The sequence below is a fragment of the Paenibacillus glycanilyticus genome (assembly GCF_051200795.1).
Classification (GTDB): Bacteria; Bacillota; Bacilli; order Paenibacillales; family Paenibacillaceae; genus Pristimantibacillus; species Pristimantibacillus glycanilyticus.
Window position 1 is genome coordinate 3,695,638 of sequence record NZ_CP195155.1, and the last position, 57,671, is coordinate 3,753,308.

Sequence of the window (57,671 nt, forward strand, 5' to 3'; positions counted from 1 at the left end):
CAACTTCAAGCTCGCTAAAGCTGTCCAGACGCTGGGCTAGCGACTTTGTAAACTTGGGAGGCATATGCTGAACGATCAATACGGGCACTGCCAGCTGGGCCGGAAGCGAAGTGATCACTTCATGCAGAGCGCGTGGACCGCCGGTTGAAGTTCCGATCGCAATTAATTGGTCAAAGCCGTCCGTGTGCCTGAACCGTTTCCGTTCTTTGTTCTCCTCCAGTGCCGCCGCGACCGGAGCGATTGGTATACCCGGGGCTGACCCGTACGGTCTGCCGCCGCCATCGGTTAATGGCTTGACCGGATTCCTCAGACCGCCTGTTGGTTTGGTTTTCTTCTCTAATGCCGGAGCAGATGCGTCTCTTGCTTCTGCCTGCTGCTCCGGCTGCAGCAGTCCACGCTTACGGTTGTTCCCTTCTTCCGCCGATTTCGCTGGCTGTGCAAGCCGTGACTGCTCGGGCATGTCCCTTTTAATGGAAGCCTTCTTCTTATCCGTGTCCATAACAGCGGTAGAATACCTTTTTGTCAGGACCGCGATTCTCAGCTTCTCAAGCAACAGCTCCCCGACCCGGACAATATCATTGGAGAAAGCGCCCATCGGCTTGCGGATGAAGTCGAATGCCCCGAGCTGCAGTGCCTTAATGGTCTCTCTCGTGTTCTCTTCACTGATGCCGGATAACATGATCACGGGTGTCGGCTGTTCGATCATGATCCGCTGCAGGGCATCGAGCCCGTTAAGCTCGGGCATCTCGAGATCCAACGTGACAGCATCGGGCTTCCACTTTTTAACGGCTTCAATGGCTTCAATGCCGTTACAAGCCGTTGCCACAATCGTAAATTGGGGGTCCTGAACGATCAGATCGCTGAATATTTTTCTCATGAAAGGCGAATCGTCCACGACCAGCACGCGATAAGGAGCCATCCTGTTCCCCCTCTTATGTATGTATGACTACCGGTTAAACCTAAACATCTTATGTATGAATCCTCTTACTCCAGCTGCAGCGGTTTGCTCCGGAATGGACATCTCCAAATATCGGCGTGCAATTTCGTCAATTCCTCTTGAGGCGTCGCTTCCCGGGAAAGCAACGGTAAACGGCGTTTGCCGCTTTACGGCTTTCGTGACATTCGGATCATCCAGGATTACGCCCAATGTCGGAAGTTCGGCATGAAGAAATCTTCTGGCAACAAGATTAATTTTGTCCGCAGTCTGGATGCCCTCCTTGCGGTCTGTCGCGCGGTTAATAACGAGCTTAAACGCGGCGTTGATGCCCATCGACTTGACCATCTTTACCAGAGCGTAGGCATCGGTAATCGCTGTTGGCTCCGGCGTTGTCACAACAAAGGTTTCTTCCGCCGCAGAGATAAACTTGACGGTTTCCTTCGACAAGCCCGCTCCCGTGTCAAAGAGAATAAAATCGTATTCCCCCTGCAGCTTGCCAATCTGTTCCGAGAACCAGTCCAGCTGCTCCGCGGTTAAGTCAAGAAGATCCTGAAACCCTGAACCGCCCGCTATAAAATGCACCCCTGTCGGGCCAATCTGGATAATATCCCAGATGGTCTTATCCTGCTTGAACAGATGATAGAGGTGATAGGAAGAGCTTACTCCCATAAGGACATCGATATTGGCCATGCCGATATCCGCGTCAAATACGAGAACTTTTTTCCCCAGGCGTTGCAGCGAAATAGCAAAGTTCAGGCTGAAGTTGGATTTGCCTACTCCTCCCTTCCCGCTCGTGATCGTTACGATGCGGGTAGGACGGGCAGTCTCCTGGCCCATCCTCATCTTCACCATGTTGCGAAGCGCCTCCGCTTGATCATTCATCGGCAGGAGCCCCCAGCAGCGCATCGATATATCGCTCCGCATTAAATGGGGCAATATCGTCCGGCACGGTCTGGCCGCTGGCAACAAACACCGGCTGCAATTCATTTTGCAGGGCCAGGTTTAGGATCGATCCGTACACCGACGTCTCATCCAGCTTAGTGAACAGCACCTTGCGGACTCCATATTTCACAAAATTGTCCGCCACCGCCATCATGTCTTTGGTTTTGCCGGTCAAGCTCAGCACTAACACGGTCTCGCTCTTCTCGCTGGACTGCAGGAGACTGTTTACTTCGGAAACGTGAAGCTCATTTCGGAAATTCCGGCCTGCCGTATCCATGTAAATCAGTTCACGGTCTTCTAGCTGCTTGAAGGCTTTAGGCAAATCCATTGGCGAGAACACCACTTCCATCGGCACGTTCAGAATATTCGCGTAGGTTCGCAGCTGATCGACCGCTGCAATCCGGTAAGTATCGGAAGTGATTAACCCAATCTGCCGTCCAAACTTGATCGATTGTCCCGCTGCCAGCTTTGCGATTGTAGTGGTCTTGCCCACACCCGTCGGTCCAACAAAATGAACGACTCTCGCAGACTCGCTAATGGATTGATGACTGTACGGAATCAGCCATTCCAACAGCAGCTCCCTGGCAATCCGCCACGTCTCAGCCCCGTCCGGCATTTCCTTCTGGTCTGCAAGTTTCTCGTTAACCGCGTCTATTAACCGGTCTATCAGTTCCGGCTCCACTTCCTGTTGGACCAACCGCCCATACAAGGATTGAATGGCGAGCGGCCGTTCCATGTCCGGCTTATGCATCGACAGCTGCTTCAAAGATTGCTTGATAAACCGGATTTCCTCTAACAGATCATCGTTAATCCGGTTTATCGTCTGCAACGGAGGGGAAGCCGGCATAACCGGCGGAGGCGGCTGAACGACCGTCACAGGCGCGGGAGCCGGAGGCTCAAGAACCGCCGTAGCCGTAGCCGCTTGCCTTTTCGACTCTTGTATCGCACGAACAACCTGCTGGACCTCTGCTGCCGCTTTTTTCGGCTGGGTTGCTGGAGTTGGCGCGGCTGCTCCCGACTCGATTGCGGCTATAACCTCCATCTTTTTCTTCCGGAACATCCCCATGAATCCGCCGATCCGGACTTCCTTCGTATTCAGGATGACGGCATCTTTGCCAAGCTCGCTCCGAATCATCGGCAGGGCTTCCGGCAAGGCGTTCACCACATAACGTTTTACTCTCATAAATTCACCACCCCTACGCTTTGAACTTCAATGTTAGGCTCGAGCTCGCTATACGACAGTACCGGTACATCCTGCATGGTCCGTTCCACAATCTGTCTCAGATACATGCGAATGGTAGGCGAAGTCAGTACAACGGGATGCTGGCCGGATTGAATTTGGCGCGACACTTGCTCGTTGAGCTTCTGATAGATTTGCTGCGTTGCGACAGGGTCAAGCGCAATATAGCTTCCCTGGTCGGTCTGCTGAACCGACTCCGCGATTTTCTTCTCAAGCGCAGGACCTACGGTAATAACCCTTAACATATTACCCGTTGAAGTGAACTGCTGCGTAATCTGCCTCGACAACGCTTGCCGGGCATATTCCGTAAGAATGTCCGGGTCCTTCGTATAATGGGCTTGATCCGCCAGCGATTCGAAGATCGTGACCAGATCCCGGATCGACACTTTCTCACGCAAAAGCTTGGCTAGTACCTTCTGCAAATCGCCTATCGATAAAATGGAAGGAATAAGTTCTTCGATAAGCGCCGGGTAAGACTCTTTCACATTCTCTACCAGAGCCTTGGTCTCTTGGCGGCCAATCAGCTCATGCGCATGGCGCTTAATAATTTCCGTCAAATGCGTTGCCACGACGGAAGGCGGATCCACAACGGTATATCCGGAGATTTCCGCTCTCTCCTTCATGGCTTCATCGATCCAGAGCGCCGGAAGTCCAAACGCCGGTTCGGTCGTTTCGATTCCGATAACGGACTCGTCTTCGAAGCCCGGGCTCATCGCAAGATAATGGTTAAGCAGCAATTCGCCGCGAGCAACGATATTCCCCTTAATCTTGATGACATATTCATTCGGCTTGAGCTGTATGTTATCGCGTATCCGGATGACCGGCACTACAAGTCCAAGCTCAAGGGCGCATTGCCTACGAATCATAATAATCCGGTCAAGCAAGTCTCCTCCCTGCTGCGTATCCGCCAGCGGTATAAGACCATAGCCAAATTCGAATTCGATCGGATCAACCTGCAGCAAGCTGATGACACTTTCGGGACTTCGCACCTCTTCGATCTGCTGCTCCTCCTCCAAAAGCTCTTCCTGCTGCATTTGCTTGGCAATGGATTGCTGCATCCTCCAGGCACCGAACAAGAGCAAGGCGGCGAATGGAACCGTCCGCAGAATGCCGATTGGCGTGAATACGCCGAGCAAAGTGATTGTTCCAGCCACAATATAAAGCAGCTTCGGGTATTTAAGGAGCTGCGTTGTAACGTCCTGCGCGAAATTTCCGTCCGAAGCGGCACGGGTTACAATCAGGCCAGCTGCCGTGGATATAAGCAGGGCTGGAATCTGGCTGACCAGACCGTCACCGATCGTAAGAATCGAGTAGGTTTGCAGCGCATCGCTAAAGCTGTCTCCGTGAATGGCCATCCCGATAATGAAACCGCCAATAAGGTTGATAAGCAAGATAATGATGGAAGCAATGGCATCACCCTTGACGAATTTGCTTGCACCGTCCATGGAGCCGTAAAAGTCCGCTTCTCTTTCGATTTTCGAGCGGCGCTCACGCGCCTGCTGTTCATTGATCAGTCCCGCGTTCAGGTCGGCATCAATGCTCATTTGCTTGCCGGGCATCGCGTCGAGCGTAAATCTGGCCGCAACCTCCGCTACCCGCTCCGAACCTTTCGTAATAACGATGAACTGTACAACGACCAGGATGAGAAATACGACGAAGCCAATCGCGATTTGCCCTCCGCCTACCCAGGACCCAAACGTCTGTACAACCTCGCCGGCATGGCCGTGCGACAATATATTGCGTGTTGTCGATACGTTAAGAGCAAGCCGGAATAAGGTCGTCACTAGCAGGATTGCAGGGAAGATAGAGAAATCGAGAGCTTCCTTCGTATTCATCGCAATCAGCAGAATCATGAGCGCGATCGAAATGTTCAGGATGAGCAAAATATCCAGCAGCAGTGTTGGTATAGGGATGACCATCATGAGTACGATGCCGATAATCCCAGCTAAGATAGCAATATCTTTCACTTTCATGATGTTGTCTCCTCCCTCTCAATTATGATGATCGAACCCGGCCTTTCATTTTATAAACAGCCGCCAATACTTCCGCCACGGCTTGGAACAAATCGGCAGGAATCGAATCGCCGATATCGGCCCGTTCGTAAAGCGCTCTGGCCAGCGGCTTATTTTCCATCATGACAACGCCATGTTCCTTGGCAACTTCGCGAATGCGGAGCGCCAAGTGATCCATCCCTTTTGCGATTATGACCGGAGCCTCCATCTTGGAAGCATCATACTGCAACGCAATGGCAAAGTGGGTTGGGTTCGTAATAACCACATCGGCCTTGGGCACCTCCTGCATCATCCGCTGCATCGCCATCCGGCGCTGCCTTTCGCGGATTTTGCCTTTAATGAGAGGATCGCCCTCCGACTTCTTGTATTCGTCCTTGATGTCCTGCTTGGACATTCTCAGACTCTTGGCATGCTCGTAACGCTGATACATATAATCGGCGAAAGCCAGTATAACAAGCACCGCTCCGGTCTCTAGTCCAAGCTTGACCGTCAATCCGGCAGTAAAGGCAAAGATTTGCTGGACCGATAGACTCGATAACATTAGAATCTTGTCCCAATCGCCCCAAATCGCCCGATAGACCAGGATGCCGATGATTAAGAGCTTTAATATGCTTTTTAGAAACTCAACTACCGTTCGCATCGAGAATATCTGCTTAAACCCGTTAATCGGATTCAGCTTGGTAAACTTCGGCTTAAGCGATTCGCCCGTAAGCAGGAATCCGAACTGCATGACGTTTCCCAAAATCGCCACGATCACTACGATAGCGAAAATCGGCGCCAGGAACATTAGCATGTCGACCGCAAGCTTGTTAAACAGCGGCATAATGTTCGCCGTCGTGACATCCATCGTCAGCCAATTATCAAAGAGCTCCTGGAACACGCTCATAATCCTCGTCTTATAGTAGCTGCCCAAAGCCGCAAAGGTAGCAAAGGTAAAGAGCAAAATCATGGAGCTTGGCAAATCGTTGGATTTGGCGATCTGCCCTTTCTTGCGGGCTTCCTGCGTTTTCTTCGGCGTCGCTTTCTCCGTCTTTTCCTGACTAAACAGCTGCAAGTCTAGCTCTAGATAGTAAGATCTCAACGTTGCAGCCTCCTTATTTGCTTTCGGTTTGTTGCACAATGCCAAACAATTGCTCCAGATTGTCAAACATGATGGCAAACAGCCGCTCGAATATCGCGGATATACCGGGGAGCACCAGGATCAATAATCCTAGTCCAAGGAGCAGCTTAAGCGGAATCCCGATAACAAACACGTTGTATTGAGGAGCCGTCTTTGCCAGGAAGCCAAGGCCTACGTCCGTCAGGAACATCGCTATGACAAGCGGAGCCGCAACCTGCATGGCCAGCAGGAACGCGTTCCCTACCGCACGCGACAGGAAATCGGTTATGCTTCCATCGTAAATCCTGCTGAACAATTCGTTGGACAAAGGCATCCATTTGTAGCTGTCCATCAATCCGGTGAGCAGATAATGATGCCCGTTAACGGCCAGAAACACCATGATAAGCAGCATGTACTTGAAGTTGCCGAGCAGCGGAGCCGAGACACCCGTCATCGGATCAATAACGTTTGACATGGCGAAACCGATTTGCATATCCATCAGTGCGCCGGCTGTTTGCACAACCGTCATAAAGAGATAAACGATGTACCCCATCAGAAGTCCGATGAGGACTTCCCGGAATATGTACAGAATGTACTCTGCATCCATCGGTACCGTCTTCTCTTTCAGCCCATAGGTCATAAAGACAATAAGAGAGAGAAAAAAGCCAAGTCCGATCTTGAAGGTGCTTGGTACTCCACGCATGTTAAACAGCGGAGCTACGACGAAAAACGATGTCATTCGACAAAAAATAAGCAAAAAAATAGGGAAGTACTCCACGATCTGATCCATGATTTCCGTTCACAACCTATCCGATGTATTTATACAAGTTGTTCAGCAGATTGTAAGTGAAATCGACGATTACATTCAGAATCCAAGGCCCGAATATAATCAGGGATACAAAGACCGCTACGATTTTTGGCACAAAAGCTAACGTCTGCTCTTGAATTTGGGTAGTCGCTTGAAAAATACTGACGATCAATCCGACGACTAGAGCGAGAACGAGCATCGGCGCGCTGGCTTTCAATACGGTACTGATGGCTTGTCCGGCCAATCCGATGATGAAATCAGCACTCATTGAACGTTCCTCCCTGTCATAATTACGTGTTGAAGCTTAACAGCAATGATTTGACGATCAAATACCACCCGTCCACCAGCACGAACAACAGAAGCTTAAACGGCAGGGATATCATGACCGGCGGCAGCATCATCATCCCCATCGCCATTAACGTGCTTGAGACGATCATATCGATGACCAGGAAAGGAATAAATATCATAAAGCCCATCTGGAATGCGGTTTTCAGTTCGCTTATCGCGTAGGCAGGCACCAGAACGGTAATCGGGATATCCTGATATTTCTCCGGCTTCTCCGTTTTCGTATAGTTGAGGAACAGAAGCAGATCCTTCTCCCTCGTATGCGAGATCATAAACTTTTTCATCGGATCCGCCGCTTTCTCCAGCGCCACGGTCTGCGTGATTTCACCCTTGAGATAAGGCTGCAAAGCCACTTCGTTTACCTGGGAGAAGGTCGGAGCCATAATGAAAAAGGTCAGGAACATCGCCAGCCCGATTAGAACCTGGTTCGGCGGCATTTGCTGCGTGCCAAGCGATGTCCGTACGAATCCAAGTACGATGACGATCCGGGTAAAGCTTGTCATAAGTACCAGGATTGCCGGCGCAATGCTTAATACCGTTATTAGAAGCAGGAGCGACAAAGCGCTGGTTCCCGGCTCTTCGCTTCCATCACCGATGCTGATATCGACATTTGGCAGCGGATCGGCCGCAAACGCATGCGATTGCAGCAGCATAACCCCCAGCAGTACGGTGACAATCGAAATCCACCATTTATTTTTCATTGTCATCCCCATCATGTTTGGATTCCTTCAGAAGCGACTCCAGCTGCTCTCTGCGGACAGCCTGCTTACTGAGGTTTTGATTCAGCAAGCTTTGGAAGGAGGATTCCTGCATGTTCCACTGCTCTTCCGTCAGGTCCTCTCCCTTGCGCGACTCTTCTTTACGGAACCTCTTAAGAAAATCGGAGATTGTGTTTGCCGACCATCCGGCTGCATGGGATTGTCTGTCTAGCGAAGCAAGAATGGCCTGCACTTGCTTCTCATCGTCAATCTTGTCGAGGAGCGTCACGTTCTCTCCTACACCCACCACATACAACCGGCCTGACAGCTCTACAACCTGAAGAGAATTGTTCTGCCCCAGCGCAACCCCTCCGAGAGAGCGAACCGCACGGTTAGTTCCCCACATGCGATTACGCTGAGACAAAAATTTAATAAGTAATACAATTAAGCCGATAACTATAAAAAGAGAGACAATGACCCAGATCACGCTGCCCGTATAGCTGCCGGCCATTGGACTCTCGTCATTCCCGCTGCCCGCTGCCGCGGCGAAGGCGGGCTGTACAGCAACGCCAACCGCAGTCAAGGAAGTTAATCTCGTAGCATATGTAAGCATAGCTTAGCCAAGCGTTTTCTTAATCGCTTCGATTACGCGATCAGCTTGGAATGGTTTAACGATAAAGTCTTTTGCGCCGGCTTGGATCGCGTCGATAACCATCGCTTGCTGGCCCATCGCGGAGCACATAATCACTTTTGCATTGCCGTCCAGCTTTTTGATTTCTTTCAGCGCGGAAATGCCATCCATCTCCGGCATCGTGATGTCCATCGTAATCAGGTCAGGCTTAAGCTCCTTGTACTTCTCTACCGCCTGTGCGCCGTCTTGCGCTTCCCCGACGACCTCGTAGCCGTTCTTTGTCAGAATGTCTCGGATCATCATGCGCATGAATGCTGCGTCGTCTACGATTAGAATGCGGTTTGCCATCTTTTTTTCCTCCTAGAGTATTATTGCAATTTTTGAATGCGGTCCCATTGGCTTACGATATCCGTTACCCGTACACCAAAGTTCTCATCAATGACGACAACCTCACCCTTGGCAATCAGCTTGTTGTTCACCAGGATGTCGACAGGTTCGCCGGCCAGCTTGTCCAGCTCGATAATGGAGCCTTGGGACAATTCCAGAATATCCTTAATTTGCTTTTGGGTCCTACCTAATTCTACGGTAACTTTAAGCGGTATGTCGAGAAGTAAATTGAGGTTTGTCTCATCTGCTTGCACATATGGCGCTTGGTTGAAGTTGGCGAACTGTACAGGCTGAACATTTACGTTTCGGCTTGCCGCGTGACCATAGGTCTGAGGACCCATAGGCTGCATCGGAATATCGAACGCCGCGCTTTGCTGATAAGGATTATACGGCTGATTGTATTGCGATGCCGCTGCCGCCGGAGCTTGCTGGTACGGATCCTGGTAAGCCGGCTGCGGAGCCGGTGCAGGAGCTGGCGTTACCGCTGCCGCCGGTGCCGGTGTTGGCGCAGGCGCAGGAGCCGGAGTAGCCGCAATCTCTTCCTCAACGTCCCCCATCAGAATCGCAACCATCTGCTTCGCAAACGGTACGGGCAGAAGCTGCATGATGGTGGAATCTATTAAATCTCCAATCGTCAATCGGAAAGAGATTTTGATAAACACGTCTTCAGGCGGGAGCTGTCCCATTCCGCCGCCGCTGTCTACATCGAGAATGTCGATACCCGGAGGCGAAATATTAACGAAGCGGTTAAAAATCGTAGACATCGATGTCGCGGAGGAACCCATCATCTGGTTCATCGCTTCCTGAACGGCGCTGATATGAATCTCGTTCAGCTCCTGAAGCGTTACATCCCCTTCTCCGCCGAGCATAAGGTCGGCAATGACCTGCGCGTCCTTTGTTTTGATCACTAGCGAATTAATCCCCTGGAACCCGTCTACGTACTGTACGCTGACCGCCACATGAGGCTTGGGAAACTCGTTCGCAAGATCCTCGCGTTTAATGAAGGTAACCTGAGGCGTCGTAATATCGACTTTCTTGCCTAGCAAGGTAGATAAAGCCGTTGCCGCGCTGCCAAACGTGATATTGCCAATTTCCCCCAGAGCATCCTGCTCGATGGAAGACAAGAAGTCCGACAGCTGATATTCGGAAGCCTGCGATTGCGATGAGGCGAGCTCGCTGGCTGTCTGATTAAGCAACGCGTCTATTTCCTCTTGCGATAAATAATCTTTACTCGTCATTTTCTTCTTCCGCTCCTTCGCTGACAACTTGATCCACTTGCACGGCTATCCGATCCTTGACGGAGCCCGGACTTCCGATAAACTTCAGCTTCTCGCCAACCTTGATGCGGAGGCCGTCATCTATCGGTTTATTTAACGAAATGACGTCACCTACCGCGAGACCCAAAAATTCCTTGATCGTAATGACCGATTCGCCAAGCTCGGCAACGATTGGGAGCTTCGCTTTGCTTACGCGCTGCTCCAGCATTTCGACTTCCTCTGGAATCCTCTCTTTTTTCTGGGAGACAAACCAGTGGTGAGCAGACAACCGCGGCATAATCGGTTCAATAACGACATGAGGGATACATAAATTGATCATCCCCGTCGTATCTCCGATCTTCGTGCTAAGCGAGATCAATGCGATCGTTTCGTTTGGCGAGACAATCTGCATGAATTGCGGATTCGTCTCCAGCGCCTCCAGACGAGGTGATATATCTATGATCGTCTTCCATGCTTCCTGCAAGCTTTCAAACGCCCTGGCGAAAATCCGTTCCATAATAATGGTCTCGATCTCCGTCAGATTGTTGATCTTGGAAGGCGCCATCCCCTGCCCGCCGAGCATTCTGTCCAGCATCGCATAAGCAACGTTAGGATGAACCTCGAGCACCATGCGCCCTTCCAGCGGCTCCGCTTCAAATATGTTCAGAATCGTCATCTTCGGTATCGAGCGGATAAATTCATCGTACGGCAGCTGCTCGACCTGCACGACATTGATCTGAACGAACGTACGAAGCTGCGCTGAGAAATAGGTTGTCAAATATCGCGCGAAGTTTTCGTGTATGCGTGTTAAGCTTCGTATGTGATCCTTCGAGAATCGAGTAGCGCGCTTGAAATCATAGACTCTAACTTTTCGCGTAACCTCTTCTTTTTTCAGCTCATCCGCATCCATCTCACCCGATGACAAAGCAGCTAGCAGCGCGTCTATCTCATTCTGCGATAGTACATCAACCAATTCTCTCACCCCCTTCAAGGAATGTCGGCAACAAGCTTATAACTGCTGCATGATAAAATTCGTAATTTCCACTTTAACCAGCTTTTTGCCTTCCGGCAGAATCGGATTAATCAAGTTCAGAAGCTTCGATTCCAGCATATCCTCGCCTTGCGAGCCGTTAAGCTCAGCTGCCGTCAAATCGGCAACGGTACGGTTAATGATTGGCCTTACTTCAATTTCAAGGATCTTGTCGAACTCTTCCTTTGTCTTCTTGCTGTCGAGCTGGAACGCAAAGCTCATTACTACGACATAGTCCGAATCTTTCAGGTTGCGTTTGAAATCCTTCAGCTCGGATGTAACGGATACCAGCTCGTCCGCGGAAAGATGCTTCACCGTAACGGGTGCCTTTTCCGGATCGGGCTTATCCGTGTCGTTAAAAAATGATTTGTACATGATGATGGATACAATTGCGATCAGCGTAATTGCTAGCAAGGTTGTGACTAGCCATGGCAACATTTTTTTCATCTCTATGGACCCTCCGTATGTTCGATCTTCTGGGTCGCTGCAAGAACGCCGATTGAACGAATATAACTCTGAATTAGCTGTACCAGCTCGGCTGCGCTCTCCGTTACGATAAACTTCTTGCCCGTAGTGAGCGTTATGATCGTATCCGGAGTTTCTTCTATCAATTCGATTAGAAGAGCGTTAATCATCAGCTTTGAGCCATTCAATCGAGTTACGGTAATCATAAGCTCCCCCCTCGCTGATTCGGGGGCTGATAACAGCCCCCTTCAGTCATGACCGATGGCTATTGCGCGAAGCTATTAACGTTTCAGGTTAACGACCTCTTGCAAAATCTCATCGGATGTGGTGATGATGCGTGAATTCGCCTGGAAGCCGCGCTGGGCAACGATCATCTCGGTAAATTCGTTCGTCAGGTCGACGTTCGACATTTCCAGCTGGCCCGCGATAATGGCACCCGTGCCAAGTTCAGCATCATCCGCCGTTACAATCTCGAACTCGCCGTCCGGATTGGCATTGGCCGTTACCCGGTACAGGTTGCCGCCTACTTTTTCCAGACCGCTCGGGTTAACCACTTTTACGACCCCAAGCTGCGCGACGGCTTCCGTACCGTCCGCCGTTACCGCCAGAATCGAGCCGTCTTGACCGATCGAGAAGGAGGTTACGTCCTCTCCGAGCACGATTGGCTCGCCGTCGGAGGAAAGAACAAACATGCCGTCGGCATTAACAAGCTGTCTGTTGCCATCCAAGGTGAAGTTGCCCGCGCGCGTCAGATAAGTAGGAGAATCCCCTCCGGCCGATACCGCGAAGAAGCCGTCTCCGTCAATGCGAAGGTCGGTTGGCACGTTCGTCGTCATCGCGCTGCCCGGCGTATGGATCGTATCGATCGAAGAGATCGTTACGCCAAGACCAATCTGCTTCGCGTTGACGCCGCCCTGCTCCCCTTCGAGAGACGCGGTAACGCCTGAAGTGGTCTGGCTCAGAATATCGCTGAACATAACGCGGCCGCCCTTGAATCCTACCGTATTAACGTTAGCGATGTTGTTGCCGATTACGTCAAGCTTTGTCTGGAAACCGCGCATACCCGATACGCCGGAATACATGGATCTAAGCATTTATATAACTCCTCCTAAAAAGAAATGGACTTCCGGATCTTTTGCGTAATGGCTGCTTCAGTCGGTCGGCAGCCAAAGGGCCCCCTTAGCGGTCCAGCCCTAGCTTAAGATCACCGCGCTGTCGATATTCGTAAACACATTGCTCTGCATTTGCTTGCCGTCCATCGCCGTAACTACCGTCCGGCTGGGGACATTTACGATCATCGCAATGTCTTTCATTACAATTAAAGAATCTTTTGCGCCTTTAGACTCGGCTTCGTCCACCGCGTTCATAATCTTGGTCAACGATTCAGGCTGCAGCTGAATTCCTCGCTGCTTCATCCGCACTTCCGCGTGCTGGCTGAATTTAAGCACCTTGGCATCAAGCATATCCTTGAAGCCGCCGGCTTGCTGCGGACGCGTTGCCGCATTCTTGGCACCGGTCAGTGGCGGCGCCCCGACAGGAAACAGATGGCTGATTTTCACTCCGTCACTCATGCGGAACCATCTTCCTGTTCGGTTGAACTTGAATGTGTATCCGCCGTTCCCTCCGTGCTCCCGGTGGTCTCTTCACTTCCGTCGCCGGATTGATTAGCTTCCGGTGCTTTATCGGATACCGTCACGACATCGCTAAGCTTAATCATCGTTTCATCCGCAAATTTGGCATACAAAGTACCGTCCTGAGAAACGATGGAATTGACCGTGTCGTACATCAGCTTGGTCTGGCCTGCGTCATCCAGCTCGTACCAGGAAACGGTTTTTCCGATAATCGAAGATGCCGTGCCCAGATTTTGATTAAGCAGGGAAAGCTGATCCGACATATTCATCAGCTGCTCAACGGAAGTAAACTGAGCCATCTGCGTAATGAACGCTGCGTTATCCTGCGGCTGCAGCGGATCCTGGTTTTTCAGCTGGGTCACGAGCAATTCCAGAAACGCATCCTTGCCTAACGCATTTTTGTCGGTATCCTTGCCAGCGGCCTTTACGTTCGAAGTGCTGTAATTCGGCCACATGACTTTCGAAGATACTGTCGCCATAAACTCACCTCCATCCTACACGCGTACCGTCTAAGGAGCTTTTGATTATGCCGTCACATTGACGGCTCGTCCGTAGCCTAAATCCTGTATCGCCTGCTGCTCGGCAACATCAGACTCAAAATCCTCCTGCAACCCGTCGCCTTTGGATTTATTTTGATTGGAAAAAGCCTGCTGACCGGTTCCTTGACCATGCTGGCCGTTGGATAAATGCGCGGCCGATTGGCCGTACGTTACTTCAAGCTTGTCGACCGACAAGCCTTGCTGCTGCAAAGCAACTCTTAACTGCGCCATTTGATTGTCAAGCGCATCCTTAGCGCTTGCGTTATCGGCATGGAACAATGCCGTAAGTTGTCCGTTATGCATCGTTATGCGCACATCAACCTGTCCAAGCTCTTTGGGAAATAGCTGAATAGTCGCTTCCGACATGCCGTTACCATGCTTGATGTCCAGCTTTTGAATGAAATCCTTCATGTTATCCGCGAAATCGGTAACCGGAACGGACGCTTGGACAACGGGGGTTAGCTTTGCTGCATGGGGCGCCGTTTGACGAATGACATCAGCAAACGATTGGCCGGCTGTTACGGTAGGTACCTGCTCGTCCGTTTCGCCGGACGCTTCCGTCTCTTCCTTCGTAACTTGCTGATCGGTTGTCGCCGCTAGCGCAACCGGATGTACCGCGCGTTCTGTTAATCGCTGCAAATGAACGGATATTGCAGGGGCAGCAGCTGTAACCGTGATTTCCGGCGCTTGCTCTGCGGATACGACCGGCGTCTCGGTACGAACGCTCAGGTCCTTCTGCTTTTGGACGAATTGCTGCAAAGCCTCAAGCTGTTGTCCAATCAGTTGAACCGGCTCCTGAAGTCCGATTTGCTTCATGGTCCCTTCCTGCATTGCCGTTTGAAGCTGCAGCAAGGAATCCTGAACCTTGCTTACGATTGCGGCCAGCTGCTGATTCGAATTCTGATCCCCTGCGGGTGGCTGATTGGAAGCGTCGCCCCTTGGAGTCTGAAGCTGTACCGGCATCGGAATCCCTAGCAGTGCAAGCAAAGCCTGCAGTTGATCCAGCATGGAAGCTGGCTCCGACGTATCCTGATCCTGGCTATCAGCCGATGGGTCGGACAAATCCGACTTGATCTTTTCCAGATCCGCGAGCAATTGATCGATGATTTCCATCAGGTCAGCCGTTGCATCGGTCAGAACATCCGAGTCCGTTACGGCAGCAGTGTCAGCCGCAGCTGTCGCTCCGCCTGTTGCAGCCTGATTGTTTGCCGATACATCCTTTATTGCTTGCGCTTCCTTGCCGGAAGCGGCTTGCTGCGCGTTGTCAGCCTTATCCGCCGCAGACGAAGCTGCGCCGGTTTTATCCGAAGCGCCTTTGTCGCCTTTCATCTGAGTCGCAAGCGTCTTTTGAAATTTGTCATTTCCGCCGGATTTCGCTTGAGTCGATGCGTTGTTTGCAGTCGCGGCTGGTGCCGGCGTTGCGGCTTGAGGAATGATCATCTCCATTAATTGATTCACCTCCTCTCTCTTAGCTGCCTGCCATGAGCTTAGACATCAGTTGAGCGGTAATCGTTTGATTAATGCCGGACATTTCCGCCAAAATTCCGGAACGAGTCTTGTCATCCACGGTATTCAGAATGCGGATCACTTTACTTGGGCTGATATCCGCCATTTTAATTAACAGTTCCCCTGCGCTTTTGGCATCCATTGCTGCGAATGTAGCGCTCAATTGATTGCTGCTCAGCTGCGAGGAAGGCTGCTTGGTTTCCGTCGGCTTGGCTTTTTTCAGCTCAGCCTGCAGCGCGGCAATCTGTCTGTCCTTCGCCGTTACGGTATCCTTCAGCGCCATCGTTGCGTCGGCCGCCGTTTGAGGGTTCATTTTTTCCAGAATCCGAACTCTGTCGTCCGGTCTCATGGAATCCAATACAAGCACCATTTCATCCATGGTCATGCTTTGCAGAATCGGAGCAGCTTTACTTGGGGTAATTTTGCTGTACATGCTCGCAAGCTCTTGGATTTTCGCCTGATAAGCGGCGTCGTCCGCTGCTTTTTCTTCATTAGAAGACTTAAGCGAATCAATCTGATCCTGCATGCTTTTTAATTCCTGCTCTTGGGCTGCCTTCGTCTGGTTGGTTTGGGCAAGCTCGGCTTCCTTCTCCTGCAGCTGCGCCTGGAGCTCATCGATCTTACGGCTCATGTTGGCTGATTTCAGCTGGTCGTCGTTAGCTTTTCCGTCAGCTGTCTTGGGATCGGGAAGTACATCCTTCAGATAGGGAATCGAGTTGCCGATCTCCAGCATTTGATTACGGGTTTCCGTATTAAACAAAATATATAACGCGCCCAAAAGGACTATCGTAAACAAGATCGGCGTCATAAAAAACATCAACCGTTCGAAGCCGCTGTACCCCTGCTTCTCCATTTCCATATCCGACACTGTCATTCACTCCCTTTACCTTGCGCCGCAGATCATGATGGAAGGGATACCTTGAAGCGGTTGGTAGCCATTTCATCCAGCTCGTTCTGTTCCTTGATCTGCATTACATGCCGGAACCGGTCTTTGGCATGCTCTTTCGCTTTAAGCCAAACCTTCTCATCCTTCATTCGGTCCGCGAGGTTTGTCCGGTTGTATTCAACCTTTCGTTCAGCCTGCCTGACATCCGTAAGCTTGCTTGATATGCAGGAATCCAAATATTCCAGATAATGCTGCATCAGCTGCAGCTCAGCGAGAGAAACAGCTTCATTCGAGCTCTCGTGCTGCTTGGTTTCCCATTCTGCCCGTTTCGTCCGCAGCTCCGAAAGACTTAGTTCTTCCGCCTGCAGAACACCAATTGCGGAAGATAGCTGCCACTCAGCCTGCGTCTTCTCGCTCGACTTCAAGTCTACGATTTTTTGATAAGCGTATCGAAAGGCTGCCATTTACCCGTCGTCATCTCCCGTGGAATTCCTGAATTAATCTTTCTTTTGAATCGGCCAAAGTGACCTTTTCGTTTGTCTTTTGCCTTGTAAATTGATAGATTGCGTCAATATTTTCGATGGCCGTATCAATTTTTTCGTTTGTACCCCTCTGGTACGCCCCTATATTGATGAGGTCTTCCGAATCTCTATAAACAGAGAGTAACATCTTTAACTGATTTGCTGCTTCCTGATGCTCTTCCGTCACGATTTCCTTCATGACGCGGCTGACAGACGCCAGAACATCGATAGCAGGAAAATGCCCTTTATTCGCTAACTGCCTGTTAAGCACGATGTGACCGTCCAATATGCCGCGCACCGCGTCGGCGATCGGTTCGTTCATGTCGTCGCCGTCAACCAGAACGGTATAGAATGCGGTAATCGAGCCGTTAGGCCCTGTTCCCGCCCGTTCCAGAAGCTTGGGGAGTGTTGCGAATACGGAAGGCGTGTAGCCTCTAGTGGCAGGCGGCTCGCCGATGGCAAGGCCAACTTCGCGCTGAGCCATGGCGTAACGGGTAACCGAGTCCATCATCAGCATGACGTTTAATCCGCGGTCGCGGAAATATTCCGCAATGGAAGTTGCGATAAGAGCTCCCTTAATCCGGATTAGAGCAGGCTGATCGGAGGTTGCTACAATTACAACCGAGCGGGCAAGTCCTTCAGGACCAAGATCCTTCTCGATAAATTCGAGCACCTCGCGGCCGCGTTCGCCAATTAATGCAATGACGTTGACGTCAGCGGAAGTATTGCGGGCGATCATGCCAAGCAGCGTGCTTTTACCGACGCCCGAGCCTGCAAAAATACCTACGCGCTGGCCTCTGCCAACGGTAAGCAAACCGTCAATCGCGCGAACGCCAATGCTCAAAGTTTCCTGTACCCGGGGACGCGCAAGCGGATTGCTAGGCTCATTGTGGGTCGAGTACTGCTGCATGCGGCTGGGCAAAAAAGATCCGTCAAGCGGCTGACCCAAACCGTCAAGCACCTTGCCAAGCAATTCGGAACCAACCTGCACCGATAACGGCTTTCCGGTCCCGACAACGTCGCAGCCCGGGCTTATCGCATGCAATTCGCCCAAAGGCATTAGAATGACTTTATTGTCACGGAAGCCTACGACCTCGGCTTTAATCGGTTTGGCACCTTTTGCCGGGTAGATCAGGCAGACATCGCCGATGCTTGCATCCGGTCCTTCCGATTCCACGGTAAGACCGATAACCTGCGTGACCTTGCCGTTCACGCGTATAGGGTCAAGATGACGAAGCTGGTCCATATATTTGGAGCTGTCCAGTTTAATACCGTTCATCCGGCATGCTCCGTTCTTCATGGCTTTGGTTGGCAAGCTGTACAAGTTCGCGCTTGATCTCGGACAATTGCGTATCAATCCGCGCATCTATGCTTCCGTAAGCGGAACGGATGACGCAACCGAAATCTTTAACCGTTGCGTCGGGAATAATCTGAAGCTCAGCCTGCGAGTCGATAACAAGATTAAGCTCTTCCCTCGCCGCCTGGACAAAAGCTAGCTGCCCCGGAGCAACGCATAGGGCGATAACGCCTTGTTCCCTTCGCCTCGACAATGCTTTGCGGATTAGTTCAAGTGCCATTTCAGGCGCTTCCGACAGCTGTCTGCCGATTACTTTTTCCGAGATAGAGACGCTAAGCTCTACCAGAAAAGGCTCAGCCTCTTGAATAATCTGCTCTCGCATCTCGTAAGCGGATTTCAGAACGGCATTGGCTTCTTCCAGACGGCTTTCCCATTCCTGCCGCATAGCCTGCTCGGCATGCGCTTGGCCTTCAGCATAACCTTGCTCAAAGCCTGCTTGACGGGAAGCTTCGGAATGCCTTTCATCTTCCAGCCGTTTCTCAAGCCACCAGGCATCGATATCGGCTTCGGCTTTTGCCAGCATTTGCTCGCTTTGTTCGCCTGCTTCGCGAATACGTTCTTCTGCAAAAATTTGTGCATCCGAGATGATCTGGTCGCGAATGGAGATGGTCTCTTCATCCGGGCCTGCCTCTTCAATAATCTCTTCGGTCACCGCTACTTGCTCAGCAGCATGTTTGTTAAGCCAATAGAGCTGTTTCAGCTGATCAAGCGCGATTACGCTTGAAGACTTTATCAAATTAGACAATGATATCATCTCCTCCGCCGCGGGCGATGATGATCTCGCCGGCTTCTTCTAGCCTGCGAATCGTAGCGACGATACGGGTCTGAGCCTCTTCAACGTCACGCAGCCGGACAGGACCCATAAATTCCATTTCTTCCTTGAACGTATCGGACATCCGCTTCGACATGTTGCGGAAGATCGCTTCCCGCACTTCCTCGCTTGCCACCTTGAGGGCGAGCTGAAGATCGGCATTCTCCACATCGCGGATAATGCGCTGAATCGAACGGTTGTCGATATTGACGATATCTTCGAAGACGAACATGCGTTTTTTGATTTCTTCCGCCAATTCCGGATCTTCGATTTCGAGAGCATCCAGAATGGTTCGTTCCGTACCGCGGTCTACGCCGTTCAAAATTTGAACGATCGAATCGATGCCGCCTGCATTCGTATAGTCCTGTGTTACCGTAGCAGAAAGTTTTTGCTCAAGAACGCGTTCAACCTGACTGATAACCTCAGGCGAAGTACTGTCCATCAAGGCAATTCTGCGGGCAACGTCCGCCTGCTTCTCTTGCGGCAAGGACGATAAAATATGCGAGGATTGCTCGGACTGCAGATACGATAGGACGAGCGCGATTGTCTGCGAGTTCTCGTTTTGGATAAAGTTAAGGATTTGCGTCGGTTCCGCCTTGCGGGCAAAGTCGAACGGTCTGACTTGAAGCGTAGCCGTCAATCGGTTAATGACTTCAACAGCCTTCTGTTCGCCAAGCGCCTTCTCCAAAATCTCTTTCGCGTACGAGATACCGCCTTGCGAAATATATTCTTGCGCCAGACAGATTTGATGAAAATCGCTCAATATCTGTTCTCTCTCCGCACTGTCTACTTTGCGGACATTGGCAATTTCGAGAGTAAGCTGTTCGATCTCTTCTTCTCTCAAATGTTTAAAAATTTGGGCGGATACTTCTGGCCCGAGCGTAATAAGCAGAATCGCCGCCTTTTGCCGACCGGTTAATCCATTAAGCGGTTTTGCCACGGGAGCCACCTCTATTCATCCACAAGCCAGGTGCGGAGCAAGTTGACGAACTCTTCCGGCTTGCGTTTGGCGAGTGTTTCGAGATTTTTTCTTGCCTGACTGTCATTATTAACTGTTTCAAAATCAATCGTAGGGAATTCCGGTTTAGCCGGCGTTTCCATCAACGCGGCTGCTTCGGCTGCTGCCGCTTCTTCAGCTTGTTTTCTGCGTCTGCGGACAAGCATAATGGCAAGACCGCCGATCAAAGCAAGCGCCGCTGCGCCAAGTCCAATCGCCCATTGCATCGACAGACCGCTGGAAGAAGTTCCCGCATCCGTTGCCGCGAAATTCTGACCGAGAATTGTAACCTTTTTCGCAATCATTGCGTCATCATTAACATCTTGACCGGAATCAGCCAGCTGCGCGCGGACAAGCGAGCTAAGGAAATTCGTTAACTCTTGCCGGGATTGATCCGTGAGCTTGCTCTGTTCAACACCGATGCTGATCGACAAATCCTTCAGCTGGTACGGTGCGGATTCAATCTGATTGTTAATGCGGTCGTAATCATAGTTGGTTACCCGCGAGTTTTGCTCGGAAGAACCGTTCGTATTATCCGTTGCCGTATAACCCGGTACATCCGTTTCTCCCGTACCGGCGACACCGCCTGCATTAGCCGAACCATTGGTTGTTGTGCTGTTGTCTTGTTGTTCACTTACGATAATGCCGTTATTGTTGTTGTTCTCAAGCGGTCTGACCAGGTTCTCCTGAGTCACCTTCTTGTCGAAGTTAAAGCTGCTGGCAACGCTGATAACGAGATTGTCTCCAAGCATCGGAGCCAGGAACTGCTGGATATTTTTCTTCACTTCGGCTTCGTACTTCCGTTGAATCATGAAGTGGCTTTCCGCAGCATCGGTTGCAGCGCCAATCTTGTTGCCGTCGATTTCGGAGGAAACCAGCTCGCCTTGCGGGCTAGAGATCGTGATATCCTGAATCGCAAGCTTCGGAACCGCCGTCTTCACCAGATTGTAATAGCCGTCAACCTCTTGCTGGCTTGGACGGTAACCCGGCGTAAAGTTCATCATGATGGAAGCGGATGCCTGTTCCTTCTCTTCCGGAGTCAGGAATACCGATTCCTTCGGAAGGTTGATGAGCACTTTCGAGCTCTGCACGCCTTGCATCCGGTTCAGTAATTGCTGCACCTCTCCGTTTAGAGCGTTAATGTACTTCACGTTAAATTCATTCTCGGTTTGTCCGAAAGCACTTCCGCCTTCAAAAGCTTCGAATCCGATCGATCCGTTCTGCACAAGACCCTGTGAACCAACGTCAACCCGGGTTCTCGTCGCTACCGCGCTAGGTACCGAGATGCTCTGACCGTCCGCGCTTAATTTATAAGGAATACCGTTTCCGTCCAAATAAGTCATTATTGCTGCCGCATCTGTGGTGTCAAGGTTTTGAAATGCTACTTCGTAATCCGTTCTTGTGAATATGTAAGTCAAAATCACGATTGTTAACAACAATGCACCAATGGATGCCCCCAGCCCTATTTTTTGTTTTTTGCCCATCTGCCCCCAAAACTGCGTAAGTCTTTGGCGGTATTGGGCGATTCTTTCGTTCACGTTGTCACCTCACCCAGCTTCTGTCTAGTTCGAAAGCCCCATTACACTGACATTCGCATAATTTCTTGATACGCATCAATGACTTTATTGCGAATTTGTGTTGTCAGCTGTAAGCTAAGCTCTGCTTTCTGAGTTGCGATGAGGACCTGTGAAACATCAACCTCGCCAATTAAGTATTTATCGTTTAACTTATGTACCTCTTTTTCCTGTGCATCCACGCTATTAAGTGCGCTCTCCAAGTATTGCCCGAAAGAATTCATCGACTCAGCAGGTGTTGTCTGCTGCTGCGGCTTCGCAGTTTCAAGCAGCTTGTTAACGGCTTGTGCGGGATTAAGTTGCAACGGTTGAATCATGCCCGTCCCTCCGTCATCGTTATTTTACTTTACTTCCCAATCTCCAGCGCCTTCGTAAACATGGCTTTAGACGCATTCAGAGCTGTTACATTGGCCTCGTATGAACGAGAAGCCGAAATCATGTCAACCATTTCTTTCGCCACATCAACGTTAGGCATATGGACATATCCGTCCGCGTCCGCGTCCGGGTGAGTTGGATTATAAACAAGCTTGGTAGGCGACTGATCCTCGATAATTCTAGTTGCCTTTACACCTTGTGCTCCGGAAGTCCCTTCAAGCTGCTTGTTCAGCAGATCGGAGAAAGAGGAGTTTTGCGTCATTGGTTCAAGTACGACCATTTTCCGTTTATACGGAACGAATTGGCCATTCACGTAACCGGCGCGGGTTGTTTCAGCATTCGCGATGTTTGAGGAAATAACGTCCATTCGCAAACGCTGTGCGGTTAGTGCGGAAGCACTGGCGTCGAAGCTGCTAGAAATTCTCACTTCCTGTTATCTCCCTTCAATGGCTGTCTTCATCATCTTCACGTCATGATTGATTTGCTGAATATAAAAATTGTAGCTGAGTTGATTTTTAGCGAGCAAAGACATCTCGCGGTCGATGTCGACGTTGTTCTCATTGTTATTCATTTCGGACAAGTTATCGGTCTGTGTCTGTGCGGTTGGTACTATTCCGCTGGTCCTGCCTATCGGAATATGACGCTCGTTCGTCCGCTTGCCCTGAAGGACGGTTTGTCCTCCCATCTCTTGACTGAGAAGCTCTTCAAACAAAACTTCCGAACGTTTGAAGTTTGGCGTGTCGACATTTGCGATGTTATTGGCTACGACCCCTTGTCGCAATTCTGCAGCCTTGAGCGCGCCTTCCAATCGCCCAAATGATGTGCCATTCAATAGATTCACGTTCCTGTGTCACCACTTTCAATTAGAAGATCTTAGTAAAGTATTCAACAGATTGCGAACCATTCCTTCTTTGTTCGACATTAAATTATGAAAAAAATGAGACGAAACTGTCGAGTTTTGCCGACATGATAATATTCAACAATTGTCCAAAATATTACAATAAGAAAAAAGCCCTATCTTTAATTTCAAGATAGGGCTTTTCGATGAATTTCCGATAGGATGGTAGTCCCAGGAAATTATTGCTTAATTTTTTCCAATTCCTGAAGCAGCTGGGTATTTAAAATTTTGATGTAGGTCCCTTTCATCCCCAGCGACCTAGTTTCAATAACGCCGGCGCTTTCCAGCTTGCGCAGGGCATTAACGATAACGGACCTTGTAATACCTACCCGATCCGCAATTTTGGAAGCAACAAGCAGGCCTTCTTTCCCTTCCAGCTGCTCGAAAATATGCTCTACTGCCTCGAGCTCGCTGAAGGATAGCGAGCCAATCGCAACCGAAACAACCGCACGGCTGCGCGCTTCCTGTTCAACCTCTTCTGCGCGTTCACGCAAAATTTCCATGCCGACAATTGTCGAACCGTATTCGGCCAGCACAAGATCGTCATCATCGAAGGAGCCGTTCGTGCGTGTCAGAACAAGCGTACCGAGACGGTCTCCTCCTCCTGTAATTGGTACTACAGTCATGATTTCTTGTTCCCCAAGCGCCGGGAAAGTCTCATAGACCCCCGTATCCGGAGCAACGTTTGTTACGGGTTCCTGCATGTCCAGAAATAGGCTGTTACTCACTTGCGGAAAGCGCAGCTCTTCTACAGACATCGAACGAAGCGTGTCATGATCATAAGGATTCACGGCTGCGCAGCCTAGAACCTTTCCTTTACGGCTGACCACAAACACGTTGGTCTGTATGGTACTGCACAATACCTCAGCCATCTCTCTGAAATTGAGCGCTTTGCCGGCTGCTCGCTGCAGCAGCCGGTTCAACGTTCTTGTTTTTGTAAGTAAAGTCATTCCAAAGCCTCCCAAAGCTCATCCCAACTACATTTCACTACAATATATATTGACTCAAATCGCGATTTTTCGCAATGCCTCCCACTTTTTCACGCACGTATTCGGGAGTTATGACCATATGGTCAAGGGTAATATCCGGTGCTTCGAAGGAGAGATCCTCAAGCAGCTTCTCCAATATGGTATGAAGTCTGCGGGCACCTATATTTTCGGTATTGCGATTTAAATCGGCTGCGATCGAAGCGATCTCTTTAATGGCATCGTCAGAAAATTCAATCGTAATACCTTCCGTTTGCAGAAGGGCTGCGTATTGTTTCGTTAAAGCGTTTTTCGGTTCGGTCAGAATGCTGACGAAATCCTCCAGGCTAAGCGACGTTAATTCCACCCGGATCGGGAAACGTCCCTGAAGCTCGGGAATCAGATCGGACGGCTTCGCTACATGGAAAGCACCCGCTGCGATAAACAAAACATAGTCCGTTTTTACCGGTCCGTATTTCGTCACGACCGTGGACCCTTCTACGATTGGAAGAATATCGCGCTGAACGCCTTCGCGGGACACATCGGGACCATTGCCTCTCGACGGACTTGCGATTTTATCAATCTCGTCGATGAAAATGATACCGGACTGCTCCGCGCGGGAGACGGACTCGGCAATGACGTCATCCATATTGATAAGCTTGTTGGCTTCTTCCTGAATGAGTACTTTGCGGGCTTCTTTAACAGGCAGTTTGCGCTTCTTGGTCTTCTTCGGCATGAATTGTCCCAGCATTTCCTGCATGTTCATTCCGCCTAGGCCATCCGGTCCTTGACCGCCAAGCATATCAAGCATCGTCGGGGTATTATCCTCAATCTCAACCTCTACGATTTCGTTCTCGAGTTTGCCAGCGGCCAAGTCATCACGCGCCTGCGAGCGTTTGGTGATAATAACGTTATCGTGTTCAGGCTCTTCGACCGTTTCCTTATTGTTTTGCTGATTGCCAAACAGCATTTCGAACGGGTTTTTGGATTGCTTCTCTTTTACTTTAGATGGGACAAGCAGCGTAACGAGCCGCTCATTAGCGAGCTTCTCCGCTTTATCCTGAACAGCCTCCGTCTTTTCTGCCTTTACCATCCGGATTGCCGTCTCTACCAGGTCCCGCACCATCGATTCTACATCACGGCCGACATAACCTACCTCGGTGAATTTGGTCGCTTCAACTTTAATAAAAGGAGCCTTGACCAATTTTGCCAGACGGCGCGCAATTTCCGTTTTGCCTACGCCGGTAGGACCAATCATCAGAATGTTTTTTGGAACAATCTCATCGCGAAGCGTCTCGTCGAGCATGCTTCTGCGATAGCGGTTACGGAGTGCAATGGCGACAGATCGTTTTGCGGGCTTTTGTCCCACAATATATTTATCGAGCTCTGCTACGATTTGACGAGGGGTAAAAGCTTGATTTACCATATGATATCTCCTCCGCTTCAACCAATTTCTTCTACAATAATATTATGATTCGTATAAACGCATATGTCGGCAGCCGTTTCCAGCGCTGCTTTTGCGATATCTTTTGCTTCCATATGGGGAGCATGCTTCTGCAGCGCTCTTGCGGCGGAAAGAGCATAGTTGCCGCCCGAGCCGATAGCCAAGATGCCGTCATCCGGCTCGATAATTTCCCCGTTACCGGAAATCAGAAGCAATCCGGTCTGATCCATAACCAGCATAAGCGCCTCGAGCTTGCGGAGAATGCGGTCGGTACGCCAGTCCTTTGCCAGCTCAACGGCAGCACGCTGAAGGTTTCCGTGATGCTCCTCCAGCTTTGCCTCAAACTTCTCGAATAACGTAATCGCATCGGCAACCGAACCGGCAAAGCCCGCAATGACTTGCCCGCGGTACAAACGACGAACTTTTTTCGCTTTATTTTTCATCACGACGCTGTTTCCAAAGGTTACCTGTCCATCTCCGGCAATTGCTCCTTTACCTTCGTGACGCACCGCGCAAATCGTGGTGGCGTGAAATTCCATCTCCATCTCTTCGCCCTCCTATAGCCCGCAGATTATTAACTTCAAGTGTATACGGTTGTGCTGCCCCTCAAGCGGAGCAGCAATCGACTGTTTATACGTTCAGATGATCGAAATGTTCCTTCTTGAAGCGCTCCAAGCTATCCAGCGCACGGTTCGCAATCGCTTCGTTCTTTTCCTTCTTGTTGCGGATCCGGTTCTCAAGCGGCGGGAACAAGCCAAAATTCGCGTTCATCGGTTGGAAATGCTTGAAGTCCGCCGTTGTAATGTAATGCGCCATGCTGCCCAGCGTTGTATCCTCCGGCAGTACGAGAGGTTCAAGACCGCGTGCCAGTCTCGCTGCGTTAAAGCCGGCAATCAGGCCGGAAGCAGCGGACTCCACATAACCTTCTACGCCCGTCATCTGACCGGCAAAGAATAGGGTGCTGCGGTTTTTGAGCTGGTAAGTCGGCTCCATGACCCGCGGCGAGTTAATAAAGGTATTGCGGTGCATAACCCCAAATCGCACGAATTCCGCATTCTCAAGGCCCGGGATCAAGGAGAATACCCTTTTCTGCTCGCCCCATTTCAAATGCGTTTGGAAGCCTACCATGTTATAGAGGGTTCCGGCCGCATTATCCTGGCGAAGCTGGATCACGGCATGCGGAAGTTTACCGGTATGCGGGTTAACAAGACCAACCGGCTTCATCGGTCCGAAGAGCACGGTTTGCTTGCCGCGGCTCGCCATTACTTCGATCGGCATGCAGCCTTCGAAATAAACTTCCTTCTCGAAATCTTTTAACGCAGCGGTCTCCGCTGTCGTCAGCGCCTCGTGGAAAATCTCGAATTCTTCTTCAGTCATCGGGCAATTCAGATATGCCGCTTCGCCTTTGTCGTAACGGGATGCCAGATAGACCTTGCTCATATCAATGGAGTCTTTCTCGATGATCGGAGCTGCCGCATCATAGAAGTAGAAATATTCTTCGCCAAGCAAGGTACGGATCTTCTCAGACAGAGCAGGCGCAGTAAGGGGGCCCGTTGCGATGACAACAATGCTGTCTTCCGGAATGTCCGTTACTTCTTCCGTGCGCACCTCTACAAGCGGATGTTCATGAAGAAGACGCGTTACTTCCCCGGAAAAACCGTCGCGGTCAACGGCAAGCGCTCCGCCTGCAGGTACGGCGTGACGATCCGCGCTGCCGAGAATAAGAGAGTTCAGGCGGCGCATTTCTTCTTTCAGCACGCCTACGGCGTTAGCAAGGCCATTGGCGCGCAAGCTGTTGCTGCACACGAGCTCCGCAAAGTTTTTAGTATGATGGGCAGGCGTTTTGGTCTCTGGACGCATCTCGTACAAAATGACGGGTACGCCTTGGGATGCGATCTGCCAAGCTGCCTCGCTTCCTGCTAGACCTGCTCCGATTACGATGACTGGTTGTTGAACTGACAATGTAAAGACCTCCAATATATGCTAACACGGCAGTGAAAACACAGCTGTCCTCCCTGCGTAAGGGAGGACTGTCGTGTGGCCGCATCTGTTTCTTTAGTTTAGGCTTGTTCTTGCTCGTCTTCGGTGATTTCTTCCGAATAATCGCAATTCGGACATTGCAGCTTCGCGCCGCTGCGGTTGCGTTTCTCGACAAGCATCGAATCGCAATTCGGACAAGGCTTGTTTGTCGGCTTATCCCAGGACACGTAGTCGCAGGTCGGATAAGTATCGCAGCCATAGAAAATCCGTCCTTTTTTGCTGCGTCGCTCGATGATTTTGCCCTCGCCGCATTTCGGGCAAGTTACGCCGATATCCTTGACGATTGGCTTCGTGTTACGGCAGTCCGGGAAGCCGGAGCAGGCAAGGAACTTGCCGAAGCGCCCCATCTTGAACACCATATGGCGGCCGCATTTCTCGCAGATTTCATCCGAAACCTCATCTTGAATCTCGACTTCCTTCATTTCTTCCTCGGCGACTTCAAGCCGCTTCTCGAAAGATTCGTAGAAGTTAGAAAGGACTTTAACCCAGTCCTCCACCCCATCCTCTACATGGTCAAGATCCGTCTCCATCTTCGCCGTAAACTCGGAATCCAGAATTTCCGGGAAAAATTCCTCCATCATCTGATTGACCAGGTCGCCCAGCTCGGTTGGAATGAATTTCTTTTCTTCGATCGCTACGTATCCGCGTTTCTGGATCGTTTCCAGCGTCGGCGCGTACGTACTTGGACGTCCTATGCCAAGCTCCTCCAGCGTCTTAACCAATCTTGCTTCGGAATAACGCGGCGGCGGTTGGGTGAAATGCTGCTTCGGTTCGATGGAATCCGAGTTCACGACATCACCGATTGCAAAAGGCGGCAGGAATTTATGTTCTTCCTCCGTGCCGTCGTCATTGCCCTCCACGTAAACCTTCATGAAGCCGGCAAACTTGATCTTCGAACCGCTCGCACGGAAAGTGACGTCGCCGGAAGCAAGGTCTACCGTCATCGTATCAAGCACGGCGGAAGCCATCTGGCTGGATACGAAACGTTCCCATACCAGCTTATACAAGCGAAGCTGATCCCGCGAAAGGAACGGCTTCATCGATTCCGGGTCGCGGAGCGTCGATGTCGGCCGGATCGCTTCATGGGCGTCCTGCGCATTGCTGTTTTTCTTCGTGTAGACGCGCGGCTGCTCCGGATAGAACGACGGACCGTATTTTCCTTCAATATACTCCTTCGCTTCTTCCTGGGCAACCGGTGAGATCCTTGTCGAGTCCGTTCTCATATAGGTAATGAGACCGACAGTCCCTTCCTTGCCTAGCTCAACGCCTTCATACAGCTGTTGGGCCACGGACATCGTCTTGGAAGCACGGAATCCAAGCTTTCGTGCTGCCTCCTGCTGCAAGGAGCTCGTAATGAACGGCGGAGCCGGGTTGCGAAGACGTTCTTTCTCTTTTACTTCGGCTACCTTGAACTGATTGCCAGACAAGGCTGCAAGAATCGCCTGCATCTCCTCTTCGTTGTGGAGTTCCCGCTTCTCGCCCTTAATGGAATGGTATTTTGCTTCAAACGGAACGCCTTGCTGGGTAAGCTTTGCCGTGATGGACCAGTACTCCTCCGGAACAAATGCGTCAATCTCGTTCTCCCGGTCGATAATCAGCTTCACGCATACGGATTGTACGCGTCCCGCGGACAAGCCCTTCTTAACCTTCTTCCACAACAGCGGACTAATCTTGTAACCGACAAGGCGGTCAAGAATACGTCTGGCCTGCTGGGCATTCACAAGATCCATATTGATCTTGCGAGGCGTTTTGAAAGCATCCTTAACGGCTTGCTTCGTTATTTCATTAAATACGACACGGCAGGTATCCGACTCGTTCAGCTCCAGATAATGAGCCAGATGCCATGCGATCGCTTCTCCTTCGCGATCGGGGTCGGCTGCGAGAAAGACGTGTTTAACCTTTTTGCTGGCGTCCTTCAACTCTTTTAATACGCTGCCCTTGCCTCGGATCGTAATATATTTCGGCTGGAAGCCGTTTTCCACTTCGACGCCAGTCTGACTTTTTGGCAAATCGCGAATATGGCCCATCGATGCTTTAACGATATATTTGCTGCCCAAATATTTGCCGATCGTTTTTGCTTTGGCCGGTGATTCTACGATTACTAATGAATCTGCCACATTAGGCGCCCCCTCTCTCCCTACATGTTACAACGCTATATAAACTGCCCCTGGCTGTTGTTCGATTTTCCGTTTTATACATAAATTTATCAGAAGTGCGCTTAAATGTCCAAAAGGGATCATCGTAAGCTGGTGCAATTCGTTAATTGTAAGCGGACGATCGCGCAGTAAATCGATTATTTTCTGCTCCTCGGCATTCATGCTTGCCGCGGCGACGGCCGCTTGTTTAGGCTTTGTCAGTGCCGAAAGCTTCTCTTCAAGCCAGCTGTATTCCTCGAGAATATGGTCGGCGCTGCTGACCAGCTTCGCTCCTTCGCGGATCAGACTGTTAGGCCCTTCGCTCTTGGGCGATGAGATCGGTCCGGGTACAGCAAATACATCACGCCCCATTTCGAGCGCCTGGTCTGCCGTAATAAGCGATCCGCTTCCCTTCGCTGCTTCCACAACGATCGTCCCCAGCGATAAACCCGCTATGATCCGGTTGCGTAGCGGAAACATTCCCGGATGAAGCGGCGAGCCAACCGGAGATTCCGACAGAATTAGCCCTTCCCGTATAATTTCCTGGTAGAGCGATCGGTTCTCGGGCGGATAACAAAGATCAACCGGACTAGCCAGTACGGCAATCGTGCTTCCATGGCCCCGCAAAGCCGCTTCATGCGCTTTGCTGTCAATCCCCCTGGCAAGACCGCTCACGACGGTCAAACCACGCCTAGAAAGCTCCTCAGACAGCGCTAACGCGGTATGCCTGCCATAGGCGCTGGGATTTCTGGTTCCTACCATTGCAATCGAAGGTCTCTTCAAGAGCTCAACGTTCCCAAGAGCATACAGCACCCATGGCGGCTGCGGTATCCGTCGAAGCTCTTCCGGATATGCCTCGTCATACGGAGTGATCACTGCTGCACCAAGCGCCTGAGCCCGGAGATAAGGCGACTCTGGCCAATCAAAAGGATCTTGCCATCGTCTGGCCGCAGCCTCTGCTTGCGCCCGTCCAAAACCGATTGCCGTCCAATCGAAAGCGCTATTGCCATCCAGGCGCTCCCAAGCTTTATGGGCAACCGCTTTCTGAACGGTATGCCATCCTATGCCCGAACATTCGTGGAGCATGATAACCATCTGCTTACATTTATCAACGTTTAGCGTCATTCTTGCCGCCCTCTCCTCTGGGGAGGTCAGCCTGCATTCTTTCCTATTGTGCGTTACATGGCAAAAGAATGCAAGTCAACCCGAAATTTTATGAAAAAAAAAGCAACCTTTCAAGCCCAAAACGGGCATTGAAAGGTTGCTTACCTTTACTGCTTCATTAATATGCTATTAAACGATTAGGCTTGAGCAACGCCAGTTGTGCATTTCTCAAGCAGGCCTTTTTCTTCAAGGACCGATACGAGCGTCGAGCCCATGTCGGAAGGCGTTGGAGCAACTTTGATTCCGCACGCTTCCAAAGTAGCGATTTTCTCAGCAGCCGTACCTTTGCCGCCGGAAATAATAGCGCCCGCATGACCCATACGTTTGCCCGGAGGAGCTGTAGCGCCGCCTATGAAGCCGACAACCGGTTTCTTCATGTTCGCTTTGATCCACTCAGCAGCTTCTTCCTCTGCTGTACCGCCGATCTCGCCGATCATGATTACCGCGTAAGTGTCCGGATCTTCATTGAAACGGCTCAAGATATCAATAAACTCGGAGCCTTTAACCGGGTCGCCGCCGATACCTACTGCGGACGATTGACCGATACCGCGAGTGGAAAGCTGGTGAACCGCTTCGTAAGTCAGAGTTCCCGAGCGGGAAACAACGCCTACATGGCCTTTTGTGTGGATGTAACCCGGCATAATGCCGATTTTGCACTCGTCAGGAGTAATAACGCCTGGGCAGTTAGGACCGATCAGAGTCGTTTTGCTGCCTTCCATGTAGCGTTTTACTTTAACCATATCAAGTACTGGAATTCCTTCCGTAATACAGATAACCAGATCAAGGCCAGCATCTACCGCTTCCATGATCGAGTCTGCTGCGAATGCAGGCGGCACATAGATAACCGAAGCTGTTGCGCCAGTAGCTGCTACCGCTTGTTCAACTGTATTGAATACTGGAAGAGATACAACGTTGCCGTTTTCCAGTGTGATATCGACGTTAGTGCCGCCTTTACCAGGAGTTACGCCGCCTACCATTTGCGTACCGTAGTCCAATGCGCCTTTCGCATGGAACAAGCCAGTTGCGCCTGTAATCCCTTGAGTGATTACTTTTGTATCTTTGTTAACCAAAATACTCATCGAATTTCACATCCCCGTTAATAAATTCGTACTATTTGACGAGATTAACGATTTTTTGTGCGCCGTCTGCCATGGAGTCAGCCGCAACAATGTTTAATCCCGATTCGTTCAACATTTTTTTGCCAAGCTCAACGTTAGTACCTTCCAGTCTTACAACGAGCGGACGGTCCAGGCCAAGCTCTTTCGCAGCTGCGATAACGCCATCAGCGATAACATCGCAACGCATAATGCCGCCGAAGATATTAACGAAGATACCTTTTACGTTCTCGTCGGACAGAATGATTTTGAACGCTTCAGTTACTTTCTCTTTTGTAGCGCCGCCCCCTACGTCAAGGAAGTTGGCAGGGTCGCCGCCGTAGTATTTGATGATGTCCATTGTAGCCATCGCAAGACCAGCGCCGTTAACCATACAGCCGATGTTGCCATCAAGCGCGATGTAGCTCAGGTCATATTTCGATGCTTCGATTTCTTTCGCATCTTCTTCTTCCAGGTCGCGCAGCGCCACGATATCTTTGTGACGGTACAGAGCGTTGGAGTCGAAATTCAGCTTCGCGTCAAGCGCCATAACGTTGCCGTCGCCGGTAACAACAAGCGGGTTGATCTCAGCGATGGAGCAATCTTTATCAACGAATGCATTGTACAGAGCGATCATGAATTTAACCGCTTTGTTAACAAGCTCGCCAGGAATGTTGATTGCGTAAGCAAGCTTGCGCGCTTGGAATACTTGCAGACCGATTGCCGGGTCAATGACTTCTTTGATGATTTTCTCAGGCGAATGAGCTGCTACTTCTTCAATCTCCGTGCCGCCTTCTTCGGAAGCCATCATGGTTACGCGGCCAGTGCCACGGTCGATAACAACGCCTACATAGTATTCTTTCTTGATGTCGCAGCCTTGCTCGATAAGAAGACGTTTAACTTCTTTACCTTCCGGGCCTGTTTGATGAGTAACGAGCACTTTGCCAAGAATTTCGCTGGCATACGCACGAACTTCATCGATGTTTTTCGCTACTTTAACGCCGCCCGCTTTACCGCGGCCGCCAGCGTGAATTTGCGCTTTTACTACTACCACTGGGGTGCCCAGTGCTTGCGCAGCTTCTACCGCTTCGTCAACGGAGAAAGCTACCTTTCCTTCTGGAACAGCAACGCCGTACTGTTTCAGGACCTCTTTGCCTTGATACTCATGGATATTCATTGTTAGAAATCCTCCATTTCACAGACTCAACTTCAGTCATATGTACACAAACCTTAATCATTGTAGCATTATTTATGCCATATTTCGACCCTTCGGGTTTCGGTTTTTTGATATGGATTTGATCTCAAAATGAGATTAAATCACCGACGGACTCCTGTAGTATGCCCTAATTTCTTGAAGAATTCATACTTGTTTTTCCAATATTGACAGACTTGTCTTTTTTACACTATGATGGCTTTAACGATAACTTTATATAATGAGATTCGGACGTAAGGAAGCACCTTCATCCTATTTTTGGAGGTGCTTTTTTTGTGTTCAGTTTAATGCATAGCAGCAGCGTTCTTGGAGTTGAAGGTAAAGAAATTTCCGTGGAAGTCGATATAGCCAACGGTTTGCCGCAAGTCAGTGTCGTTGGACTGCCCGACCCCGCCGTCAGGGAATCTGTAGAAAGGGTCCGCGCAGCGATTAAGAACAGCGGATTCGCTTTCCCGCTGGAACGCATTACCGTCAATCTGGCTCCGGCGGATTTGCGCAAGGAAGGCACCGCCTTCGATCTTGCGATTGCGGCGGGTATTCTGACCGCGAGCGGTCAACTTGAAGCGAAGCCTTTCGAGCAATCGATGCTGATTGGAGAATTGTCCTTGAACGGCGATATCCGTCCCGTGCCCGGCGTTTTGGCCATGATCGAGCAAGCCAAGCGGTCCGGCATCCGCAAGGTGCTGCTGCCTCTGGCAAATGCCAAGGAAGCCGCTTGGATAACGGAGATGGAGCTGTACGCGGTAACCCATCTCAAAGAGCTTCTAACCCAGCATAAGGGCTCTGAAGCTTGGTCCGACATCCGGTTTGACGCCGCTGCCAGCAGGCAGCTTGCTTCTGCCGCCGCGGCTGATGAGCATGCGGTTGATATAGGGGATTACAGCGATGTATACGGGCAGCAGCAGGCCAAGCGCGCATTGTTAATTGCCGCAGCGGGGAAACACAACATCTTGTTCGCGGGCCCGCCCGGAACCGGCAAAACCATGATGATCCGCCGACTCCCCGGCATCCTGCCTCCTCTTACCGAAGAAGAAGCGCTGGAAGTGACCAAGATTTACAGCGCCGCAGGCAAGCTGTCTACCGATGCTAAAGGTCTGATCAGGATCGCTCCCTTCCGCTCGCCGCATCACACGATATCGGCCGGAGGGCTCATAGGCGGCGGTTCGGTGCCGAAGCCCGGCGAGGTCACCCTCGCCCATCATGGCGTGCTTTATCTGGACGAGCTTCCGGAGTTCTCCCGAACCGTACTTGAAGTATTGCGTCAACCGTTGGAGGACGGGATCGTCACCATAGCAAGGTCAAGAGCCGTATTTCATTTTCCGGCCAGGCTTATGCTGGCTGTCTCCTTTAATCCTTGCCCATGCGGGTATGCTGGCCATGAAACGGCCGAGAAACGATGCAGTTGCAGCGATTCCGCGATTGCCAAATACAAAAGCAAGATGTCCGGCCCCCTTCTTGACCGGATCGATATCCAGCTCGAGGTTCCCAGGCCGATTGAAAGGGAAGGCGATGCGGAAATCCCTGCCGAAATGAGTTCTTCCCGGATGAGGCAGCTTGTGCTTGAGGCACGGACAAGAAAAGAAAGACGGGATGAAGAGCTCGGGCTCAAACCTGGAGCACGGCTGTCCGGAACATCGCTGAGGCGCTCTATTTTAATGAAGAAGGAAGCATTTGAGTTGCTTGATCATGCGCTTACGGTGCTGAATATAAGCATGCGAGCGTATGACCGTATTTTACGGCTGGCGAGAACCATCGCGGATGTGGAAGGCAGTGACTGCGTGGAGGATGTGCATGTGGCGGAAGCGATTCAATACCGGAGACTTGATATATAAAAGCAAAAAGCGGCTTTCTACCGGTTAGAAAGCCGCTTTTACATGTTTAATTTCGCCGATGGAGTCATCGCGGTTCATGGTGACAGCAATGACGTCAAACCGCATGGGAGGATAGGTTAAATGTCTCATTCGCAAATACACCTGGGCGACAAGCGCCACCTGCTGCTGCTTGCGCCGGTCTACGGATTCGGCCGCCGTCCCGAATCGACCTCCCGCTCTTCTTGTTCTTACTTCGACAAAAACAAGCGTATCATCGATGGTTGCGATAATATCGATTTCTCCGGATCGGCAGCGCCAATTCCTCTCAATGACGGTATATCCGCCGTTCTCGAGATATTGGCAAGCGGCCGTTTCGCCGGCCAGCCCGGTTTGCCTTCTGCGGTCCTCACTCATCCAAATCCCTCGCTCTCTGATCGGAACGATAAACAAAGCTCAGGATCTCGGCGACCAGCGTATAAAGCTCGGGCGGTATCGATTGATCGACATCCAGCTTGGACAATACTTCCACAAGCGAAGAGTCCTGCTGCACCGGCACTTGATGCTCTGCCGCCTGCTCCAATATTTGCTCCGCCAAATAACCTCTCCCTTTGGCGGTTACGACCGGCGCTTTGTGCACGCCGGGCTCATATTTCAACGCTACGGCCTTTTTAACCGTCCTCTTCTCTTTACCGTTCTTCTGTTCCGAACTCATGCCCGTATGTCGACTCCTTTATAACGCGTGTTCACGAATTGAGCCGGATCCGGCATGATCCGTTTAACCCCTTCTCCCTCATCGCTATCCGCTCTTGTTGGAGTAGCGCGAAGGGATAGGAGCTGATAGCCCGCCTGATTAAGACTTGCCGATATTTCATTGCGGGAGGAATCTACAAGCGCAGCTATTGCAGGATGATCGTTCCATAACGTCAAGCTGACGATTTTGTCCATGACATTCACGTCAACCAAGGTAGGTCCTAACGTCTTCATCGACAAATCGAACAACAAACGGCAATTCTCAGCGTCCAGCTGGCCTTGCCGCCCTCTTCTCGTCTGAATATGAACGGAAGCGGTCTGATTCCCATCCGGACCGGTAAGCGGCACAAACATCGTCAGATGGGAGAAAACGGCTCCGTTTCGTTCCGGGGATAACAGCAGCTGCTGTCCCGTTATCTGCTGGACGAGCTGTTGCGCGGTCTCGCGCAAAGCAGGCGGTGCGTCGCTGGATGCGGCAATGGCAAGCAGCGTACTCTTTAGCGATTCCTGCGCTGCAGGCTTCGCATCATCCGCGCTCACCTTGTCCGGCGACAGCTGTTGCGGTGTCGCTAGCAACTCCCGGGATCGCTCGGGATGGACCGTTCTCTGCTCTTTGTCGAGAGGCGCGGCTGCGTCAGGCTGGTCCGGCTGTTGCCCTGCCGCTTGCTGCGCATTCGAGCTTTGACGCGTCTCCTGGCGACCTTCTGCCTGCTGTTGGCGTGTTAGCGCATCCGCAGAGCCCTGTGGACTGCGTGCAGCGATTGGCTCGTCTGTAACCCCGCTGTCGTTGCCATTGCCGCTGACCACCATTGAAGCATCCTGCTCCTGAGGCTGAACAGCCCATTGAGCGGGCGGGACCGGCAATTGCTTCGACAATTGATTCTCATAGTCGACGCCCATCCATTTCATCATCTGGCCCAGCCAGTTGCCGGATGAGGCTGTGCTGCCGCCCGTGGCCGCGCCATGCCCCGCGGACTCCGCCGCGGACGCTTGCGCTGCCGCAGCAGGCGCGGCGTGGCCGCCCGCGCCCGTGCCTTCGGCGCGCTGCGCAGCTGCCGCGAGCGGCTCCGCCGTGGCCGCGGCGCTCTGCAGCGCTGCGCCTTCGGCGAGCAGCGCCGCCAGCCGCGCGGCCAGCTGCGGCAGCGCCTGCGGCGTGCTGCCGCCTGCGCGCGGCGCGGCTGCGCCCGCGTCACCATCGCCGGATGCTTCGCCGGCGATGGCAGCAAGCTGCTGCTGCAGCGAATCCAGCAGTTCGTGCGCGGGACGCCCGAACATGACCTGCTGCAGAGCTCCAATCGTGCCGCCGGACATCGGCAGCCCGCGCTTCAAACCCGCCGCCGCCGCTTGCATCCACTGCTCGGGATCCGCACCTTGCGGCATGGTCTCGGTTGCCGCTTTAAGCGCCGCAAAGGTGTCACGGCTCATCGTCACGCCGTCTTTTCTAAGCTCCTTCAAAATGTTGCCCGCCCACTCCTGGTCAGGCAGGCCGCTTTGCTTCAGCCAATCCTTCAGGGCATCTTCAAGGCCCGCCTGATTCTCCACCTGCTTCAGCACTAGCAATCCGCCAGCCGATTGCGGCTGCACCTGCAGCATCGCGAACTTCCCCGGCTCAAGCGGCAGCTCGAGAAACGCCCGAACCTGTACGCCGTTAATTTGGACCGTTGCTTCGTTATTTTCTAACAGCTGCAGAACGACTCCTCGGACAACCTGCCCCGGCTTTAACTCCAGCTTTCGGGTATCCCCGCTGCCGGACGACTCGCCCAATAACCCTCTTACCAACTGTCCAATATTCATTTGGTCACCTTCTTCCGCTGTCGCATAAGCTTGAAACGACACAACGCGCAATTTGTTACCCTATTTATCGGTAGATGACCGCTTCTTCTGAAGAACAATACAATGACTTTCTGAATGGTCCTGCCTCTAAATTATTCTAAGCACTCTGCCGAGCTCTAATAAAGCCTCATAAGGGTCTCCTTCAAGGCCAAGCAATTGGGCAAATGCAGGCTCCGTCTTGATCCCTTGGGACTTCAACCGGATTACCCGAGCCCTCAAATCCGGATTTCTCTTCAATAGCTCCGCTTCTACAACCATATGAAGATACGCGTGTTGCTTGGTCACCGGAACCGGTTGTCCAAACAGCTCAAACTCGAAGCCCTCGTATCGAAAATTCGCTTTATAAACCGGCAAATCCCTTATTCGCTTTTCTTTCCAGCGGAAATCCTCATGCTGCCCGTATAGCAAAGCTACGCGTTCCCTAAAGCTTTCAACATTATATACCTCCATTGCAATGTCCAGATCCGAGCCTTCCACATCAATGGCGATTGGTATCGTACCGCACAATAAAGGCGTGTATGCCGCCAAGTCGCGCATAATGCCAAGCCTGTCGACAACCTCGTACGCGCGTTGATTAACTTTCCCTTTATCCGTCAAGCGCTCCGCCCTTCCCCTTTCCCGAAAAAAAAGACAACGTATCGCTCCGTTACAAGCAGTACGCTGTCTTTCTAACACAATATTAAGGAAATTATTTAAAATAGCTGTTGTTGTTCCACGAAAATTTTACCCAGGAAAGACTTGCGGTGAAGCGGACTTGCTCCGTATTCGAGCAGCCGTTCCCGGTGCAGCTTGGTCGCATAGCCTTTATGTATCGCAATTCCGTATTCCGGATATAGCTGCTCCCATTCTTTCTCGCACAACCGGTCTCTTGTCACCTTCGCGATGATCGAGGCGGCAGCAATCGACTGACTGGTGGCATCCCCTTTTATGATCGCAAGCTGAGGCTTCGGAAGATCCACCTTTTCCGCATCAACCAGTAAGTAATCCGGTTCCGTTTGCAGCGACTCCAGCGCAATCTTCATCGCAAGCCTTGCAGCCTGCTTGATGTTGATCCGGTCAATCGTCTCCGCATCCACGAGGGCCGCAGCCCACGCAATGCTTTTGTCAACGATGATGTCGTAGAGCTCGTTCCGCTTTTTCTCCGACAGCTTCTTGGAGTCGTTAACCCCTTCAAGCACAAGATGAGGCGGTAAAATAACCGCTGCGGCAACAACGTCGCCAAACAGGCAGCCTCTGCCTACCTCATCCACGCCGGCAATGGCGGAATATCCCTCGGCCCATAGCCGTTCTTCGTATTCCAGCACGTCTGTTATTCCCCCGGTCTGCCCGCAGCCGCAGGAAACGGTGCTTCCAGCGTTATGCGGCCAAGGTTGCCTGAACGAAGCTCCCGCAAAATAATGCCGGATACTTTCTCCAGATCCACTTGTCCTCCGCTTACGAGGCAGCCTCTGCGGCGGCCGATGTCTTCCATAATCCTTACTATTTCATCCGACTCGGAAGGATCGGTTGGAGCCTTATCCAGCTTAAAACGCTCCTGCAGCGCCGGCCAATAGCGTTCGGCAAGCTCGCGAACCGCGAAAAACGCGATATCCTCCACGTTCAGGATCTGCTCTCTGATCGCACCCGTCATTGCCAGACGGTAGCCAACCAGCTCATCCTCGAACTTAGGCCACAGGATGCCCGGCGTATCCAGAAGATCCATGTCGAATGTTGTTTTAATCCATTGCTGGCCTTTCGTAACGCCCGGCTTATCGCCGGTAATCGCGATATTGCGTCCTGCCAGGCGGTTAATCAATGTCGACTTCCCGACATTAGGGATCCCGACGATCAGCCCCCGAACGGCGCGGGGATTCATCCCTTTTGCCAGCTGACGGGCGATCTTCTCCTGCAATATTTCCTTCGCCTTCACCGGAATATCTCCGACGCGCGTTCCTGTCGACGAATCGACGGCTACCGTTTCATGACCTTCGTATTTGAAATAGTCGATCCATTGCTCCGTCACCCTCGGATCGGCTAAATCCGACTTGTTCAAAACAATCAGCCGCGGCTTGCCGCCTAGTATCTCATCAACCATAGGGTTGCGGCTGGAAAGCGGAATACGCGCATCCAATAGCTCAATGGCAATATCGATTAGTTTAAGCTTCTCTTGAATTTGCCGTTTTGCCCGGGTCATATGACCGGGAAACCATTGAATGGTCATTTCCTCACCTCATTGCAACATTACCAGTGCACTTTGTAGTGCTTAATGATGCTGATTTTATTTAACGGCCAGAACATGGCGTCTGCACGGCCGATAACCTCTTTTTCAGACACAAAGCCGATATCGCGGCTATCCTGGCTGTTTCCGCGATGGTCGCCCATTGCAAAAATCTTGCCGTCGGGAACAACAGATTCCGAAACATTCGCGTTCGGGAAGTCCGGACCGGTATTGTACAGCTCTCCATTGGCATGTGCCGCTTCAATAGCTTCTTTAATATAAGGCTCATCAACCTTCTGATCGTTAACGAACACGTCGTCGCCTACGACTTTGATCGTGTCGCCCGGTACGCCGATGACCCGTTTAATGAAATCGCGTCCTTGATCAGGCACATGGAATACAACGACTTCTCCGTGATGCGGCTCGCGGATTTTGAAAATCAGCTTGTTGACGATCAGCCGCTCGCCCGTATAGAAGTTAGGCTCCATAGACGGTCCTTCAACGATAAATGGCGAGAACAGGAACGTACGGATAACAAACACGAGAATGACCGCGATCGCGAGCGCTTTAATCCAATCTACAATTTCCTTGTATGCTCGTCCGCCCTTTTTTGCGTCTGCGGGTCCTGATGTATTCAGTCCAGATCCATCGATTGCTTCTGTTTGCTGATTCGAATCTTCATTATGTTGTTGTGAATTCACCAGTACGCCTTCTTTCCATTCTATAGTGTCCCTATTCGTACATAGCAAGTCCTGTCAAAATAACGAAAAGGAGCTTGTTTGAGCAAGCCCCTCTTGTCGTTTGATCTTAACGAATTTCTTTAATTCTCGCAGCTTTACCGCGCAGTTCGCGAAGATAGTACAGTTTCGCGCGACGCACTTTACCGCGACGAGCAACTTCAATTTTCTCGAGTTTTGGCGAATGCAGCGGGAAAGTTCTTTCCACACCAACACCGTACGAAATTTTGCGAACTGTGAAAGTTTCGCTGATTCCGCCGCCACGACGTTTGATTACAACGCCTTCGAACAACTGAATACGCTCGCGCGTGCCCTCGATAACTTTAACGTGTACTTTCAGCGTGTCACCAGGACGGAAGCTAGGAAGGTCTTGACGAAGCTGTTCCTGAGCAATCGTTTGTAAAAGATTCATTGTAGTTTCACTCCTTCCACCATAGACGTTCTTAATAGCTCTTTCTGCTCCTATGAGCAGCGTCATCACTATTAGCGGACCGCCCGATTAATACGAACAACATTTGAAATTTTATCACAGCGCAGAACTTTTTTCAACCTAATATTCCGCATTGCCCGCAAAAATTCTATTATTTCTCCAGTATAACCAAAAGATAAGCGTTATACACGCTGCAACATGATATACAGCCTATTTCATGGACTTACAGCTATATGCCGTTTCTGCCGGAAGGCTTCTATCATATAGTAAGCTATTAATGAATAGAAGCGAGGATAAGCGATGGATAAGAAAAAGGCAGCCAGAGGCAATGCAAAGAGCAAAACGGGCGTAGTCCGCAAATCGGCGTTCCGCGCAATCTCCGATCAATTCCAAAACGTTTCATCCGCTACCGTACCACAAGTGCTTTACGGGCAAGAGCAATACGACTTCAATAAGGAATACAAACCCGCTACGTCTACCTTCACCGCCAAGCACAACGGAGTTTATGCGTTTTTCGCAAGCGCCTTTTACTCAACGGAGACCTCCGATCCCGTAACGGTGACGCTTGTTATTTTCGTAAACGATACATCGCAATTGCCCGTCGTTCAGACCTTGAGCGCAGGCCGCGGAGTTGTCATGACTTCGGGTACCGCCAAGCTCAAAAAAGGCGACGAAGTGCAAGTATTTCTGCAAGCAACCGTAAGCGGCGCCATAGCTTCCGGTGCGGGAACGCGCTTCGAGGGGTTCCGTGTCCGCTAATTCGTTCATTCGGTAAACAAACGAAGAACTCGCTAGTTTGAGAATATTCGACTAGTGAGTTCTTTTTCGCGCGCAGCCTATTTGCTAGATTCGCGACTCCTGCCGTTTCTATCAAATCTCAATACGCATACTCTGGAGTATTGCTATTTCAGCAATCATTTCTTATGAAGGGAGGTCATGTCTTATGTCGATCCGCAAAGTAAAAAAAGGGACATGCCGTCCACGGTCGTTCAAATCAGCTTTCAAAGCCATATCCGCAAAAAATCAATCCATCGGCAGACCGGAGTTTGGCGTTACCGTAAAGTACGGCAAAGTTATCTTTGACGCAGCAAACGAATATGATCCCGTCACTTCCACGTTTATACCCAAGCATGACGGTGTCTACTCTTTATTCGGCAGCATTCTTTACAAAAGAGGCTCGAAAGAGCCGGACGAGGTATCCCTTCTTCTTACTGTCAATGATTTCGTTGTGTTTGCCGGCAGTAAAGTGATTAATTCTGACCGCGAATTTATAACAGCTGCTGCAGTCAAAAGGCTTCGAAAGGGAGACGTAGTCAAATTGTCCGCTTCATCCCATGTTTCAGGCGGCGTTATTCTAAAAGGTTTTTCCACGCGTTTCAGAGGAAAAAGAATTCGTTAATTGCATACGAGAATTGCAGATTCCTTACAAGGAGTCGGTATTTTTTGCAACACTTTATACAGATTGGAGGTTATGAACAATGCCAACAAAAAAACAAGAAGTAAATACTTCGGGATACGGGTACCGCTCATATGCAAAAAAAACCGGATACGGCTCCTGCAAAAAGAAGAGCAGTTCCAAAAGGAAAAGAAAATGCGGACATGGTTGTAAATCGGCCAAATGCGTTTGTAAACCCGTTAAATGCGTTTGTAAACCGGTAAAATTCATCGCAAAAAAAGAGCCAGAAAAAAGATGTCCCGAAATCGGCTTTCCCGGCCATTTCGAACATCATCCGGAGCCTTGCAGCGAACCGTCCGGTACAAGCTGCATATAATCATGCAAAAAAGAACCGCCTGCTCAGGCCATTTAGGCTGTGCGACGGTTCTTTTTTACGTGGACTGATCTTGTTCCTGAAGCGTCAGCCATTTGCGTTCCTTATCCGTCAGCTCTGCCTTCTCCAGCAGATCGGGACGGCGCTTAAGCGTCCGCAGCAGCGACTGCTCGCGTCGCCAGGTATCAATCTTGGCATGATTGCCGGATACAAGCACATCAGGCACTGCCCAGTCTCTAAATACGGGCGGGCGCGTGTAATGCGGATACTCCAGCAGACCGGTGCTGTACGAATCCGTAACAGCGGATGTCTCGTTTCCGAGTACGCCTGGCAGCAGCCGGACAACGCTGTCAATGACGGTCATTGCCGGAATTTCTCCGCCTGTTAACACGTAATCGCCAATCGACAGCTCATCGGTTACCAGGTGCTCGCGAATACGCTCGTCGTAGCCTTCGTAATGACCGCAGATCAGCACGAGATGCTCTTCCTTCGCAAGTTCCTCGGCCTTCTTTTGCGTAAACGATTCACCCTGCGGGCACATCAGAATAACACGGGGACGCGCTCCGCTCTCCTTCTTTGCCATTAGATCCTCTACCGCGGCAAATACCGGTTCAGGCTTAAGGACCATACCCCCGCCTCCGCCGTAAGGATAATCGTCAACGGTATTATGCTTATTATTGGAATATTCGCGGAAGTTAATCGCTTCAAGCGATACAATTCCTTTATCCTTAGCTTTGCCCAGGATGCTCGCGCCAAATACGCCGTCGAACATTTCCGGGAACAGCGTCAGCACATCAATGCGCATCATTAGATCAGCCCTTCCAGCAACCGTACGGTTACCGTTTTATTAGCCACGTCGACTTTGAGCAGGACTTCGTCGATCACCGGCAGGAGCAGCTGCTTTTTCTTCGGCATATCAACAACCCATACATCATTGGCACCCGGACGGAGAATATCCGAGATGGTACCAAGCTCTTCGCCATCTTCCGTTAATACCCGGCAGCCCAGGATTTCATGATAGTAGTATTCGCCGTCATCGAGCTGTTCTAATTCTTCCTCGCCGATTTTCAGCGTCCAGCCTTTATATTTTTCAACTTCGTTAATATCGTTATAACCCTTCAGCTTCAGGATAAACATCCCTTTATGCTCCCTGGCCCCGGTTACTTCTACTTCAAGCTTTTGTCCGTTGTCAGGATGCTGCAGGGAAAGCTTGCTTCCGCTCGCAAACCGGGATTCGGCGAAATCCGTCTGGGGCAATACTTTAACTTCGCCGCGCAGACCATGCGTATTAACCAGCTTGCCCACATTAAAATATTTTTTGCTCATCGTATGTAACCACCCGTCTCTATTTGTACGAAAAAGGGCTAGGATAATTATCCTAACCCTGCATCGTATGCTTTTACGATATGATGTCTACGATAACGCGCTTCTGGGATTTGATGGCCGCTGACGTAACGACGGCACGAATTGCTTTCGCAATCCGTCCCTGCTTGCCGATTACTTTGCCGATATCATCGGCGTGGACCGACAGCTCGTACACCGTACCGCGATCATCCTCTCGCTCATTCACGCGCACGTCCTCTGGATGATCCACTAACGCCTTTGCTATGACAAGAATCAATTCTTTCATTTCAAGGCCCTCCGCTATTCAACAGTTATTTCTGTTGCTTAAGCTCATGGAACTTTTTCAGGACACCTGCTTTGGAAAGCAAGTCGCGAACTGTATCAGAAGCTTGAGCTCCTGTTTGCAGCCATTTCAACGCTTTCTCTTCGTCGATCGTTACTTGAGCCGGTTGAGCAACCGGGTTGTAAGTACCGATTTCTTCGATAAAGCGACCGTCACGTGGGGAACGGGAGTTAGAAACGACAACGCGGTAGAATGGAGCCTTGTGAGCACCCATACGTTTCAGACGAATACGTACTGCCATGGAAATTCACCTCCTTCGGTTAATCAACTAAAGCTTTTATATCTTAGAACGGGAATTTAAACCCTTTTCCGCCTTTGCCGAGCATGCCCTTCAGACCCTTCATTCCGCCCTTTGGACCTTTAGGGCCCATCATGGACGAGAACTGCTTCATCATCTTGCGCATGTCTTCGAACTGCTTGATAAGCCGGTTAACTTCCGTAATCGACGTACCGCTGCCCGCGGCTACGCGTTTGCGGCGGCTGTGGTTCAGAAGCTCAGGCTTTTGCTTCTCTGCCTTCGTCATCGAGCGGACAATCGCTTCAACGCGGTTGATCTGCTTCTCGTCCACCTTCAGATCCTTCATGTTGCCCTTCATCTTGTTCATGCCGGGCAGCATATCCATAAGCTGATCCAACGGTCCCAGGTTGCGGATTTGCGCCATCTGCTCAAGGAAGTCGTCGAAAGTAAATTCGGCGGTCCGCATCTTGCGTTCCATCTCTGCCGCTTTATCGGCATCAATGTTCGCTTGCGCTTTCTCGATCAGCGACAGCATATCCCCCATCCCGAGAATACGGGAAGCCATCCGGTCCGGATGGAACGGCTCGAGCGCGTCAATCTTCTCGCCCATTGCCGCGAATTTGATCGGCTTGCCGGTTACCGCTTTGACGGACAATGCGGCACCGCCGCGCGTATCGCCGTCAAGCTTCGTAAGAACGACACCCGTCAGTTCAAGCTGATCATGGAAGCTTTGCGCTACGTTAACCGCATCTTGACCGGTCATTGCGTCAACGACGAGCAAGACTTCATCGGGCTTCACGTTCTGGTGGATTTGCTTCAGCTCTTCCATCAGCGCTTCATCGATATGCAGCCTGCCCGCGGTATCGAAGATAACGTAATCGTTATGGTTTTCTTTCGCATGCGCTAGGCCTGCTTTTGCAATCTCAACCGGCGAGGTCTGATCGCCAAGCGAGAATACCGGCGCGTTAATCTGCTCGCCAAGCACTTGGAGCTGCTTGATCGCCGCAGGACGGTAAATGTCGCACGCAACGAGGAGCGGCTTGCTGTTGCCCTTTTGGAGCAATTTGGCCAGCTTGGCCGTTGTGGTCGTTTTACCCGCGCCTTGCAGACCAACCATCATAATAACGGTAGGAGGCTTGTTCGCCTTTGCAAGCTTGCTTTGCGTGCCGCCCATCAATTCCGTTAACTCTTTGTTAACGATGTCGATGACGACCATGCCTGGCGTAAAGCTCTTGGAAACATCAAGTCCAAGCGCTTTCTCTTTCACTTTGGCGATAAAATCTTTGACGACTTTAAAGTTAACGTCAGCTTCGAGCAGCGCAAGACGCACCTCGCGCATTGCCTCATTCAAATCTTCTTCCGTTACTTTGCCTTTGCCTCTCAGCTTGCTGAACACATTTTGCAACCGGTTCGTTAAGCTCTCAAATGCCGCCATGATTCGTCACCTCCGTCACTATCAGTCTTCGTTAACTGCTCTATGTCTTTAAGTAGCTCTTGCTTATAAGTAGGATCGATTGGCAGCTCGGCAACCTTCCGTTCCAGCCCTGCGGCTAGCTGCTGCATGAATTCATGCTTGGCAACCAGGCTTAGCTTTGCTTCATAGCCTTCAAGCACCTGCTCCGCCCGCTTCACATGTTCATAAACGGCCTGCCGGCTGATGCCGGATTCGGCTGCGATCTCGCCAAGCGAGTAATCGTCGTGAAAATAATATTTTAAGAACGTCCGCTGTTTCTCCGTGAGCAACGGCTCGTAGAAATCAAATAACAAGTTGATGCGTGTTGTCTTGGCTAGGGCATCCGGTTCATGTATGGTCATCCGCTCTAAGCCCCTTTCAGCATCATCCGTCAAGCAAAAAGCCTTGACAGTGTCACAACGTCTCTTATCTTACACGATCGCCGATGGCACTGTCAAGCTTTTGTCCTTGTCACTTATTTAATTTGTTTCCGACTGTTCTTCTTCGCGCTGGATCAGCCCTGCAAACAAGGCATGGACGAACTGCTCCGAGTCGAATTCCTGCAGATCCGTCATCTTCTCGCCAAGACCTACCAGCTTCACTGGAAGGTTCAGTTCATTGCGGATAGCGATGACGATGCCGCCTTTTGCCGTACCGTCAAGCTTGGTCAGAACAAGACCGGTAACGCCGCTTTTCTCGCCAAAGAGCTTCGCTTGGCTGAGAGCGTTCTGGCCTGTCGTTGCGTCAAGCACGAGCAGCACCTCGTGCGGAGCATCCGGAATTTCGCGCTGAATAACGCGGAAAATCTTGTTCAGCTCTTCCATCAGGTTTGTTTTGTTCTGGAGACGGCCGGCCGTATCGCAGAGCAGAACGTCAACGCCGCGCTGCTTGGCCGCTTGCACCGCATCGAACATAACCGCGGCAGGGTCGGAACCGGACTGCTGCTTGATTACTTCAACGCCTACGCGCTGCCCCCATACTTCAAGCTGCTCGATAGCAGCCGCGCGGAACGTGTCGCCCGCCGCCAGAAGCACGCTTTTGCCTTCGCTTTTGAACTTGTGGGCGAGCTTGCCGATCGTTGTTGTCTTGCCTACGCCGTTGACGCCAACGAACAAAATAACGGTAATGCCGCTCTTCGCCATTTGAAGGCCGGGGTTTTGCTCCCCCTTCAGCAGACCGATCAGCTTTTCCGAAAGGATTGGCTGCAGCTCGGCTGCCTGCTCGATTTTCCGCTTCTTCACTTCGGCGCGGAGATCATCGATCAACGTCATAACCGTGTTGACGCCAACATCGGCGCCGATGAGAATTTCCTCGAGCTCCTCGTAGAACTCTTCATCGATTTTTTTGCGGCGCGTAATCAGCTCTTCGACCTTCTCGACAAGAGCAACGCGCGTCTTGGTCAAGCCTTCCTTAAATATCGACGTTACCGCTTCGGTCTTCGAAGCGATGCTTTCCTTCAGCTTTTTGAAAAAACTCATACGGGTTCAAGTCCTCCATCCTATTAGGCCGCTGTTTAAGCGGATTCCTGCTCTTCCGCCTCATCTTCCAGGCGCACGGATACCAGCTTCGATACGCCGCCTTCTTCCATCGTTACGCCATAGAGTACATCGGCTTCTTCCATCGTGCCTTTGCGGTGCGTTACGACGATAAACTGGGTAAGTCCGGAGAACTCGCGCAGATATTGGGCAAAACGGGCAACGTTCGCTTCATCAAGCGCCGCTTCAACTTCGTCTAGCACGCAGAACGGCACCGGCTTCACCTGCAGAATGGCAAACAATAAGGCAATAGCCGTGAGCGCCCGCTCTCCGCCGGATAGCAGCTGCAGATTTTGCAGCTTTTTGCCCGGAGGCTGAGCGACGATATCAATCCCTGTATCCAATACCCGCTCAGGATCTACCAGAACCAGGTCTGCCCGGCCTCCGCCAAACAACTTCGCGAATACAACCACGAAATGTCTGCGGATTTGTTCGAAGGTTGATCGGAAACGCTTGGACATTTCTTCGTCCATCTCGCGAATAACCTGATACAAGGTCGTTTTCGCTTCCACCAGATCATCCTTCTGCTCGGTCAGGAACTCGAAACGCTCTCTTACGCGCTCATATTCTTCGATTGCACCAAGGTTCACGTCGCCAAGCGCCGTAATTTGACGCTTGATATCGCGGACCGCGTTTTGCGTGCCAACGATGTCCTCCGGCACCGGATATTGCTCCTTCGCAAGCTCGAAGCTGAGTTCATACTCTTCGCTAAGCTTGCGGAGCAGGTTGTCCAGCTCCACGTCGAGGCGGTTTGCCGCAATTTCGGTCTGGCGCATCTGCTCTTCCACCTGGCGGAGCTGTCCGCGCTGTTCCTTCGTATCGCTCTCGCCCTGCTCGAGCTCCTTCACGCGGTCAGCGCGGGCTGAGCGCTTCAGGTCCGTCTGTTCCGCGCATTCCTGTTTCTTCAGGCGGAGATGATTAAGCTGCTCAATCTGGGCGACCGTCTCCCCGCTATGGCGTTCCATTTCGGCATCCTGCTGGCTCAAAAGATTCCTTGAGCTTGCAAGCTCCTGCTTGGCGCGCTGAATATCGGCACGGACGCGCGCGGCCTGATCCTCGAAGGATTGCTTCTCCTGATCGGTCTTCGCGACGGAAATTTTCAAATCCGTAAGCTGAACCTGAAGCTCCTCTTTCGCCGATTCGCTTGCCTTGCGGCGCTCTTCGGCAAGCCTGATCGCTTCTTGCAGACGGGCTTCGTCCGCCGTCAGCTGTTCAAGACGCACCTCGGCCTCCGCCGCCATATCCAGCATCGACTTGTGCTCTGCTGTATGATTCGTGCGGTCTGCCGTAAACAGCTGCTCTTGTTCGGTAAGATGCTTCGCCTCATTGCTCAACTGCTGCAGCTCGGCGCGAACCTGCTGCTCGTCAATCCGGTATTGCTCAGCCTGCGAGCGAAGCTCCTCCATGTTTTGCGATAGGATCGACTGTTCCTTGCGGATATCGCTTAACTTGTCCCGCAGCTGGACGATTGTTTTCTCGCCTTCCATTATCTCTTGGTCCAATGCTTCAATCTGGCGCTGACGGCCCAGCAGGCTGGCCCCCTTCTTCTGAAGGCTGCCGCCTGTCATCGAACCGCCGGCATTCACGACATCGCCTTCCAGCGTTACGACGCGGTAGCGGTATTGGCATTTGGATGCTATACGGTTGGCTTGCTCAAGAGTTTCGGCCAAAAGCACGTTACCGAGCAAATTTTGAATAATCGCTTCGTAACGTGGTTCGCAAGACACCAGATCTGCCGCTACGCCAACAAAGCCGTCTACCGACTCGGCCATCCGCTTTTCATGCTCGGGAACATGACGGCCCCGGATAACGTCAAGCGGAAGGAACGTCGCGCGGCCCAGCTGACGCTGCTTCAGGAAGGAGATTGCGCTGCGTGCCGATTTCTCGTCTTCCATAACGATATGCTGCAAAGCCCCGCCCAACGCGGTTTCCACGGCGGTCTCTATTCTCTCGGGCACGCGGACGAGCTCGGCCACGGCGCCGTGCACGCCGCTGATTCCTCCGGAGCCGGAAGATTTGCGGGAAGCTTTAAGCACTTCGCGGACGCCATGCATAAAGCCGTCCAAAGCGTCCTGCATTTCCTTCATCGTGTCGCGCCGCGAAACTTGCGCATCGAGCTTCTGCTCCCATTTGCGCAGAGCGGTCGTAGCATCCTCGGAAATTTGGCCAAGCTCCTTGGCTTTCTCCGCCTGGTCGATATACTTGGTGCGCGCCTTGCCAATCGCATCGAGAGTAGCTTCAAGCTGCTTCTCAAGCTCTGCTCTCCGGGCATTCAGCTTACGCTGCTGTTCCGCCCACTTGGCTTCCTCATCGCTGAGACGCTCCATGCGGCGCTGAACCGCTTCCTGCTGCTGGGCAGCGTAACGGATTTCGTTACGCAGCTGAGCCATCGTGCTGAGCACTTCGAGCAATTCGCCCTTCAGCATCTCCTCGGCGTCCACCGCGGTACCGCCCGATACGCCGATTAGGTTATCTTCCTCGACAGCAAGCTTTTGCTTCAGCTCAGCCAGCTGCAATTCCAATACCGCGGCGCGATTGCGGAATTCCGCTTCCTCGCTGGTCAGCGCGGCGATTCTCTCATCCTGGGCGGAAATCGTTTCTTCGAGCTGCTTTTTATTTTGCTCCAGATTTTTCTTCCGTTCCTTCAGAACCTCGCCGTAGCCTTCGCATTTCTCGTACTCTTCACTGTAGTGAAGCATGTCCGCATGAAGACTGTCCAGCGCTTCCTCCAGCTCGCGAAGAGCCTGGCGGTCTTTCTCCAGATGGGCATCATGCTTGCTTACAACGGTAGACAGCTCCAGCTGTTCACGTTTCAAACGCTCCAGCTTGGCGTTCGATTCCGACCAAGAGCCGTACACATTCTCAATGTTATGTACGTACATCGAGATCTCCTGCGTCTTCAATTGCTCCCTTAGCTGCTTGAAGTGGATGGCTTTCTCCGATTGAATGCGCAGCGGCTCTACCTGATCCTCCAGCTCCGTCACAAGGTCATGGATCCGGAGCAGGTTGTTCTCCGTGTCTTCCAGCTTGCGCTGGGCTTCGCGTTTACGCGACTTGTATTTAACAATGCCTGAAGCTTCTTCGAAAATACCCCTGCGGTCTTCCGACCGGGTACTCAATATTTCTTCAATGCGGCCTTGTCCGATAATGGAATAGGCTTCTTTGCCGATCCCCGTATCCATAAACAGCTCGGTAATATCCTTCAACCGGCAAGACTGCTTGTTAATCATATATTCGCTATCGCCGCTCCGATGGACACGGCGGGTAACCGTCACTTCATTATATTCAAGCGGCAGCGCCCCATCGCCGTTATCGAGCGTCAGCGATACTTCTCCGTAGTTGACCGCCTTGCGTGCGTCGCTTCCGGCAAAAATGATATCCTCCATTTTGCCGCCGCGAAGACTCTTGGCGCTTTGCTCGCCCAGCACCCAGCGGATGCCGTCCGATATATTGCTTTTACCGCTGCCGTTAGGTCCAACAACAGCCGTAATGCCGGTGACGAATTCCATTTCCGTCTTGTCGGCAAACGATTTAAATCCCGATAATTCTATCCGTTTCAGGAACATAACCTGGCTTTCACCTCATCGCCTATTGTAACACAACTTAACGCGGCTCGTTAACCTTTTGCCCGCTGTAAAATCAGACAAGCCAAGTTAAGACAAACGGCTATAGCCGTCATTTTGGAAGCAAGTGCGAATGAAAAAAAGCCTGCTGCAGATCCCTTACTTGAGTCCGCAACAGGCTTATTCCATTATTCCGTTAGCGATTGCCAAGCAACTGCCGCAGCACGCTGCTCCGCTTCCTTCTTCGTTCTGCCGCTGCCGTTTCCGTAAGGAATTTCGCCGATGCAAACCTCGACGACAAACTCGCGGTCATGGGCAGGCCCACGCTCTTCCATAATCCGGTACTCTACGGCGCCAAGCCCTTTGTGCTGGGCGCGCTCCTGCAGCTTGGACTTGAAATCCTTCACCAGCAGGCCGTAGTCGTTGGATTCAATATACGGGAACATATGCGTCTCGAGAAAGGCTCTTGTCCGTTCGATGCCGACATCTAGGAATATCGCTCCGACAAAAGCTTCAAACAAATCGGCAAGCAGCGCGGGACGCTGTCTTCCTCCGAGCTGCTCTTCGCCTCTGCCAAGCTGAATATGGGCGCCAAGCTCCAGCCGCTCCGCGAATTGGGCCAATGACGGCTCGCAAACGACAGACGCACGCATACGGGTCAGCTCACCTTCCGGCCGGTTCGGGTACGCCGCAAACAAGTATTCCGATACGAGCAGCTGCAGAACAGCGTCGCCCAGAAATTCCAGACGTTCATTATGCTCGATCGTCCCGTGTTTGTGTTCATTGACATAGGAAGTATGCGTAAAAGCCTGCTTCAGCAGCTTGAGCTGTTTGAAGCGAAGCTGCAGACGGGTCTGCAGCTCGTTAATGGAATCACGCTTCATAGACTTTCATCACGATCGTCGCGTTATGACCGCCGAAGCCGAACGAGTTGGACAGCGCCGTTCTGACATCCGCTTTACGCGGCGTATTCGGCACGTAATCCAGGTCAAGCTCAGGATCTTGATTCTCCAAGTTAATGGTTGGAGCAATAATGCCGTTCTTGAGCGTAAGGCCCAGAATAACGGCTTCGACACCGCCGGCAGCGCCAAGCAAGTGGCCGGTCATCGATTTTGTCGAGCTGACCGCAAGTTTATAGGCATGATCGCCGAATGCTTTTTTGATCGCGCTCGTTTCGGAACGGTCGCCTACCGGCGTCGACGTGCCGTGTGCGTTGATATAATCAATCGCCTCGGGCTCAATGCCAGCGTCGCGCAATGCTTTCGCCATGCAGCGCGCAGCTCCGTCCGGATCCGGCTCCGTCATGTGATGAGCGTCTCCGCTCATGCCGTAGCCGATAACTTCCGCATAGATTTGAGCTCCTCGCTTTTGAGCGTGCTCCAGCGATTCCAGAATAAGAACGCCTGCCCCTTCGCCCATGACGAAACCGTCGCGGCCGATATCAAACGGACGGCTTGCTTTCTCCGGCTCGTCGTTGCGCACGGACATCGCGCGCATCGAGCAGAAGCCGGCAAGACCCGTTGGACGGATCGTTGCTTCCGCGCCGCCGCAGATCATGACGTCGGCATCCCCGCGCTGAATCATCTTGTAGGAATCGCCGATCGAGTGGGTACCCGTCGCGCAAGCTGTAACCGCCGTGCTGTTCGGGCCTTTCGCGCCGGTCAGCATCGAGACTTGTCCGGAAGCCATGTTCGCGATCATCATCGGAATGAAGAACGGGCTTACGCGCTTAGGACCTTTCTCGAGCAGGATGTTATGCTGGTCTTCCCAAGTTCCGAGTCCGCCGATACCGGATCCGACGATAACGCCTACGCGCTCGGGATCGACATTGGAGCCGATCTCGAGGCCGGCGTCTTTAACCGCGTTCAAGCTGGCAACGGACGCGAATTGGACGAAACGGTCCATGCGGCGCGCTTCTTTTTTATCAAGATTGTAATCTTCCGGATTGAAGTTCTTTACTTCAGCGGCGATTTGTGTCGGATATTCGGATACGTCAAACGCTTCGATGCGCGATACGCCCGATTTCCCTTCCATCAAATTACCCCAAAACTGTTCCAGGTCTGCTCCGAGCGAGGTAATAACCCCCATGCCGGTAACGACAACTCTTTGTTTCATTGTAAGATTCACCTCAAAGTGGACTGCATTCAGATGCGTACGTCACATCTTCTATAATAAAAGCGTACAAGCTCATTCATAATGTCATGATGATTCCGTGCCTCAGATGGAGAGAAGTCCCGTCTATTACAACGGGACCCTTGTTTCCTTACGTATGAGATTGTATGTAATTGACTACTTCTCCCACCGTGGTGATGGTCTCTGCATCTTCATCAGAGATCTCCATATCAAACTCGTCTTCCAGTTCCATGACCAACTCAACGACATCAAGAGAGTCAGCGCCGAGGTCATCTTTGAAGGAAGCTTCCAGCGTGACTTCCGCTTCGTCTACGCCAAGTCTGTCGACGACGATACGTTTTACACGTTCTACTACTTCGGACATCCGATTCACCTCCTCCTAGGGTATTATACGAGAATTTAAGACAAAACGCCATACGTAACCGTTGCATTTCCGGTCATTGCGGCGTGATGCTATCTTACATGTACATGCCGCCGTCAATATGGACGGTTTGGCCTGTCATATAGGAAGCAGCATCGGATGCGAGAAAGCGTACCGCTGCCGCAATATCCTCGGCTGCGCCAAGGCGCGCAAGAGGGATTTGCGAAGAAAGCGATTCCTTCATCTCGGAGGACAGCTTGTCCGTCATATCCGTTTGAATAAAGCCCGGTGCAATGCAATTTACGGTAATGCCGCGGGATGCAAGCTCGCGCGCGCTCGACTTCGTGAGGCCGATTACGCCTGCTTTCGCCGCGACATAGTTCGCCTGACCGGGATTTCCGAGCACGCCCACTACCGAAGAGATATTAATAATGCGTCCGGCACGCTGCTTCATCATTGGCCGCGTGACCGCTTTGATCCCGTTAAAGACACCCTTCAAGTTCGTCTCAATAACTTGGTCAAATTCCTCTTCTTTCATACGCATAATTAAATTATCTCTTGTAATGCCTGCGTTATTCACCAAAATATCGATTGAACCGAATTGATCCACAACTTCTTTGACCATGGCTTCGAATTCGTCGGTTTTGCCAACGTTCGCTTTCAGAATGATAGCGCGTCGGCCAAACGCTTCAACCGCCTTGGCCGTCTCCGCCGCAGCCGCCTCGCTGCCCGAGTAGTTGATCGCAACATCGGCGCCGGCTTCGGCAAGCGCAACGGCGATAGCACGGCCGATACCGCGGGATGCGCCCGTTACAAGCGCTTTTTTGCCTTCAAGACTAGCAAACATGGTATACCTCCTCCAAGTTTTGCACGAGCACGATACTACAGTGTTTCCAATGCAGCAATGCTGTTTACAGAGATAACGCGCAGATTTTTGTCGACTTTTTTGATCAGGCCTGCAAGGACAGTGCCCGAACCGATCTCAACGAAAGTATCCACGCCTTGTTCAGCCAAATAACGGATGCTGTCTTCCCAAAGAACCGGAGAGTAAACCTGCTCGACCAGAAGATTGCGGATCGAAGCCGCTTCCGTCACCGGAGCAGCCGTTACATTCGCTACTACCGGAATAGCTGCATCGTTCATCGGCACTTCCGACAATACGCCGGACAGCTTCTCAGCCGCTGGCTTCATCAGCGAAGAATGGAACGGCCCGCTTACTTCCAGCGGAATGACACGCTTCGCGCCGGCTTCTTCTTTGCCTCGCTCAACAACGGCTTGAACACCTGCTGCAGAGCCGGAAACAACGATTTGGCCCGGACAGTTAACATTCGCCAGTTCAACCGTATTTCCTTCTTCCGTGATCTTCGAACATAATTCGGACAGAACGCTGCGTTCCGCTCCAAGCACGGCGGCCATTGCGCCTTGTCCGCTAGGAACAGCCTGCTCCATAAACTCGCCGCGCGCGCGAACCGTGCGGACCGCATCCTCAAAGCTGAGCACGCCTGCCGCAACCAGCGCGCTGTACTCGCCAAGGCTATGGCCAGCCACGTAATCGGCTTTGAGTCCTCGGCCTTCAAGCGCCTTCAGCAAGGCAACACTTACCGTCAGAAGCGCCGGTTGCGTATTAACCGTCTGCTTCAGCAGATCGTCCGGACCGTTGAAAATAATATCGCTCAGCTTGAAGCCCAATGCTTCGTCCGCTTGCTCGAAGACAGCGCAGGAGCTTTCAAACGCTTCGTACGCGTCTTTGCCCATACCAACGGCTTGCGCGCCTTGGCCGGGAAAAACAAATGCAGTTTTGCTCAAACGAATTCCCTCCATTACCAGATCAATACGGAAGCGCCCCAGGTGAGGCCTCCTCCGAAGCCAACAAATACGAGGCAGTCCCCATCGTTAACTCTTCCCTGCTCTACGGCTTCTGCCAACGCGACCGGAATCGATGCCGCGGACATATTGCCGTATTTGTCCAAGTTAACCATACACTTTTCTTCCGACAGGTCGAGTCGGTTAAGAGCCGATTGAATGATACGAACATTGGCTTGGTGAGGAACAAGAAGATTGATATCCTCTTTGCTCATCCCGGCTTTGCGAAGAGCTTCCTCCGCCGCATTGCCCATAATGCGCACCGCGAATTTAAACACTTCATTGCCGGCCATATGAATGTAATGCTGCTTCGACGCAACGCTTTCCGCCGTTGAAGGCATGCGCGAACCGCCGCCGCTTACTTTCAAGAGATCTCCGCCGCCGCCGTCAGCGCCAAGCTCGAACGACTTGAATCCGCGGCCTTCCTCTACCTGTCCGAGCACTACGGCACCTGCGCCGTCGCCAAACAAGATGCACGTGTTGCGGTCCGTATAATCCGTAATGCGGGATAAGGTCTCGGCCCCAACAACAAGGACATGCTTGTACATCCCGGTAGCGATCATATTCGAAGCGGTTGCCAGACCGTATATAAAACCGGAACAGGCTGCCGACAAATCAAATGCAGCAACTTTTTTCGCTCCTAGCTTTTCTTGCAGCAGGCATGCCGTCGAAGGGAAGAACGTATCCGGCGTAATTGTCGAAACGATAATCAGGTCAATGTCTTCAATGGCAATGCCCGCCGCGTCTATTGCTTTCAGCGAAGCCTGATAAGCCAGATCGGAAGTCGCCTGCTCCGCTGCCGCCAGACGGCGTTCGCGGATCCCCGTGCGCGTTACGATCCATTCATCGTTGGTTTCCACCATTTGCTCAAGTTCTTGATTGGATAAAATCCGGTCGGGAACGTATTTGCCCGTACCAATAATGCCAACAGGATGTAATTTCATCATGACCTCCCGCCTATTTCCGCCGCTATAGACTCCGTAAGCTGGGCTTTGATAGCCGTCCGGGCCTGCCGGATCGCATTTTTCACAGCCTTAGCATCCGAGGAGCCGTGACATTTCATCACCAGTCCGTTCAAGCCAAGCAGCGGAGCGCTCCCATGCTCCTTGTAATCCATCTTTTTACGCAATGCGCGAAGTTTCGGCATCATAACCGCTGCGGCAAGCTTCGTCATAAGCGTCTCGCCAAAAGCATCTTTGAGGAATTTCATCAGCGATCCCGCTGTCCCCTCCATCGCTTTAAGCATAATATTCCCCGCGAAACCGTCGCAAATGAGAATGTCACAGCTGCGATTAAGCAAGTCACGCGCCTCAACGTTTCCGATAAAATTAATCGGAGCCTGCTCGAGCAGATCATAAGCCGCTTTCGTCAGCTCATTGCCTTTACGCTCTTCGGTACCGACATTCAGAAGGCCTACGCGTGGGTTATCAAAACCATGCACCTTTGCGCGATAAATACTGCCCATGATTGCGTATTGGAGCAAATGCTCAGGCTTCGCGTCCATATTGGCGCCAAGGTCAAGCGCAAGCACTCCAACATCGTCCATTGTAGGAAGCATTGGGGCGAGCGCGGGACGCTCGATCCCTTCCAGTCTGCCAACAACAAGCAGTCCGGTCGTCATCAATGCACCGGTGTTGCCCGCGGAAATCATCGCATCGGCGCGTTTCTCGCGTACCAGCTGGCCGGCAACGACCATGGACGAGCCTTTTTTTCGGCGAACCGCTTTGACCGGCTCTTCATCCGGACCGATCACCTCATCCGTATGGCATAACGTCACGTTGGCCGGTTTCTGTCCTTTGAACAGCGGCTCAACTGCCGCCGTATCGCCGACAAGAACCAATTCCGTATCCGGCCACTCCGCCGCAGCTTCCAACACGCCCTGAACGATAAGTCCAGGGGCGTGGTCGCCTCCCATCGCATCTATGGCGATCCGCATGTTTCTTACCTCCCAGCCGCTCTGCCCCGTTAGAAAGGCAAAGCGCTAACATAAAAGCCTATGCCTCGTTCTCTCCTTCACCAGCCGAACGGTAAATGACGAAGTTCCCTTGGAACACCATTTCATCCCCGACATAGGTAAAGAGCTCCACCTTCGACTTGTGGCGCTCGCCGGATATCGAACGTACATAAGCTTTTGCAATGCACTTCTCGCCCAGCTTAACCGGCCTTATAAAGCGGATGTCCGCCGTGACCGTCAGAGCGATTTTCTCTTCAATAACTGCAACAGCCAGCGAGTTCGCCTGGGCAAATACGTGATGGCCCCGGGCAATTCCCGTGCGCGAGAAAACATGCTCTTCTCGAATTTCGAATATCG

At 51.6% G+C, this 57,671-nt stretch carries 62 protein-coding genes (2 of these 62 only partly in view); 3 read left to right on the plus strand and 59 right to left on the minus strand.

The features are described 5' to 3' along the window. From ACR9FF_RS17055 to sucC, 35 genes are all read right to left on the minus strand, one after another. On the minus strand, positions 1–919 hold the 5' portion of the coding sequence (locus ACR9FF_RS17055; protein WP_435163203.1) for a protein-glutamate methylesterase/protein-glutamine glutaminase. The gene continues 404 nt to the left of window position 1, outside the view; 919 of the gene's 1,323 nt are visible here — the first part of the coding sequence; its start codon is at positions 917–919; the stop codon falls past the left edge of the window. Positions 920–946: 27 nt separating this feature from the next. Next, complete coding sequence (locus ACR9FF_RS17060) at positions 947–1,819, minus strand: MinD/ParA family protein (RefSeq protein ID WP_127495814.1); 873 nt, start codon at positions 1,817–1,819, stop codon at positions 947–949. Next, on the minus strand, positions 1,812–3,062 hold the full coding sequence (gene flhF / locus ACR9FF_RS17065) for a flagellar biosynthesis protein FlhF (RefSeq protein WP_435163206.1): 1,251 nt from the start codon (positions 3,060–3,062) through the stop codon (positions 1,812–1,814). The genes ACR9FF_RS17060 and flhF overlap by 8 nt, the downstream gene beginning before the upstream one ends. Further along, positions 3,059–5,092 (minus strand): flagellar biosynthesis protein FlhA, encoded by a 2,034-nt coding sequence (gene flhA / locus ACR9FF_RS17070; RefSeq protein ID WP_201000545.1) that lies wholly within the window; start codon positions 5,090–5,092, stop codon positions 3,059–3,061. The genes flhF and flhA overlap by 4 nt, the downstream gene beginning before the upstream one ends. Positions 5,093–5,114: 22 nt before the next feature. Next, positions 5,115–6,212 (minus strand): flagellar biosynthesis protein FlhB, encoded by a 1,098-nt coding sequence (gene flhB / locus ACR9FF_RS17075; protein WP_127495817.1) that lies wholly within the window; start codon positions 6,210–6,212, stop codon positions 5,115–5,117. A 13-nt stretch (positions 6,213–6,225) separates the two neighbouring features. Then, positions 6,226–7,020 (minus strand): flagellar biosynthetic protein FliR, encoded by a 795-nt coding sequence (fliR, locus tag ACR9FF_RS17080; RefSeq protein ID WP_201000547.1) that lies wholly within the window; start codon positions 7,018–7,020, stop codon positions 6,226–6,228. A 16-nt stretch (positions 7,021–7,036) separates the two neighbouring features. Beyond that, complete coding sequence (gene fliQ, locus ACR9FF_RS17085) at positions 7,037–7,306, minus strand: flagellar biosynthesis protein FliQ (protein WP_127495819.1); 270 nt, start codon at positions 7,304–7,306, stop codon at positions 7,037–7,039. Positions 7,307–7,328: 22 nt separating this feature from the next. Continuing rightward, positions 7,329–8,036: a flagellar type III secretion system pore protein FliP gene (fliP, locus tag ACR9FF_RS17090; protein WP_373312715.1), complete on the minus strand. Its 708-nt coding sequence runs from the start codon at positions 8,034–8,036 to the stop codon at positions 7,329–7,331. A 37-nt stretch (positions 8,037–8,073) separates the two neighbouring features. After that, on the minus strand, positions 8,074–8,664 hold the full coding sequence (locus ACR9FF_RS17095; protein ID WP_435163209.1) for a flagellar biosynthetic protein FliO: 591 nt from the start codon (positions 8,662–8,664) through the stop codon (positions 8,074–8,076). A 33-nt stretch (positions 8,665–8,697) separates the two neighbouring features. Continuing rightward, complete coding sequence (locus ACR9FF_RS17100; RefSeq protein WP_015845017.1) at positions 8,698–9,060, minus strand: response regulator; 363 nt, start codon at positions 9,058–9,060, stop codon at positions 8,698–8,700. 20 nt (positions 9,061–9,080) lie between these two features. Next, the gene (gene fliY / locus ACR9FF_RS17105; RefSeq protein ID WP_435163212.1) at positions 9,081–10,337 is read right to left on the minus strand and encodes a flagellar motor switch phosphatase FliY; all 1,257 of its coding nucleotides are present in this window, start codon (positions 10,335–10,337) and stop codon (positions 9,081–9,083) included. Beyond that, a complete protein-coding gene (gene fliM, locus ACR9FF_RS17110; RefSeq protein ID WP_127495822.1) occupies positions 10,327–11,328 on the minus strand; it encodes a flagellar motor switch protein FliM in 1,002 nt (333 codons plus the stop codon). Before fliM ends, fliY begins: the two co-directional genes overlap by 11 nt. 36 nt (positions 11,329–11,364) lie before the next feature. Continuing rightward, positions 11,365–11,832, minus strand: coding sequence for a flagellar basal body-associated FliL family protein (locus ACR9FF_RS17115; RefSeq protein ID WP_127495823.1), 468 nt, complete (start codon positions 11,830–11,832; stop codon positions 11,365–11,367). 2 nt (positions 11,833–11,834) lie between these two features. Further along, complete coding sequence (locus ACR9FF_RS17120) at positions 11,835–12,056, minus strand: flagellar FlbD family protein (protein WP_127495824.1); 222 nt, start codon at positions 12,054–12,056, stop codon at positions 11,835–11,837. A gap of 75 nt (positions 12,057–12,131) precedes the next feature. After that, positions 12,132–12,944, minus strand: coding sequence for a flagellar basal body rod protein FlgG (gene flgG / locus ACR9FF_RS17125; RefSeq protein ID WP_132305630.1), 813 nt, complete (start codon positions 12,942–12,944; stop codon positions 12,132–12,134). A 99-nt stretch (positions 12,945–13,043) separates the two neighbouring features. Further along, complete coding sequence (locus ACR9FF_RS17130; protein ID WP_248756806.1) at positions 13,044–13,421, minus strand: TIGR02530 family flagellar biosynthesis protein; 378 nt, start codon at positions 13,419–13,421, stop codon at positions 13,044–13,046. After that, a complete protein-coding gene (locus ACR9FF_RS17135; protein ID WP_435163216.1) occupies positions 13,418–13,960 on the minus strand; it encodes a flagellar hook capping FlgD N-terminal domain-containing protein in 543 nt (180 codons plus the stop codon). The genes ACR9FF_RS17130 and ACR9FF_RS17135 overlap by 4 nt, the downstream gene beginning before the upstream one ends. A 45-nt stretch (positions 13,961–14,005) precedes the next feature. Beyond that, positions 14,006–15,466, minus strand: a complete 1,461-nt coding sequence (locus ACR9FF_RS17140) for a flagellar hook-length control protein FliK (protein ID WP_435163218.1) — start codon at positions 15,464–15,466, stop codon at positions 14,006–14,008. Between the two features lie 22 nt (positions 15,467–15,488). Continuing rightward, a complete protein-coding gene (locus tag ACR9FF_RS17145) occupies positions 15,489–16,385 on the minus strand; it encodes a MotE family protein (protein ID WP_248756836.1) in 897 nt (298 codons plus the stop codon). 41 nt (positions 16,386–16,426) lie between these two features. Next, positions 16,427–16,876 carry a flagellar export protein FliJ gene (gene fliJ, locus ACR9FF_RS17150; protein ID WP_435163220.1) on the minus strand — a complete coding sequence of 150 codons (450 nt, stop codon included), beginning with the start codon at positions 16,874–16,876 and terminating at the stop codon, positions 16,427–16,429. Positions 16,877–16,886: 10 nt separating this feature from the next. Then, entirely contained in the window at positions 16,887–18,212 is a 1,326-nt protein-coding gene (gene fliI, locus ACR9FF_RS17155; RefSeq protein ID WP_317981844.1) for a flagellar protein export ATPase FliI, read from the minus strand. Then, positions 18,199–19,035 carry a FliH/SctL family protein gene (locus tag ACR9FF_RS17160; protein ID WP_201000556.1) on the minus strand — a complete coding sequence of 279 codons (837 nt, stop codon included), beginning with the start codon at positions 19,033–19,035 and terminating at the stop codon, positions 18,199–18,201. The genes fliI and ACR9FF_RS17160 overlap by 14 nt, the downstream gene beginning before the upstream one ends. Further along, complete coding sequence (gene fliG, locus ACR9FF_RS17165) at positions 19,028–20,041, minus strand: flagellar motor switch protein FliG (RefSeq protein ID WP_015845031.1); 1,014 nt, start codon at positions 20,039–20,041, stop codon at positions 19,028–19,030. Before fliG ends, ACR9FF_RS17160 begins: the two co-directional genes overlap by 8 nt. Positions 20,042–20,052: 11 nt before the next feature. After that, positions 20,053–21,636: a flagellar basal-body MS-ring/collar protein FliF gene (fliF, locus tag ACR9FF_RS17170; protein ID WP_127495833.1), complete on the minus strand. Its 1,584-nt coding sequence runs from the start codon at positions 21,634–21,636 to the stop codon at positions 20,053–20,055. Positions 21,637–21,677: 41 nt separating this feature from the next. Then, positions 21,678–21,989: a flagellar hook-basal body complex protein FliE gene (gene fliE / locus ACR9FF_RS17175; RefSeq protein ID WP_336786026.1), complete on the minus strand. Its 312-nt coding sequence runs from the start codon at positions 21,987–21,989 to the stop codon at positions 21,678–21,680. A gap of 29 nt (positions 21,990–22,018) precedes the next feature. Continuing rightward, on the minus strand, positions 22,019–22,474 hold the full coding sequence (gene flgC, locus ACR9FF_RS17180) for a flagellar basal body rod protein FlgC (RefSeq protein WP_015845034.1): 456 nt from the start codon (positions 22,472–22,474) through the stop codon (positions 22,019–22,021). Between the two features lie 6 nt (positions 22,475–22,480). After that, complete coding sequence (flgB, locus tag ACR9FF_RS17185; protein ID WP_201000557.1) at positions 22,481–22,888, minus strand: flagellar basal body rod protein FlgB; 408 nt, start codon at positions 22,886–22,888, stop codon at positions 22,481–22,483. Positions 22,889–23,124: 236 nt separating this feature from the next. Continuing rightward, positions 23,125–23,895 carry a GTP-sensing pleiotropic transcriptional regulator CodY gene (gene codY, locus ACR9FF_RS17190; protein ID WP_127495836.1) on the minus strand — a complete coding sequence of 257 codons (771 nt, stop codon included), beginning with the start codon at positions 23,893–23,895 and terminating at the stop codon, positions 23,125–23,127. A 37-nt stretch (positions 23,896–23,932) separates the two neighbouring features. Next, positions 23,933–25,336 (minus strand): ATP-dependent protease ATPase subunit HslU, encoded by a 1,404-nt coding sequence (gene hslU, locus ACR9FF_RS17195; protein ID WP_435163225.1) that lies wholly within the window; start codon positions 25,334–25,336, stop codon positions 23,933–23,935. 17 nt (positions 25,337–25,353) lie between these two features. Further along, on the minus strand, positions 25,354–25,899 hold the full coding sequence (gene hslV, locus ACR9FF_RS17200) for an ATP-dependent protease subunit HslV (protein ID WP_127495838.1): 546 nt from the start codon (positions 25,897–25,899) through the stop codon (positions 25,354–25,356). A gap of 85 nt (positions 25,900–25,984) precedes the next feature. Beyond that, complete coding sequence (gene trmFO, locus ACR9FF_RS17205; RefSeq protein WP_127495839.1) at positions 25,985–27,316, minus strand: FADH(2)-oxidizing methylenetetrahydrofolate--tRNA-(uracil(54)-C(5))-methyltransferase TrmFO; 1,332 nt, start codon at positions 27,314–27,316, stop codon at positions 25,985–25,987. A 98-nt stretch (positions 27,317–27,414) separates the two neighbouring features. Then, the gene (gene topA, locus ACR9FF_RS17210) at positions 27,415–29,511 is read right to left on the minus strand and encodes a type I DNA topoisomerase (protein WP_127495840.1); all 2,097 of its coding nucleotides are present in this window, start codon (positions 29,509–29,511) and stop codon (positions 27,415–27,417) included. Between the two features lie 27 nt (positions 29,512–29,538). Next, positions 29,539–30,654: a DNA-processing protein DprA gene (dprA, locus tag ACR9FF_RS17215; protein WP_435163228.1), complete on the minus strand. Its 1,116-nt coding sequence runs from the start codon at positions 30,652–30,654 to the stop codon at positions 29,539–29,541. A gap of 176 nt (positions 30,655–30,830) precedes the next feature. Beyond that, positions 30,831–31,772, minus strand: a complete 942-nt coding sequence (sucD, locus tag ACR9FF_RS17220) for a succinate--CoA ligase subunit alpha (protein ID WP_248756814.1) — start codon at positions 31,770–31,772, stop codon at positions 30,831–30,833. A 31-nt stretch (positions 31,773–31,803) separates the two neighbouring features. Beyond that, a complete protein-coding gene (gene sucC / locus ACR9FF_RS17225) occupies positions 31,804–32,964 on the minus strand; it encodes an ADP-forming succinate--CoA ligase subunit beta (RefSeq protein WP_127495843.1) in 1,161 nt (386 codons plus the stop codon). Positions 32,965–33,275: 311 nt separating this feature from the next. On the opposite strand from sucC, the gene ACR9FF_RS17230 reads away from it, so the two are divergent. Then, positions 33,276–34,832 (plus strand): YifB family Mg chelatase-like AAA ATPase, encoded by a 1,557-nt coding sequence (locus ACR9FF_RS17230; protein WP_435163230.1) that lies wholly within the window; start codon positions 33,276–33,278, stop codon positions 34,830–34,832. A 24-nt stretch (positions 34,833–34,856) separates the two neighbouring features. Here ACR9FF_RS17230 and ACR9FF_RS17235 read toward each other — a convergent pair whose 3' ends face one another. From ACR9FF_RS17235 to rplS, 8 genes are all read right to left on the minus strand, one after another. Then, entirely contained in the window at positions 34,857–35,225 is a 369-nt protein-coding gene (locus tag ACR9FF_RS17235; protein WP_435163232.1) for a YraN family protein, read from the minus strand. Beyond that, positions 35,218–35,523 carry an EscU/YscU/HrcU family type III secretion system export apparatus switch protein gene (locus ACR9FF_RS17240; RefSeq protein WP_127495846.1) on the minus strand — a complete coding sequence of 102 codons (306 nt, stop codon included), beginning with the start codon at positions 35,521–35,523 and terminating at the stop codon, positions 35,218–35,220. Before ACR9FF_RS17240 ends, ACR9FF_RS17235 begins: the two co-directional genes overlap by 8 nt. Beyond that, positions 35,520–37,355 carry a hypothetical protein gene (locus ACR9FF_RS17245; RefSeq protein WP_435163234.1) on the minus strand — a complete coding sequence of 612 codons (1,836 nt, stop codon included), beginning with the start codon at positions 37,353–37,355 and terminating at the stop codon, positions 35,520–35,522. The genes ACR9FF_RS17240 and ACR9FF_RS17245 overlap by 4 nt, the downstream gene beginning before the upstream one ends. A 126-nt stretch (positions 37,356–37,481) precedes the next feature. After that, positions 37,482–37,991, minus strand: a complete 510-nt coding sequence (locus ACR9FF_RS17250; RefSeq protein WP_435163236.1) for a DUF4269 domain-containing protein — start codon at positions 37,989–37,991, stop codon at positions 37,482–37,484. A gap of 95 nt (positions 37,992–38,086) precedes the next feature. Further along, the gene (locus tag ACR9FF_RS17255; protein ID WP_435163238.1) at positions 38,087–38,698 is read right to left on the minus strand and encodes a ribonuclease HII; all 612 of its coding nucleotides are present in this window, start codon (positions 38,696–38,698) and stop codon (positions 38,087–38,089) included. Between the two features lie 5 nt (positions 38,699–38,703). Further along, complete coding sequence (gene ylqF, locus ACR9FF_RS17260) at positions 38,704–39,594, minus strand: ribosome biogenesis GTPase YlqF (RefSeq protein ID WP_435163240.1); 891 nt, start codon at positions 39,592–39,594, stop codon at positions 38,704–38,706. A 20-nt stretch (positions 39,595–39,614) separates the two neighbouring features. Further along, the gene (gene lepB / locus ACR9FF_RS17265; protein ID WP_127499247.1) at positions 39,615–40,292 is read right to left on the minus strand and encodes a signal peptidase I; all 678 of its coding nucleotides are present in this window, start codon (positions 40,290–40,292) and stop codon (positions 39,615–39,617) included. Positions 40,293–40,398: 106 nt separating this feature from the next. Further along, positions 40,399–40,740: a 50S ribosomal protein L19 gene (gene rplS, locus ACR9FF_RS17270; protein ID WP_015845052.1), complete on the minus strand. Its 342-nt coding sequence runs from the start codon at positions 40,738–40,740 to the stop codon at positions 40,399–40,401. 318 nt (positions 40,741–41,058) lie between these two features. Between rplS and ACR9FF_RS17275 the strand changes: the two genes are divergently transcribed. Then, on the plus strand, positions 41,059–41,517 hold the full coding sequence (locus ACR9FF_RS17275; RefSeq protein ID WP_435163243.1) for a C1q-like domain-containing protein: 459 nt from the start codon (positions 41,059–41,061) through the stop codon (positions 41,515–41,517). 184 nt (positions 41,518–41,701) lie between these two features. After that, positions 41,702–42,157, plus strand: coding sequence for a C1q-like domain-containing protein (locus ACR9FF_RS17280; protein WP_317978685.1), 456 nt, complete (start codon positions 41,702–41,704; stop codon positions 42,155–42,157). A 428-nt stretch (positions 42,158–42,585) separates the two neighbouring features. On the opposite strand, the gene trmD is transcribed toward ACR9FF_RS17280, so the two are convergent. From trmD to fapR, 16 genes are all read right to left on the minus strand, one after another. Next, the gene (gene trmD / locus ACR9FF_RS17285) at positions 42,586–43,332 is read right to left on the minus strand and encodes a tRNA (guanosine(37)-N1)-methyltransferase TrmD (protein WP_127499268.1); all 747 of its coding nucleotides are present in this window, start codon (positions 43,330–43,332) and stop codon (positions 42,586–42,588) included. A 2-nt stretch (positions 43,333–43,334) separates the two neighbouring features. Further along, entirely contained in the window at positions 43,335–43,853 is a 519-nt protein-coding gene (rimM, locus tag ACR9FF_RS17290) for a ribosome maturation factor RimM (RefSeq protein WP_435163245.1), read from the minus strand. Between the two features lie 73 nt (positions 43,854–43,926). Then, positions 43,927–44,157, minus strand: a complete 231-nt coding sequence (locus ACR9FF_RS17295; RefSeq protein WP_127499255.1) for a KH domain-containing protein — start codon at positions 44,155–44,157, stop codon at positions 43,927–43,929. A 25-nt stretch (positions 44,158–44,182) separates the two neighbouring features. Then, positions 44,183–44,455 (minus strand): 30S ribosomal protein S16, encoded by a 273-nt coding sequence (gene rpsP / locus ACR9FF_RS17300; RefSeq protein ID WP_015845058.1) that lies wholly within the window; start codon positions 44,453–44,455, stop codon positions 44,183–44,185. Between the two features lie 43 nt (positions 44,456–44,498). Next, entirely contained in the window at positions 44,499–45,887 is a 1,389-nt protein-coding gene (gene ffh, locus ACR9FF_RS17305) for a signal recognition particle protein (protein ID WP_127499257.1), read from the minus strand. Next, a complete protein-coding gene (gene ylxM / locus ACR9FF_RS17310) occupies positions 45,866–46,267 on the minus strand; it encodes a YlxM family DNA-binding protein (protein WP_236013172.1) in 402 nt (133 codons plus the stop codon). The genes ffh and ylxM overlap by 22 nt, the downstream gene beginning before the upstream one ends. Before the next feature lie 117 nt (positions 46,268–46,384). Continuing rightward, positions 46,385–47,383: a signal recognition particle-docking protein FtsY gene (ftsY, locus tag ACR9FF_RS17315; protein ID WP_127499260.1), complete on the minus strand. Its 999-nt coding sequence runs from the start codon at positions 47,381–47,383 to the stop codon at positions 46,385–46,387. Positions 47,384–47,418: 35 nt separating this feature from the next. Further along, positions 47,419–51,006, minus strand: coding sequence for a chromosome segregation protein SMC (gene smc / locus ACR9FF_RS17320; protein WP_435163249.1), 3,588 nt, complete (start codon positions 51,004–51,006; stop codon positions 47,419–47,421). 185 nt (positions 51,007–51,191) lie between these two features. Beyond that, entirely contained in the window at positions 51,192–51,887 is a 696-nt protein-coding gene (gene rnc / locus ACR9FF_RS17325) for a ribonuclease III (protein ID WP_435163251.1), read from the minus strand. Beyond that, complete coding sequence (gene fabF / locus ACR9FF_RS17330; RefSeq protein WP_435163253.1) at positions 51,877–53,118, minus strand: beta-ketoacyl-ACP synthase II; 1,242 nt, start codon at positions 53,116–53,118, stop codon at positions 51,877–51,879. Before fabF ends, rnc begins: the two co-directional genes overlap by 11 nt. A 148-nt stretch (positions 53,119–53,266) precedes the next feature. Next, positions 53,267–53,500 (minus strand): acyl carrier protein, encoded by a 234-nt coding sequence (gene acpP, locus ACR9FF_RS17335; protein WP_091181516.1) that lies wholly within the window; start codon positions 53,498–53,500, stop codon positions 53,267–53,269. A gap of 94 nt (positions 53,501–53,594) precedes the next feature. Further along, the gene (gene fabG, locus ACR9FF_RS17340; protein WP_127495195.1) at positions 53,595–54,344 is read right to left on the minus strand and encodes a 3-oxoacyl-[acyl-carrier-protein] reductase; all 750 of its coding nucleotides are present in this window, start codon (positions 54,342–54,344) and stop codon (positions 53,595–53,597) included. Between the two features lie 35 nt (positions 54,345–54,379). Further along, positions 54,380–55,303 (minus strand): ACP S-malonyltransferase, encoded by a 924-nt coding sequence (gene fabD / locus ACR9FF_RS17345; protein ID WP_435163256.1) that lies wholly within the window; start codon positions 55,301–55,303, stop codon positions 54,380–54,382. A 14-nt stretch (positions 55,304–55,317) separates the two neighbouring features. Continuing rightward, on the minus strand, positions 55,318–56,304 hold the full coding sequence (locus ACR9FF_RS17350; protein ID WP_435172143.1) for a beta-ketoacyl-ACP synthase III: 987 nt from the start codon (positions 56,302–56,304) through the stop codon (positions 55,318–55,320). Beyond that, positions 56,304–57,296 carry a phosphate acyltransferase PlsX gene (plsX, locus tag ACR9FF_RS17355; RefSeq protein ID WP_435163258.1) on the minus strand — a complete coding sequence of 331 codons (993 nt, stop codon included), beginning with the start codon at positions 57,294–57,296 and terminating at the stop codon, positions 56,304–56,306. Before plsX ends, ACR9FF_RS17350 begins: the two co-directional genes overlap by 1 nt. Positions 57,297–57,354: 58 nt before the next feature. Beyond that, on the minus strand, positions 57,355–57,671 hold the 3' portion of the coding sequence (fapR, locus tag ACR9FF_RS17360) for a transcription factor FapR (RefSeq protein ID WP_015845070.1). Its footprint extends 256 nt past the window's final position; only the last 317 of its 573 coding nucleotides appear in the window; the start codon falls outside the window, past its right edge — the gene reads right to left on this strand; it ends in the stop codon at positions 57,355–57,357.

Coding starts and splice junctions, on each gene's coding strand:
- ACR9FF_RS17350 (WP_435172143.1), bottom strand. CDS start 56,304: ATGAAATTACATCCTGTTGGCATTATTGGTACGGGCAAATACGTTCCC.
- rpsP (WP_015845058.1), bottom strand. CDS start 44,455: ATGGCAGTACGTATTCGTCTGAAACGTATGGGTGCTCACAAGGCTCCA.
- ACR9FF_RS17130 (WP_248756806.1), bottom strand. CDS start 13,421: ATGAGTGACGGAGTGAAAATCAGCCATCTGTTTCCTGTCGGGGCGCCG.
- ACR9FF_RS17115 (WP_127495823.1), bottom strand. CDS start 11,832: ATGAAAAAAATGTTGCCATGGCTAGTCACAACCTTGCTAGCAATTACG.
- trmD (WP_127499268.1), bottom strand. CDS start 43,332: ATGCGCATTGATGTGCTGACGCTGTTCCCGGAAATGTTCGACGGCGTA.
- ACR9FF_RS17120 (WP_127495824.1), bottom strand. CDS start 12,056: ATGATTACCGTAACTCGATTGAATGGCTCAAAGCTGATGATTAACGCT.
- fliJ (WP_435163220.1), bottom strand. CDS start 16,876: ATGGCAGCCTTTCGATACGCTTATCAAAAAATCGTAGACTTGAAGTCG.
- ACR9FF_RS17240 (WP_127495846.1), bottom strand. CDS start 35,523: ATGAGTTCGGAACAGAAGAACGGTAAAGAGAAGAGGACGGTTAAAAAG.
- fliR (WP_201000547.1), bottom strand. CDS start 7,020: ATGGATCAGATCGTGGAGTACTTCCCTATTTTTTTGCTTATTTTTTGT.
- ylxM (WP_236013172.1), bottom strand. CDS start 46,267: ATGACCATACATGAACCGGATGCCCTAGCCAAGACAACACGCATCAAC.
- fliY (WP_435163212.1), bottom strand. CDS start 10,337: ATGACGAGTAAAGATTATTTATCGCAAGAGGAAATAGACGCGTTGCTT.
- flgG (WP_132305630.1), bottom strand. CDS start 12,944: ATGCTTAGATCCATGTATTCCGGCGTATCGGGTATGCGCGGTTTCCAG.
- rimM (WP_435163245.1), bottom strand. CDS start 43,853: ATGAGCAAAAAATATTTTAATGTGGGCAAGCTGGTTAATACGCATGGT.
- ffh (WP_127499257.1), bottom strand. CDS start 45,887: ATGGCGGCATTTGAGAGCTTAACGAACCGGTTGCAAAATGTGTTCAGC.
- ACR9FF_RS17235 (WP_435163232.1), bottom strand. CDS start 35,225: ATGAGTGAGGACCGCAGAAGGCAAACCGGGCTGGCCGGCGAAACGGCC.
- ACR9FF_RS17060 (WP_127495814.1), bottom strand. CDS start 1,819: ATGAATGATCAAGCGGAGGCGCTTCGCAACATGGTGAAGATGAGGATG.
- ftsY (WP_127499260.1), bottom strand. CDS start 47,383: ATGAGTTTTTTCAAAAAGCTGAAGGAAAGCATCGCTTCGAAGACCGAA.
- ylqF (WP_435163240.1), bottom strand. CDS start 39,594: ATGACCATTCAATGGTTTCCCGGTCATATGACCCGGGCAAAACGGCAA.
- smc (WP_435163249.1), bottom strand. CDS start 51,006: ATGTTCCTGAAACGGATAGAATTATCGGGATTTAAATCGTTTGCCGAC.
- codY (WP_127495836.1), bottom strand. CDS start 23,895: ATGACTTTACTTACAAAAACAAGAACGTTGAACCGGCTGCTGCAGCGA.
- fliQ (WP_127495819.1), bottom strand. CDS start 7,306: ATGAGTGCTGATTTCATCATCGGATTGGCCGGACAAGCCATCAGTACC.
- plsX (WP_435163258.1), bottom strand. CDS start 57,296: ATGCGGATCGCCATAGATGCGATGGGAGGCGACCACGCCCCTGGACTT.
- fabF (WP_435163253.1), bottom strand. CDS start 53,118: ATGAAACAAAGAGTTGTCGTTACCGGCATGGGGGTTATTACCTCGCTC.
- acpP (WP_091181516.1), bottom strand. CDS start 53,500: ATGTCCGAAGTAGTAGAACGTGTAAAACGTATCGTCGTCGACAGACTT.
- rnc (WP_435163251.1), bottom strand. CDS start 51,887: ATGAAGCGTGATTCCATTAACGAGCTGCAGACCCGTCTGCAGCTTCGC.
- flhA (WP_201000545.1), bottom strand. CDS start 5,092: ATGAAAGTGAAAGATATTGCTATCTTAGCTGGGATTATCGGCATCGTA.
- sucC (WP_127495843.1), bottom strand. CDS start 32,964: ATGAATATCCATGAGTATCAAGGCAAAGAGGTCCTGAAACAGTACGGC.
- rplS (WP_015845052.1), bottom strand. CDS start 40,740: ATGAATCTTTTACAAACGATTGCTCAGGAACAGCTTCGTCAAGACCTT.
- fliE (WP_336786026.1), bottom strand. CDS start 21,989: ATGATTCAACCGTTGCAACTTAATCCCGCACAAGCCGTTAACAAGCTG.
- ACR9FF_RS17275 (WP_435163243.1), top strand. CDS start 41,059: ATGGATAAGAAAAAGGCAGCCAGAGGCAATGCAAAGAGCAAAACGGGC.
- ACR9FF_RS17145 (WP_248756836.1), bottom strand. CDS start 16,385: ATGGAAATGGAGAAGCAGGGGTACAGCGGCTTCGAACGGTTGATGTTT.
- ACR9FF_RS17295 (WP_127499255.1), bottom strand. CDS start 44,157: ATGAAAGAATTGATTCTTGTCATAGCAAAGGCGTTAGTGGATCATCCA.
- hslU (WP_435163225.1), bottom strand. CDS start 25,336: ATGGTAAATCAAGCTTTTACCCCTCGTCAAATCGTAGCAGAGCTCGAT.
- ACR9FF_RS17135 (WP_435163216.1), bottom strand. CDS start 13,960: ATGGCGACAGTATCTTCGAAAGTCATGTGGCCGAATTACAGCACTTCG.
- ACR9FF_RS17100 (WP_015845017.1), bottom strand. CDS start 9,060: ATGGCAAACCGCATTCTAATCGTAGACGACGCAGCATTCATGCGCATG.
- dprA (WP_435163228.1), bottom strand. CDS start 30,654: ATGACGCTAAACGTTGATAAATGTAAGCAGATGGTTATCATGCTCCAC.
- fliP (WP_373312715.1), bottom strand. CDS start 8,036: ATGCTGCTGCAATCGCATGCGTTTGCGGCCGATCCGCTGCCAAATGTC.
- ACR9FF_RS17280 (WP_317978685.1), top strand. CDS start 41,702: ATGTCGATCCGCAAAGTAAAAAAAGGGACATGCCGTCCACGGTCGTTC.
- flhF (WP_435163206.1), bottom strand. CDS start 3,062: ATGAGAGTAAAACGTTATGTGGTGAACGCCTTGCCGGAAGCCCTGCCG.
- sucD (WP_248756814.1), bottom strand. CDS start 31,772: ATGAGTATTTTGGTTAACAAAGATACAAAAGTAATCACTCAAGGGATT.
- ACR9FF_RS17140 (WP_435163218.1), bottom strand. CDS start 15,466: ATGGAGATGATCATTCCTCAAGCCGCAACGCCGGCACCAGCCGCGACT.
- fabG (WP_127495195.1), bottom strand. CDS start 54,344: ATGTTTGCTAGTCTTGAAGGCAAAAAAGCGCTTGTAACGGGCGCATCC.
- fliI (WP_317981844.1), bottom strand. CDS start 18,212: ATGAACGGTATTAAACTGGACAGCTCCAAATATATGGACCAGCTTCGT.
- hslV (WP_127495838.1), bottom strand. CDS start 25,899: ATGGAGATGGAATTTCACGCCACCACGATTTGCGCGGTGCGTCACGAA.
- ACR9FF_RS17245 (WP_435163234.1), bottom strand. CDS start 37,355: ATGAATATTGGACAGTTGGTAAGAGGGTTATTGGGCGAGTCGTCCGGC.